Genomic DNA, 57,671 nt, shown 5'->3' with positions numbered 1-57,671 from the left:
CCGGTCGTGCCTGGTGATCAACTTGTACTTGAAGTTGAATTTTTAAAAGAAATGCGCGGTATTACCAAATTCACCGGTAAAGCTTATGTTGACGGCAAGCTTGCTTGTGAAGCTGACTTAATGTGTGCTCGTAAATAATTTCCTCCCAGTAGCAAAGGAGACGCTATGCGATTAATCGATTCTACTGCAAAAATCAGCCCGTTAGCAGTTATTGAAGAAGGGGCTCAAATTGGTGCTCACGTTGAAATTGGCCCATTTTGTGTTATCGGTAAAAATGTAAAAATTGGTGCGAAGACCATTATTCATTCACACGTTGTGATTAATGGTCACACTGAAATCGGTGAACAAAACCAAATTTTCCAATTTGCAAGTATTGGTGAAATCAACCAAGATTTAAAATATCAAGGTGAACCGACTAAAGTGATTATCGGTAACCGTAACCGTATTCGCGAAAGTGTGACCATTCACCGAGGCACAGTACAAGGCGGTGGAATCACTCGTATCGGTGATGAAAACCTATTTATGATTAATACTCATATCGCCCATGACTGTACAATTGGTAATCGTTGTATTATCGCAAACAATGGTACTCTTGCCGGTCACGTAACGTTAGATGATTTCGTTATCGTAGGTGGTATGTCTGCTATTCACCAATTTGTTGTTGTCGGCTCACACGTTATGTTAGGCGGTGGTTCAATGGTAAGCCAAGACGTTCCACCATACGTAATGGCGCAAGGTAACCACGCTCAACCGTTCGGTGTAAATCTAGAAGGCTTAAAACGTCGTGGTTTTGACAAACCGGCAATGCACGCAATCCGTAACGTTTATAAATTAATTTACCGTAGCGGTAAAACGATTGAAGAAGCCATTCCGGAAATCGAGCAATTTGCTGAAAATGAACCTGCTGTGAAATTATTCCTCGATTTCTTCAAACGTTCAACACGTGGAATTATTCGCTAATTATTAGCTAATCAATAAATTTTGATAACAAAAACGACCTTTATTAAGGTCGTTTTTTTATAGGATTGATTATCTTTCCGCCAATAAACAAGCGGCCTAATTTACAAAATTTTTTGCAAATCAGACCGCTTAACTCATACTCTTTTACGCTTCTTCTTCCCATTCAAGCGCACGCTTCACCGCTTTTTTCCATCCTGCATAACGGCGAGTACGTTTAGCCTCATCAGTATCCGGAATAAAGGTACGTTCAATCGAAGCCTTGCCTCGTAATTCTTGTAAATCTTTCCAGAATCCGACCGCAAGCCCTGCAAGATATGCCGCACCAAGTGCTGTCACCTCACGAACAACCGGACGCTCAACATTCGCATTCAGAATATCTGCTTGGAATTGCATCAAGAAGTTATTAGCAACTGCACCGCCATCTACTCTTAATGTCGCCAAATGTTTACCGCTATCGGACTGCATCGCATCGAGTACATCTCGAGTTTGATACGCAATCGACTCTAATGTAGCACGCACGATATGGTTACGGTTTGCACCACGTGAAAGCCCTAAAATCGCACCTCGAGCATACGGGTCCCAATATGGCGCACCTAATCCGGTAAATGCCGGTACAACATAAACCCCATTCGTACTTTCCACTTTAGTAGCGAAATATTCCGAGTCTTTACTGTCATGAATAATTTTCAGTTCATCACGTAACCATTGAATTGATGCACCACCCATAAAGATAGAACCTTCCAGTGCATAGCACGGTTCACCTTTCGCATTACACGCAATAGTAGTGACTAAACCGTTTTTAGACTCAACCGCTTCATCGCCGGTATTCATCAACATAAAACAGCCTGTACCATAAGTATTTTTCGCCTGTCCCGCTTCAACACATAAATGACCATAAAGCGCCGCCTGTTGGTCACCCGCCATACCGGCTACAGGAATACGCACACCACCTTTACCACCGATATTGGTTTCACCGTAAATTTCCGATGAATTTTTCACTTCAGGTAACATAGAACGAGGAATATCAAGTAATTCCAACATTTTATCGTCCCACTGTTTGGTGTGAATATTAAATAACATGGTACGAGAAGCATTGGTATAATCGGTAACATGCGTACGACCTTGGGTTAATTTCCAAACTAACCAAGTATCTACCGTACCGAATAATAATTCACCTCGTTCAGCTTTCTCTCTTGCACCTTCAACATTATCTAAAATCCATTTTACTTTTGTACCTGAAAAATATGGGTCAACCACTAAACCGGTTGTTTTACGAATATAAGCCTCATGTCCGTCCGCTTTTAATTTTGCGCAAGTATCCGCAGTACGGCGACATTGCCAAACAATCGCATTATAGACCGGCTTGCCGGTTTCTTTTTCCCATACAATTGTGGTTTCACGTTGGTTTGTGATACCGATTGCCGCAATTTTATCGGACGTAATCCCTGCTTTTGCTACCACTTCATTTAGTGTTGAACTTTGCGTTGCCCAAATCTCCATCGGGTTATGCTCTACCCAACCCGGCTGAGGATAAATCTGAGTAAATTCACGTTGTGCCACTTCAACAATGTTCGCATTTTTATCTAATAACACGGCACGAGAACTGGTTGTGCCTTGATCCAATGCAATAATGTATTCTTTAGTCATAGTAATCACCTTAATAGCTTTTTAATGAAGATGTGAATTTATTTTTCGCAGTTACACGGTAAGTTTTTACCAATAAAACGGCGATAACCCCACGCGCCGACTAATGCGCCAACAAATGGTGCAATCAGAGGAACAAGGAAATAAGGAATATCACGTGCACCGGTAAATGCGACATCGCCCCAACCGGCGAAGAATGCAAATACTTTCGGACCAAAATCACGAGCCGGATTCATCGCAAAACCGGTAAGCGGACCAAACGCACCGCCAATAGCAGCAATTAATAAACCGATTAATAACGGTGCCATCGGGCCTTTCGGTACGCCGTTACCATCATCAGTTAACGCGAGAATTAAAGCCATTAATGCCATTGTAATCACTGCTTCAACACAAAACGCTTGTACTACGCTGATATGTTCATGAGGATAGGTCGAAAAAACACCGGCAAAACCTACGCTTTCACCGCGCACGATATTCTTTGCTGCTTCCGCAGCAGAAAAGAGATCTTTATATAAGAAATAGACTAAGGCAGCCGCAGTAAATGCGCCTAAAAATTGAGAAACGATATAAGGAAGCACTTTTTTACCGTCAAAACACGCAAACTTCCAAAGTGCAACAGTCACTGCCGGATTAAGATGAGCTCCGGACACACCGGCTGTCGTATAAACGGCAAGTGCAACACCAACACCCCACATAATCGCAATTTCCCATAAACCAAATGTTGCACCGGCTAATTGCGCTGCAGCAACACACCCCACACCGAAAAAGATAATCAGCCCCGTTCCAATAAATTCAGCAATACAGGCGCCTTTTAACGATCTTTCCATATAGTCCCCCTTATGGACACATTAAACGGAATAACGAGATAAGCATATAAAATGTTTGAAAACGCAAACGTTTTCGTAGCGCACTATATAAAAACGAACTTTTTTCGCAAATGGGAAAGTGTAAATTTGTGACATTAAGCACATTTTTGTTATAAGAATGTGATGCACTTCAAATTTTTACCCAAAAAGAAAGCCTCAGCATTTCTGCTGAGGCTTTGTGTTTGCTCATTAATACTATTGTTGTTTTTTAGCCCATGCTAAGAAACGTTTTTGCGTTTCTTTATCCGCTTTTTTGAACAAAATTTGTAACTGTTCTTCTTTCACATTGGCGGTTTCAATCACCATTTGCCCTTTCGATTCTAAAGCCGCATTGGCAAAATCCGATACTGAAGCAACAGCTTTACTTGCGTTATATTTAGCAAGATTATCCTCAACACGAGAATTTGGTGCAAAACCTTCACCCTTTAACAAATCACGTTTATAACTAATTTCTTTACCTGATACGGTTTCGATTTTGAAATCTAACTCTTTTCTGAATTTATCTACAGCGAAACTTGAGGTAAATTTGGGAGTAACGATTTTCGCATCTTCATCCGTACCGTTAAATGTAAGAATGACCGGATCAATTGAGAAATAACTACCGTCAACAATATCGCTTACACTCACAACCACCTGATGCACTTTACTATCAATTGATAATCCTGCTGTGCCTTTCGCTACTTTCTGACCATCAAACGCTAATAACTCTACGCTATCCGATGTAGTCAAAGTACCGGCGATAGAAAATGAACTGACCGCCAGTGTTGCAACCGCAACTGCAATCTTCGCTAATTTCATTAAGAAGCTCCTTAAAATTGAATCAATATGAGAATTTCTCGTCTTATGCTATGCTAATTTAAACAAAATAGAAATAATTTTATTATCAAACACCTCAATTTATGATAATTTTTAGCCTTGATCTCACCTTTAATCAAAGGTAGAGAACTTTCGTTTTTTAAGAGAATATACAATGAGTGATGAACAGCAAAGCGTGAATTCGCAAGATAAGAAATCGTTTTTACATTCTATTTTTAGTGGTTTGTTTCAATCCGAGCCTAAAAATCGTGAAGATTTAGTCGAAGTAATTCGTGATTCGGTTGAAAATGAACTGATTGATAGCGATACCAAAGAAATGATTGAAGGGGTAATGGAAATATCCGAACTTCGTGTACGTGATATTATGATTCCCCGCCCGCAAATTGTTTATATTGATGCCAATTTACCGCTTGAAGCCTGCGTGGATTTGATTATTGAATCCGCTCACTCACGTTTTCCCGTAATACTAGATGATGGAAAAGATACTGTACAAGGTATTTTACTGGCAAAAGATTTGCTGAAATACCTACGTTCTGATTCCGAACCGTTTAATATGCAAGCTATCTTGCGCTCGGCGGTTATTGTGCCGGAAAGTAAACGCGTTGATCGAATGTTAAAAGAATTCCGTTCGGAACGCTTCCATATGGCGATTGTTGTGGACGAGTTTGGGGCTGTATCGGGCTTAGTTACGATTGAAGATATTCTCGAACAAATTGTCGGCGATATTGAAGACGAATTTGATGAAGAAGAAATCGAGCCGATTCGTCAGCTTTCTCGTCATACTTATGCAGTATCGGCACTGACTGATATTGAAAAATTCAATGAAACCTTTGCGACCGAATTTACCGATGAAGAAGTGGATACGGTGGGCGGTTTAGTAATGCAAGCATTTGGGCATCTTCCTCAGCGAGGCGAACAAATTCAATTAGAAGGCATTGATTTTAAAGTTACTTCTGCCGATAGCCGCCGTCTGATTCAATTACGCGTTACCGTACCGGATGAACAGCTGGAAAAAATGGAACAGCTGATCACCAACGAAGAATAATAAACAAAGCATAATATATAGGTGAGGTTTTATCCTCACCTTTTATTTGCGTTATTTCGAAGAATCTTTCTCTATTACTTAATTAACTATCTCAAATGAAATTTGTAAAAAATCCATCAATTTTAACCGCTTGTTTGCTTGCTGCTGTCCTCGGCAGCATAGGCACACTCGCCTATTCCCCTTTTGATATTTGGGGGCTCATCTACCTTTCCGCTGCTGGCTTAATTTGGTCGGCAACACTTCCGCAGCGTAAAACCGCACTTTGGGCAACTTTTGCTTGGTCGCTCGGCTGCTTTTGTGTCGGGGTAAATTGGGTACACGTCAGTATGACTCAATTCGGTGGCGTACCGCTTGTGGTGAGCTATATCGCAGTGTTTTTATTGGCTTGCTATCTTGCCATTTATAATTTGCTGTTCAGCTACATTGCCCAACGTTTCCAAATCCGCAACCCTTTTGCACTTGCGGCGATTTTTACCTTTACCGAATATCTGCGAGGCGTAGTCTTTACCGGTTTCCCTTGGCTGCAATTCGGTTATACGCAAATTGACAGCCCGTTTGCCGGTATTGCGCCACTGTTAGGTGTTGAAGGACTCACATTCTTTGTGATGGTTGTAAGCGGTTACTTTGTGTTATTAGTAAAAAAATCTGCAAAAACGACCACTTCTCTTGCTACCTTAGCGGTACTATGCGGATTAGCATTTGCCTCCAAATTTATTCCGTTTGTGCAAATTGATGAGCAAAAACAACCGCTTAACGTAAGTCTTGTACAAGGTAACATTGAGCAAAAGATGAAATGGGATCCGGCACATTTCGATTATACGTTACAAACCTATCAGCGTTTAATCAGCCCATTATTAGGTAAGAGTGATGTGATTGTATTGCCTGAATCAGCCATTCCGGCATTAGAAACGCAAATTTATCCGCTACTTAGCCAACTTCAGCAAGTTGCCGCAGAAAAAGGCAGTGAAGTGATCATCGGTACACTTTACCAAAATGAAAACGAGCAATTATTTAATAGTGCGGTGGTGTTAGGTAATCAATCGCAACCTTATGATTTGCATAATAGCGCACGTTACAATAAACACCATTTAGTGCCGTTCGGCGAATATGTGCCTTTCGGCTCGGTATTGGATTGGATGCGTGATGTGTTTATTCTGCCGATTAATTTATCGCAAGGCGAATTTGTGCAACAGCCTCTTTTCGCTAAAAAGCGTAAATTTAATATGGCGATTTGCTATGAGGTAATTTTCGGTCACCAAATGCAACAAAACCAACAAGCACAGCAATCGGATTATTTATTGACAATTACCAATGATGCCTGGTTTGGTGCCTCTATCGGCCCTTGGCAGCATTTCCAAATGGCAAGAATGCGCGCACTCGAATTAGGCAAGCCGCTACTCCGTGCGGCAAACACCGGGATTACAGCGGTTATCGGTGCTAAAGGCGAGATTATCGAACAGATTCCTCAATTTGAAGCGAATGTACTGACCACACAAATTCAGCCGCTCAAAGGCGAAACCCTATTCGCTAAAACAGGTAGCTGGCTAATTTATGCACTCAACCTATTTTGCCTGATCTTGGTTTTTGCAAGATTTAGAAAGAAATAGACCGCTTGTTTGTCGAAGAAAGCACCAAAAATCAGTCATTTTTGGTGCTTTTGTTTTTTTCGAAATCGAAAATTGAGATCTATTTCACAGTATTTTTTTGAGCAAATCCGTACAATATAGCCCAAATCTCCTGATTCACTTGAGGCTATAATATGCAATCTTCATTACAAGATATTTTAGATACGGTTAAATCAAATTCTCTTACCTATCACCAAAAATTAATGATCCTCGGAAACATTGCCGAACGTCTGTTTAATCCTACCGAATTGTTGGGTTACACCGAAGAAGAATGGCAATATATCGAGAACCAAATGATCTGCGATCTTAATGAAGGTTATGCCATTTATCGTCCTCGTTACATTTTGCCGGATTATAATGTTTATATCCAAAAAGGCTGTAAATTTTTAGATTTGCCGCCGCCAACCAATCTTGATGAGGCATTAGACGGTTTACTGATTATCTATTCTCATGTGCCGTCTATTACCACCTACCCGGTTTATATCGGTCGCTTAGATGTATTACTCGATCCGTTCATTACCGATGAAGAACAAGACTATATCAAGATCAAACGTTTCTTAAATCATATTGATAAAACCGTACCGGATTCTTTCTGTCATGCGAATGTTGGTCCTTATGATACCAAAGCCGGTCGCTTGATCCTTAAAGCGGTGATTGAGCTTGAGAATCCGACCCCAAATATGAGTATTCGTTATGACAAAAGCAAAACCTCTCGTGAATTTGCCGAGTTAGCAGCAAAAGCTTGCTTATTAGTTTCTAAACCGTCTTTTGCTAACGATGCTTATTATATTTCCGATTTAGGCGAAGACTACGGTATCGCAAGTTGTTACAACGCGTTACCTGAGTGCGGCGGTGCTTATACCCTAACTCGCTTACGTTTAGGGACTATCGGTCGTGCCTGTAACAGTGTAGATGAAATGGTTAATGAGTTGTTGCCGAAAGTAGCAAGACTCGCCCTTTCAACGATGGATAAACGTCATAAATTCCTTGTGGAAGAAAGTAATTTCTTTGAAACCGACTTCCTTGTGAAAGAAGGCTTTATTAAACGCACGAATTTCACCAGTATGATTGCAATTGTCGGTTTAGCCGATGCGACAAATCACCTCTTACAAAAAGAAGGTTTAAACGAAACCTTCGGCCAAAGTAAACGAGGCGATGAGATTGCAACCTTAATTATGGATAAGTTGAAAGAAATCAACGATGCACATCAAGGCTTATATGTAGAACGCACCAATAACCAATACTTATTACACGCACAAGTTGGGGCAAGTAATCACGCCGAAGATAAAATGAATACACCGGCACACCGTATTCGTGTCGGTGAAGAGCCAACCTTATTGACACATTTAAAACAATCGGCGCCATTCCACAAATATTTCCCGTCAGGAACTGGCGACTTATTTGCGTTTGACCAAACCTATACCGACCATTTAGATGCGGTAGTCGATATTATTGACGGTTCGTTTGCCAACGGTTATCGCTATATCACGACTTATCTCAAAAATACCGATTTAATTCGTGTTACCGGTTATTTAGTGAAGAAAAGTGAAGTAGAACGTTATCGCAAAGGTGAGGCGGTTCTACGTGATACCACTTGGTACGGTGCAGGCACAGATGATTGTGCTAAAGTCTTTGACCGTCAATTGCGAGATGAAGAAAACGTTAACGCAAATGAATAAGATGCCGGCGTTATCCGATATTCTGGTGCCGTTACACCGCATTATTCCGTTCTCGAATGTAGAAGGACAGGGTAATCGCACCAGTATTTTCCTACAAGGTTGCAAACTAAATTGCCTGTATTGCCATAATCCGGAAACCATTCCACGTCATACACCGGAAGCAAAACAAGTCAGCTTGCAATACTTGTACGAGCAAGTGATGGATGCGGTTCCGTTTATTCGAGGGGTAACGGTTTCCGGCGGCGAGCCAACCATCCATCACAAAAAGTTAGTACCGTTATTCGAAACGCTTAAACAGCAAGGGCTGACTTGTTATTTAGATAGTAGCGGCTTTTTTGATTATGAAACGATTGAGCCGTTAATTCAGGTTACCGATAAATTTTTATTTGATCTAAAAGGTGACGGCGAAGGCTTACAGACACTCTGCTTTGATCGCAAAAATCAGCAAGGGAAAGTGCCGGAACAAATCATTCCGACAATTAATCATATCAAACCGGAAAACCTGCAACGTAATTTGCAAAATTTAGCCAAATTATTACCGCTTGGTAAAGTGGAAGAAGTCAGATTGGTTTATGTAAATGACTTTTTTGATGCCAAAGCATTAATTAAAACAGTTGCAACGCTACTCACTGATTATCCTGATGTGCTGCTAAAAATTATTCGAGTACATACCAAAGGCGCACGGGATGAAGAAGGACTTAAACCGTTTGTTCCGACGATTGAACAAACAGATGAATTAGCCGCTTTTGCAAAAGCATGCGGCATAACCAAAATTGTCACGATTTATTAATTTAACTTTTTATTTTTAATTTTTTATGAGGTGTTTAGTATGAGTACATTAATGAGTGTCATCGGTATTTTCGTGTTACTGGCAATAGGCTTACTCTTTTCCAATAACCGGCGTGCCATCAACTTCCGTACCGTATTTGGCGCATTAGCCATTCAAATCTGTTTTGCCGCACTTATCTTATATGTGCCGGCAGGTCGCAATGCGTTATTAGCAGCGGCAAACTGTATCAGTAACGTCATCAATTACGGTAATGACGGTATTGCTTTCGTCTTCGGTAACTTAGCTGATCCGAGTAATTTAGGCTTTATTTTTGCGGTAAAAGTATTACCGGTAATCATTTTCTTCTCTGCGTTAATTTCTGTGTTGTATTACATCGGTGTAATGCAATGGGTAATCAAAATTTTAGGTGGCGGCTTACAAAAAGCGCTTGGTACATCTAAAGCGGAATCCATGTCTGCTGCGGCAAATATTTTTGTTGGTCAAACAGAAGCGCCGTTAGTGGTTAAACCGTTTATCAATAAAATGACTGACTCTGAATTATTTGCGATTATGTGTGGTGGTACAGCGTCTATCGCAGGTTCAGTGATGGCGGGTTATGCAGGTATGGGGGTTCCGCTGACTTACCTCATCGCCGCGTCATTTATGGCGGCACCTGCCGGTTTATTATTTGCGAAATTAATGTATCCACAAACAGAACAATTTAAAGATACGATTGATGAGGGTGTTGATCTTGAACAACCACACAACGTAGTAGAAGCACTCGCAAACGGTGCAAGCTCAGGTATGATGTTAGCACTTAACGTTGGTGCAATGTTAATTGCCTTTATTGCGGTTATTGCATTGTTAAACGGCTTAATCGGCGGTGTAGGCAATACGTTCGGTATTGAAGGTTTAACCTTACAGGTATTACTTGGTTACTTATTCAAACCGGTTGCTTACTTAATCGGTGTACCATGGGAAGAAGCCGGTATTGCAGGTCAAATGATCGGTATGAAATTAGCGGTGAACGAATTTGTCGGCTATTTAGAATTTGCCAAATACCTACAACCGGATGCGGCTGTGGTGTTAACCGATAAAACTAAAGCGATTATTACCTTTGCCTTATGCGGTTTCTCAAACTTCAGTGCGATCGCAATTCTTATCGGTGGTATCGGTAGTATGGCGCCAAACCGCCGCTCTGACATCGCTCGTCTTGGTTTAAAATCAGTAATCGCCGGTACATTAGCAAACTTAATGAGCGCAACCATCGCCGGCTTCTTTATTGAATTAAGCGGTGTAGCATTAAGCTAAACAAGCGGTCGAATTTCTTTCCTTTTTTACAAAAATAAGGGCTACCAACCGGTAGCCCTTTTATTTGCTTAATTAGCCGAATATTTCATCCATGCCTTCAATTAATTGCTTGCAAGGTTTTTCAAAAAATACACCGCTATTCGGTGTGCCGTTCATTCCTCGTAAGAATAAATATGCCACGCCGCCAAAATCACGCTCATACTCATACTGTTCACCCAAACGTACTCGTAAATAGCGATGCAGCGCCAACGTATAAAGCAGATATTGCAAATCATAGCGATATTGCCCGATCGTTTTTTCCAAATTTTGTCGGCTGTAATCTTGCGCTAAATAGCCTAAGAAATTGGACTTATAATCGATCAGATAAAATTTACCGTGCATTTGTACGATACAATCAACAAAACCACGGATATAGCCTTCCAATTGTGGCAAATTCAATTCAGGTAATTTTGCCGAAACCGCACTGTATTGCTTTAACAATTGATTTAGCTGGCGTAATCCGTCCGAATTTTTTAAACGTAAATAAAACTGCCATTCGTTCAAACGTTTTGTCATCGGAACGTCTTTTAGCGCAAATTCCGCCTCACTAAACGGCGTCGCAAGCACCCTTTCAAACCATTGTTGCAATGGTTCGTGCCAATTTTCATCTAAACCCAACTGCTCGCAAATGGTAAGAATTTGCTCAAAATCGACCGCTTGTTGGAAATCATTGTGTTCAAAGAAGCTATGTAAAATATTCCCAACCTTTGTGCTGTGAGGAAATTGATAAGACGAATAGGCAATTGTTCCTTCATTTTCCAAGGCAAAAATATTGTCTGTTTCGGGAGCAAGCACCTGTTGCTGGTCATAATCTTGTCCGGCATTCTCAAATACTTTCGGCATACTATATTCCGTATGATGTTGCATTGCCCATTCATGTTGTTGGTGCAATGCACTGAAGCTGGTTACTAGCCCCGTCTGCTGAATCTGTCCGGTAAAATGACAAGCGGATAAACTCTCCATAGCAAGTGGAGTCGGTCGCCATTCATCATTTGCAATTTTTTCGTCTAATTCAACCGCTTGGCAGTCAATCCCTTTTTGTTGCAAATATTCCGATGTACTTATTTCCGCTTTATAGCTTTTATCTAAATCGATTTCACCATTGCTCAGCAAATAATGCACTGCATTCCAACCGTCTTCAAAACGTTGTGGCAGAATCAAGTTAAGCTGTGATTCCGCTCGAGTAACCGCTACATAAAGCAAACGCAGATCTTCAGCCAATTCTTCCTGATCCATCAGTGCTTGTACTTCCTCTGACGGTTTACCGAAATACCAATGTGCTTGCCCTTGTTCATCACGGTAGATAGCCAAATTGCTTGCTTTAGAACCCTGATTTTTTTTACCGATAAACGGCAACCAAACGATCGGATATTGCAAACCTTTTGAACCGTGAATAGTCACGATTTTAATCAGTTCTTCTTCACTTTCTAAGCGTAAAATATGCTCTTCGGTGCTATCCGTTTTTGCCAGTTGACGTTCATACCAACGCACTAACGCCGATTCATTTTCTAAGCTCGGCATAGCATTTTGTAGTAATTCCGTTAAATGCAATAAATCCGTTAGGCGGCGATCACTGTCGCGCGGATTAGCTCGTAAGCGCTCAATAATTCCCTCTTGCATAAATAACTTATGCAACATCGGTAAAATACCTTGTTGTTGCCAAATTTGCTGATATGCAATAAAGCGTCCGACCTGTTCATCCCACAGTAATTCGCTATTTTTGAGTTGATGAATCTCCGTTGCCGAAAGCCCCCAAAGAGTGGTGCCTAACGCACTGAGTAAATTGGTTTGATGATACGGATTTAAACAGGCATACAACACCCACAATAATTCTTTGGCGGTTTCCGATTGATAGACGCTTTCTTTTTCCGACAAAAATACCGAACGAATGCCCAGTTCGGCTAATGCACTTTTTATCAATGTAGCTTGCGAGTGGCTACGCACCAAAATTGCAATATCTTTTGCCTGAAACGCATTAATCTCTTCCGTAGTATTGGTAAATTTTAAGCCAAATTCACCCGCTTCCATTTGCTTAAGCTGCTGCTGAATTTGGTAAGCACACTGCTTTGCCGCTAATTTTTCATCAAATTTTGCTTGTAGATAACAATTTACATAGTCGGCGCCAATTAATTCAGCTTCGCTCTCTTTCGCCTCAACCGAATGAAACTGAATACCTTGATACAAGAAAGGACTATTTTCAGCAGCTGCCGGAAATTCAAATAAACGATTGGTTGCGCTCACAATTGGCGGCAACGAACGCCAGTTTTTGGCTAATGTACGTTTTTGTTGCGCCTGTTGAGAAGCGGTCAAATAAGTGAAAATATCCGCACCTCGGAATCTATAGATCGACTGTTTCGGGTCGCCGATCATAATAAATCCGTGATTCGTATGTGCTTCCTGCATAAAAACCTTGTGGAAGATTTCATATTGCTCTTTATCGGTATCTTGGAACTCATCGATCATCGCGAACGGGAATTGCGCTTGAATTTGTGCAGCTAATGCTGTTCCTCTCTCACCTTTTAAGGCTTGATTAAGAAAGCTGAGCATATCGTTAAAACTTTTTTCACTATGCGTCGCTTTATAATCCGCTAGCTTTTTTCTCAGTGCGAGTAAGAATTGATAGAGCAATAACGGCTTCTGTTTATTCGCAAACTGCTGTTGATAAGCGGTCAAAATTTGCTGATTTTTTGCAAAATGCGGATGAACTAACGGTTCTGCGCCCTCTTCCGCTTTTTCGTTTAGAAAATCCTGACAGAAGCGCTCAAACTGTTCTTCCGGCAAATAGGAAAGCGAGCTTGCCGCCCATTCGTCCACGGAAGCACGCCATTTTTCTAAGTAACGAGTTTGGTAAGAACGGCGATTAAGTGCTTTTTTCTCGCCGGTTTTATATTTTTTCGCTAATTCGGTTTCAATTAAGCGACTGATTTCTTCTCCGTGTGCCAACCAATGCTGTTTAGCATCCACTAAAAAATGCTGCAAGGCAGCCAAATGAGTAGCGAGATCGCCATTCAACCAGTGTTGTTCATCCGACAATAATGGTAATTCGGCAGACACAAAGACACGAATTGCCGCAAAAGCATTGTCCGGTGTGCCGAGATATTCCGCTACTGCCGCCGTTTCGGTCAGCCCCATCGGATAGAACATTTCACGCCAAACTTCTTCACTTAAACGGCGTAACAAATCACTCTCATCCGGCTGCAAATCGCTGTCAAAACGCATACCCGAATCAAACGCAAATTGAAACAACATCTTTTGGCAGAAACTGTGAATGGTAAAAATGCTGGCTAAATCGATCTCGCGTTCGGCAATACGTAAACGTAGAATCGCCTCTTCCACACTTTCAAGCTGCTGACCTAATTGGAAGAAGAAATCCTTGGCATCATAGGATTTTTCCGCATCGTATTCTTGTAAAAAAGTACGACAAGCTTTGATGTTTTTACGAATACGATCACGTAATTCTTCGGTTGCCGCTTTAGTAAAGGTTACCACCAAGATCTGCTCAACCGTTAAAGGCGTACAACCAATTCCTAGTAGCAAACGCAAATATAAATTCGCCATGGTAAAGGTTTTGCCGGTACCGGCGGACGCTTCAATTAATGCGGTACAATTTAACGGCAGTTCAATCGGAGAAAGGGTTTTCATTATTTTACTCAACATTCAATCATTATTTAATGCGTTCTAATTTTGCTAGTAATTGATCCGCAGGAACCTGTTGGATTTTGTACATTTGGTAAATTAACAAACCGGCGGCAATACTTAAACTGACACAGAAAATAAACCAAAATCCTGATGCAGCCATCGGTTCAACAATCCAATCCGTTCGCGCTAAAATATAGCCGAACGGCATACCGATCACCCAATAACAGAACATTGTGACATATAAAATCGGTTTGGTATGTTTATAACCACGCAGAATACCGTTTGCCACCGCTTGTAACGAATCCGGAATTTGATATACCGCTGCAAACAACAATAAATGCGCCGCAATTGCAATCGAAACCGGATCACTGGTAAATGCCAGTGGAATAATTTCATCTAAAATCACAATCACGACCGCTGCCGCTAACGCAAACAGCGCACCGGTAATCAGCGCGTGATAGCTAATAATTTTTGCCTCTTCAACTTGTTTCTGCCCTAAGGTTTTTCCTACCACAATCGTGGTCGCAATACTGAAAGACATTGGAATCATAAATAATAACGAACTGGTTTGTAGTGCTGCCTGATGACTTGCCACCACTTGTGAACCGAGTGGCGAAAGCAGTAAAGCGGACGCCGAAAACAACATCACTTCGGTAAAAGTCGCAAAGCCGATCGGCAAACCCAATTTGCAAATTTTTAGCAAAGTTTGACCGCTTGGCATTTCAAACCAACGGTTAAATAAGCCGATATCTTTCTGAGATTTATTAGTGTAGCTGTAATGGAATAACAACAAGAACATGATCCAGTTCACGATCGCTGTCGCTACGCCACAACCGACCGCCCCCATTTCCGGTAATCCAAACTTACCGAAAATAAAAATATAATTGAGCGGAATATTCAGCAATAGCCCTAAGAAAGTGATACGCATTGCCGGCTTCGGATTCGATAAACCATCATTCATACAACGCAAATTGACCGCCAATAGTGCCGGCACCACACCGATTGCCATAATCGCTAAATATTGTTGCGATTTAATCGAAAAAGCTTGCGGCGTATTCATATAGTCTAAAATCCAATGACTATTTAGGAACACGAAAATCAAAGGAACCGCACACGCCCAAACCAACCAAAAGCCTTGGCGAATTTGGTGGGCAATCAAATGACGCTGATTCGAACCGTTTAAATAAGAAACAGTTGGTGTGATCGCATTAAGTAAACCTAATACAAATAAAAAGAGAGGGAAATAGATGGAATTACTCACCGCAATCGCAGACACATCATCATCACTCACCAGCCCCGCCATCACGATATCAGCTAGCCCCATTCCCGCCACCGAGAGCTGAGAAATAAAAATCGGCAGCGTGAGTTTAAATAGTTTTCGTGTGTTTTCCGGATATTTTTGCCATTGCAGATTCATAATTACCTCTTTCAAAATACGGAGGTTATTATACGGCAACAAGCGGTCGTTTTTCGCAAAAATTTTGTAAAATACGACCGCTTGTAAAAATGAAAGAGCCCTCGAAAATCGCTTCTCGAGGGCCTTATCTATTAAGCTAACGAATTATTTCGCCGCTTTTAATTCTTGGTAATATTTTTCGTAAAGTTCGATTGCATCACCTACATCGTCTTGCCATTGTGCCGCTTTTAACACTTCAGCTGTCGGATAGATTGCCGGATCTTCGGTAATCTCTTTCGGTAATGTTTTTAACGCTTCTACGTTTGAAGTCGGGTAACCGATTTCTAAAGTTAATTTTTCCGCAACCGGTGCACTTAATAAGTAGTTGATTAACTTATGTGCATTTTCTTTGTTTTTCGCATTCGCAGGAATTGCTAACGTATCAACCCAAAGCACAGGACCTTCTTTCGGGAATACCATGTTTACCGGCGCTTGTTCTTTTTTCGCAATACGTACAGAACCGTTCCATAATTGACCTACAGATACCTCACCTGCGATAAATGAGTTCGCCGGGTTATCAGAAGTGAAAGAAAGTACGTTCGGACGTAATTTTTTCAATTCTTCGTAAGCCGCTTTGATCTCTTCAGGATTAGTTGTATTAGGGTTTTTACCTAATTTTAATAACGCAATGTTAAATACTTCACGTGCGTCATCTAATAATTGTACTTTATTCGCAAACTCAGGTTTCCATAAGTCACCCCAAGAAGTGAACGCATCACCTTGGTAATCAGCCGTGTTAAATGCAATACCCGGCGCACCTAATAATTGTGGTAAAGAGTATTTGTTACCTTGGTCATAAGGTTTGTTTAACCAATCTTGGTTTAACTCTTTGATTACAGGAAGTTGTGCGTGATCTAATTCCGCTAACATACCTTCTTTCGCCATTTTTGAAACGAAGTAGTTAGAAGGTGCGATAACATCGTAACCGCCATCTTTACCTTGTAATTTTAATTTTGCATACATGGTTTCGTTAGATTCAAGGCTTGAAACCTCTACTTTGATACCAGTTTGCTTTGTGAATTCATCTAACAAGCCTTCAGGCACATATTCAGTCCAAGTATAAAGGTGAACTGTTCCCGCTGCTGCCGGTTGAGCCGCTGCTTCAGCTGCTTTTGGCTTTTCTTCATTACACGCTGTTAATGCAACTGTTGCTAAACCTGCTGCAAATAAACCCGCTAATTTTTTCATTTAATTTTTCTCCGTTAAAGAAAAGATGAGTAAAAAATATAGCCTTGCCTAAGGGCTCAAAAGACGAGGGCGATTTTAAGCCACCCCCTAGATTTTGCAAGGATTTTCTAATCAAAATGACAATTTTTTGCAAATTATTTTTAATAATTTATCCGCATTACCGCTTTTACCTTGAAATCAGCAAATTTAACGCTATATTAGTAAAGATTTTTCATTTATATATTTGAAACGAAGAGGATTTAAAATGACAGCTCAAAACGAAAATGCACAAGTTCAAACCGAAGAAGTAGAAACTGCAATCGACACACAAGAAGCACAATTAGAACAAAATGTTGAAGACAACCAAGAGCTTCCGGTTGAAGCTGAATTAGCAGCGGCTTATGCACGTATTAATGAGTTAGAAACTTATATTGCGGAAGCGGACAACCGTGAAAAAGATATTCAATTACGTGCGCAAGCGGAAATCCAAAATATTCGCCGCCGTGCTGAACAAGATGTGGAAAAAGCACATAAATTCGCACTCGAAAAATTCTCAAAAGAATTATTAACCGTAGTAGATAACCTTGAGCGTGGCTTAAATGCGCTTGATACGGCAGTCACCGATGAAAAAACACAGGCATTGGTTGACGGTGTGGAAATGACCCATAAAGAATTTATCTCTACTCTGGCTAAATTCGGTGTGGAAGCGGTCGGTGTTGTCGGCGAAGTCTTCAATCCGGAACTTCACCAAGCAATTTCTATGCAACCGGCGGAAGGTATCGAAGCAAACCATATCAGCGTGGTTTTACAAAAAGGTTATACCCTACAAGGTCGCGTACTTCGCCCTGCAATGGTAATGGTTGCTGGTTAATTCCTAAAAGAACCGCTTGTTATGCTGTGGCGAACAAGCGGTTAAATTTTTCTGACTTTTGGCAAATGTTATGTCCCTACAATTCAATCCTATCTCACTTTTCCTAGTCGCACTGATTTTTCTTGGTGTGGTCGGAAACAACAATTCAATTACCATTGCTGCGGCGGTGCTGTTACTGGTGCAACAAACTTTCCTCAGTAAATATCTGCCCTTTTTAGATAAGCACGGTTTAAGCATTGGGATTATCATTCTGACTATCGGCGTATTAAGTCCAATTGTTTCCGGCAAAATTTCCCTTCCCTCCTTCTCTGAATTTTTAAATTGGAAGATGTTGCTTGCCGTGGTTGCAGGAATTGCGGTGGCTTGGTTAGGTGGCAGAGGGGTAAGTTTAATGGGCGGTCAGCCGCTGTTAGTCACCGGATTACTAGTCGGTACTATTATCGGCGTGGCATTACTTGGCGGCGTGCCGGTTGGCCCGTTAATTGCTGCGGGTATCCTTTCTCTATTAATCGGTAAAGGCTAATTGGTAAAATTTATTCAAAATTAGACCGCTTGTTCCTCTTCTCTTATTAAGTGAGCGCTGCAAGCGGTTTCTTCTACCTACTGTTTCCCCTCAATTTAGGCTATAATTTGCCTCAAAATATCTCGCATAATGCCGAATATCGTTAAGGCAATACATAGTTAAGACAAGACAATGAAACCTTCGCAAAAAAATTTCAAAAATAGACCGCTTGATGAGAGTCAGAAAGCATTAATCGCAAATTTAAAAGAACTCACTAATACCGATTACCGCCGTTTACGTTCTCGTATTCACGGTATTTCTGCCATCAAAAAACAAGAAACTAAAAACAATGTGATTGCGGAAATTAAACGTGAAATTCTCTCGGCACAAGCAGCTTTCCAAGCCAGAAAAGTACAACATTCCAGCCTTGAAATCACTTATCCCGATTTACCGGTTTCCGCTCGTCGTGAAGAAATCTTAAAACTGATTGCAGAAAATCAGGTGGTGGTGATTGCCGGTGAAACCGGTTCAGGTAAAACCACTCAGCTACCGAAAATGTGCTTGGAACTCGGACGTGGCGTAAAAGGCTTGATTGGACATACTCAGCCCCGCCGTTTAGCCGCTCGTTCGGTGGCGAATCGTATTGCCGAAGAATTAAAAAGCGAAATGAGTGCAACTGTCGGTTATAAAGTACGCTTTAATGATCAAGTGGGCGAAAATACCCTTGTGAAATTGATGACGGACGGTATTTTGCTTGCCGAAATCCAAAACGACCGCTATCTCAATCAATACGATACGTTAATTATTGACGAAGCGCACGAACGCTCGCTCAATAACGATTTTATTCTTGGCTACCTGAAACAAATTCTGCATAAACGCCCGGATCTGAAAGTGATCATTACCTCGGCGACCATTGATGTCGAGCGTTTTTCTCGCCATTTCAACAATGCACCGATTATTGAGGTTTCCGGACGAACCTTCCCGGTAGAAGTGCGTTATCGTCCAATTGTGGAAGAAGATGACCAAGACCAACTACAAGGTATTCTCAACGCTGTTGATGAACTTCAAGCCGAAGGTCGCGGCGATATTTTGATTTTTATGAGCGGTGAGCGTGAAATTCGTGACACTGCCGAAGCCCTACAAAAACAAGAGCTAAGATTCACTGAAATTCTACCGCTTTACGCTCGCCTCTCGGCTGCCGAACAGCAACGCATTTTCCAGCCAAGCGGTCTGAATCGTGTGATTTTAGCCACCAACGTGGCGGAAACCTCACTCACCATTCCGAATATCAAATATGTGATTGATACCGGTACGGCACGTATTTCTCGCTATAGCTACCGCACCAAAGTGCAACGTTTGCCGATTGAGCCGATTTCACAAGCCTCTGCCAACCAGCGCAAAGGCCGTTGCGGACGAACCAGTGAAGGGATTTGTATCCGCCTCTATTCGGAGGAGGATTTTAACGCGCGTCCGGAATTTACCGATCCGGAAATTCTGCGTACTAACCTTGCTTCGGTTATTTTACAAATGACCTCGCTTGGGCTATCGGATATTGAGGCATTTCCATTCGTTGATCGTCCGGATACCAGACAGGTTCAGGACGGTATTCGTTTACTAGAAGAATTAGGGGCGATTAATGGTAATAAATTAACCGCGATCGGTCGCCAACTTGCTCAACTCCCAATCGATCCTCGCTTAGGCCGTATGGTCATTGCCGCGGCACAAAATGGTTCGTTACACGAAGTGATGATGATTGTCTCCGCACTTTCGATTCAAGATCCGCGTGAGCGCCCGCAAGAACGCCAACAGGCTGCGGATGAAAAACATCGCCGTTTTGCCGATAAAGATTCCGATTTCTTGGCGTTTGTGAATTTGTGGCATTACATTCAAACCCAACAAAAAGAACTGACCAAAAACCAGTTCCGCAAGCAATGTCAAAAAGATTTTCTCAACTATTTACGTGTGCGTGAATGGCAGGATATTTATCATCAATTGCGCCTTGCCGTGCGTGAAATGGGCTTGCCGATTAATAGTGAAGAAGCAAACTATCAGCAAATTCACACTGCCTTACTAACCGGTTTGCTGTCGCATATCGGGATGAAAGACAGCGAAAAAATGCACTACCTCGGGGCAAGAAATGCGCATTTTTATGTATTCCCGACCTCGGCGCTTTTCAAAAAGCAGCCGAAGTGGCTTGCTGCGTCCGAACTGGTAGAAACCACCAAGTTGTGGGCAAGAACTGTGGCAAAAATCGAACCGGAATGGATTGAGCCACTCGCCGGACATTTAATAAAACGTAGTTATAGTGAACCGCATTGGTCAAAATCTAAAGGTGCGGTGATGGCGTATGAAAAAGTCTCGCTCTACGGTATTCCGGTGGTAGCGAATCGTCTTGTCAATTACGGTTCAATTGATCCGACTGTTAGCCGCGAAATATTTATCCGCTCGGCAATGGTTGAGGGCGATTGGCATAATAATTACAAATTTTTCAAAGAAAATAACCGCTTGATCAAAGAAGTGGAAGACCTCGAACACAAATCTCGCCGCCGAGATATTTTAGTGGACGAACAAACCCTGTTCGACTTCTACGATCAACGAATCGGAACAGAAGTGGTATCCAGCCGCCATTTTGATACATGGTGGAAAAAAGCGGGTCAAAAAGATCCTGAATTGCTCAACTTTGAAAAATCATTCTTAATGAATGAAAACGCCAACACGGTCAGCGATTTGGATTTCCCGAATTTTTGGTATCAAGGGCAGCTTAAACTGAAATTAAGTTACCAATTTGAAATCGGTAAAGATCACGATGGTGTCACCGTGCATATTCCGTTACCTTTACTTAATCAAGTAGAGCCGGAAGGCTTCGACTGGCAAATTCCAGGGCTTCGCCATGAGCTAGTGGTGGCGTTAATTAAATCATTACCGAAAGCAACTCGCCGTAATTTTGTACCGGCACCGAACTATGCAGATGCGTTCTTAGGCAGAGCCGAGCCGTATCAAAAACCATTGCTAGAAAGTCTGGCTTACGAGCTTCGCCGTATGACCGGTGTAACTATTGATCCGGAGCTGTGGGATCTGTCGCAACTTGCGCCGCATTTGCGTATGACATTCCGTGTGGTGGATGAAAAAGGTAAAAAACTACAAGAAAGCGAAAACTTGGACGAACTGAAGTTTGCGCTCAAAGATCAGGTACAAGAAAGCCTTTCGACGATTGCTGATGACGGTATCGAGCAAAGCGGCGTACATTTGTGGAATTTCGCTAACTTACCGCAATTCTACGAACAGAAAAAAGCTAATTTCAGCGTAAAAGCCTATCCGGCAATTGTCGATGAGCAAACTGCCGTAGGCGTGAAATTATTTGAAACCGAATTTGAGCAAGCCCGTGCAATGCGAGCCGGTTTACGCCGTTTGCTATTGCTCAACGTGCCTTCGCCAATCAAATACCTACACGAAAAATTACCGAACAAAGCAAAACTTGGGCTGTACTTTGCCCCATTCGGTAAAGTGTTGGAATTGATTGATGACTGTATCGCTTGTGCGGTGGATAAATTGGTGGATGAATTCGGCGGCTTTGTTTGGACCGAAGAAAAATTCAATGAATTGCATGAATTTGTGCGAGGCAGCTTAAACGACACTACCGCAGAAATTGCGTTACAAGTGGAGAAAATCTTAACACTTGCCTTCGAGCTAAATAAGCGAATGAAAGGCAAAATGGACTTTACAATGGCTTTTGCCCTGTCGGATATTAAAGCACAATTAAGCGGTTTGGTTTATCCGGATTTTGTAACCAAAACCGGCTATCAACGCCTTGCCGATTTACACCGTTATTTAACCGCTATCGACAAGCGTTTGGACAAACTCGGCACGGACACCAATACCGACCGAGCGAAGATGTTACGGGTGGAACAGGTGGAAAACGCTTATAAGCAATTACTCACCAAACTCCCGAAATCTAAAGCAATCCCTGACGAAGTGTTAGAAATTCGTTATATGATTGAAGAGTTACGTGTCAGTTTGTTCGCCCAACAACTCGGCACCAAATACCCGATATCGGATAAACGTATTTTGAATGCGATTGGAGAGATAAAATAATGTGTATGGTGGGTAGTCTTATCCACCGAATCCCCCCTCTCCCTGATTTTTCTTCTAAACGAAGAAAAATCTTTCCCTCTCCCGCAAGGGGTGAGGGTAACAAGCGGTTAAATTTGCAAAATTTTTTGCAATTCTGACCGCTTGTAATTTATTAAAACCATTTATAACAATGATAAATCTACACAGGAGATCTTATATGCAAACACTTTTCCCGAAAGGCGAACCTCGTTCACCTGAATTTTTTACTGGCAACACATTTTTAACTGAGGTATTGGAAGCGGATCATAATAATGAATTTTCTATCGGCAGCGTGACCTTTGAAAAAGGGGCAAGAACCAATTGGCATACGCATCCGAAAGGACAAGTATTGATTGTGACGAGTGGTAAAGGCTGGTATCAAGAACGAGGAAAACCGGCACAAGTGATTCAAACCGGTGATGTGATTAATATCCCTGAGAATATTGAACATTGGCACGGCGCAAATGCCGATAGTGATTTAGTTCATTTAGCTATTACAAACTATAAAGACGGTAAAAAAGTCACTTGGCTATCACCAGTCACTGACGAAGAATACGCACAAGTGCATTCGGCTTGATAAACCGCTTTTTCGTTTTAACGTCATACGAGCCGTATGGCGTTAATTAATCCGAGCCACGCTGTGGCTGGCTCTATAGCCCTAACAGGGCTAGGCTTAATCAGCCTTGCACGGCTCGTGCAAGGTAAAATATGACGCTGTATAACTATTACATAATTGCAAAAAAATCCTAACTGCTTGTGATTTGTTATACATTCATCGGCAATTGCCAGTTAATTTCTTGAATGCCTTTTTCTCTTAAGTAAGCATTCGCTTTGGAGAAATGGCGGCAACCTAAAAATCCTCGATGGGCGGATAACGGTGACGGATGCGGTGCGGTCAGTACGCAATGGCGAGAGCGGTCAATAAACTGCCCTTTTTTCTGCGCATGACTGCCCCACAATAAAAAGACTAAATTTTCACGGTGTTGGTTGAGTTGAGAGATCACTTTATCAGTAAAAATTTCCCAACCGAAATTGGCGTGTGAGTGAGCTTGCCCTTGGCGCACCGTGAGTACGGTGTTCAGCAACAATACGCCTTGCTTTGCCCAGTCAACTAAATATCCATGATTTGGAATTTGAAACCCCTCAATATCCTGCGCCAGTTCTTTATACATATTAACTAAAGAAGGTGGCGGTGCGACCGGTGGTTTTACCGAAAATGCTAAGCCGTGTGCTTGGTTTGGTCCATGATAAGGATCTTGCCCCAAAATCACCACTTTCACATCCTTAAATTCGGTTAAGGCAAATGCACTAAATACTTCTTTTTGCGGTGGGAAAACCGTTACACCATTCATTCTTTCTTGATGTACTTGTTGTAAAATTTGTTGAAAATAAGCTTGTTGCTTTTCTTCGCCTAGCGCTTCCGTCCAATTATTCATAGCTTGTCCTGTTAAAAAGTGTTAAACAATTTTAAGTTCCCTCTACATTTTAGATGATTTTTTAATCAATTGATAATTTTTTGATTACATTTTTCAACTTTTAGTAGAATTCTTCAAAAAAAATGATAAAATTCACCACATAAACAAAATTTGAATTTATCAAAAAATTTTATAATTATCTAGCCAATACTTAGGAGTATCAAAATGATCAAGGGCGTACAAATTACAGAATCTTCAAACAGCAACTTAGTAAACTCTTTCTGGTTATTAGATGAAGAGAAAAACGAAGCTCGCTGTATCGCTGCAAAAGGTGATGCTTACAAAGAAGACCAAATCGTTGCAATCAGTGAATTAGGTCAAATTTCATACCGTGAAGTACCGGTAAACGTTGCTCCGACAATCAAAGTTGAAGGTGGTCAACACTTAAACGTTAACGTTTTACGCCGTGAAACATTAGAAGATGCGGTTAAAAACCCAGAGAAATATCCACAATTAACTATCCGTGTTTCTGGTTATGCAGTTCGTTTCAACTCATTAACCCCAGAACAACAACGTGATGTAATTACTCGTACTTTCACAGAAAGCTTATAATAACAGCTTTACTGCCAATTTTCTTAAAAAAGCACCTTCGGGTGCTTTTTTATTGCCCGCAATTTACAAATTCTGCGCCAAATTCCACCGCTTGTTCAATACTCTCTCCATATGATAAAGCAAACAAAATACTGGATATTTTTACAAAAAAAATTGCAAAACAAGATTGACACTGTTTTTTTAATCAGTAAAATAACCTGTATAAACACACAGTTTAGATAGAGGATAACAAAGATGGCTTCAATTCGACCGCTTACACGTGAATTATCATATCAACCGCTACCAATGTACCGTGATATGAATAGCGAACGTTCAATCAAATTAGATCTTAATTCACTTTGCATTAAACGCCCGACAGAAACCTTTTTTATACAGGTTAAAAATCCTAACCTAATCGCTTGGGGGATTGAATTGGATGATCTGCTGATCGTTGAGCAATCGGCTCAATATTTAGTAAACGATCTGCTTGTAATTGAGAAAAATGGCGAATATAAGTTTTACCAGTTCTTTAAAGAAATTGAGAATAATGAAGGTACAAACGAAATTATTCTTTTTTCACTAGATGTTAGCGAACCGAATTTACGTATGCAAAGCTGGCAAGAAGTGACAGTTGCCGGCGTAATTACAAATGTTGTACACCAAATGCGTCACCGCTTTGCACAAGTTAGCGAGAGAAAATATGCCGCATAAATAAAAAGGTCGCTAATTTATCATTTAGCGACCTTAGTATTACATTACTCGGCGAGATTGCGTATAGTTTCTGGCCCAATAACGTTCTGACAGTGAACTTGTTGTTACACCTTGGCTTGTACTGGCGTGAACAAATTTACCACCACCAATATAAACCCCTACGTGATTATTGCGGCGAAAGAATACTAAATCGCCGGGGCGTAATTCTGATTTTGAAATTGAACGACCTGAATAACGTTGCTCTGCGGTTGAACGTGGCAAATCAATATTAAATGCACCGAGCATTGTTTTTTGCACAAAAGCGGAACAGTCGATACCATTATGCCCTTCTCCGCCTAAACGATAATGAGTACCGGCCCACTTACGATAGATCTTATTTACTTTTTGAGTAGCTGAATTTGCGGATGTGTTATCTACTGTAGGAGATTTTGCTTTTGCGGAAGCTTTATAAGCAAGCTGTGCTTTAATTTGATCAGCGGTTGCTGCTTTAGCAACAATTTTGATTTGATTCGGTGTGGCGGGAGTACTACTTAAACTAGCAGAAGCCATTGATGAATAGCTTGCAATCGTTGCAAACAATACTGTGGTGAATAACGGCTTAAGCCTTGTAAAAGTAGAATTTTGTTTAATCATAATTTGTCTCGCCAGAACAACTACAGCGGTTGATTCCTATATCTAAAAATAAAGTCTAAAATAAAATTTCACACAAAAAAGGCTTACCGACCGATAAGCCTTAAGTTATAAGCTTATTTAGTATAGTCTATTAATTTGACAATGTCCGCAAAAATTTTATCTCATCTGCCCAAATTTCAGGCTGAATTGTTTCTAAAATAAGCGGAATATTATCAAAACGGTCATCTTGCATGATAAATTTGCAAAAATCCGTGCCGATTGTGCCTTCTCTTAATGTGTGGTGACGGTCCACGCGGCTGCCTAACGGTGTTTTTGAACCATTTAAGTGCATTCCTCGTAAATATTGGAAACCGACCGTCTGCCCAAACTCGGTAAATGTTTGCTCACAAGCTTGTAATGAACTGATATCGTAACCGGCCGAAAACAAATGACAGGTATCTAAACAAACACCTACTCGGCTTTTATCTTCCACTTGGTCAATAATTTCGGCTAAATGTTCAAAACGATAGCCAAGGTTAGAACCCTGACCAGCTGTATTTTCAATTACCGCAACAACATTCGGTACTTTTTCCACCGCAATATTAATCGACTCGGCAATGCGTGCTAAACACTCACTTTCCGAAATTTTATTTAAATGTGCACCAGGGTGGAAATTCAGTAGTTTTAGTCCTAACTGATTTGCCCGTTCCATTTCATCAATAAAAGCTTCTCGTGATTTTGCTAAATTTTCCGCTTCCGGATTGCCTAAATTAATTAAATAACTATCATGAGGTAAAATATGATCCGGTGAGAACTGATGCGCCTTACAAAAACGCTTAAATTTCTCAATCGTATCCGCTTTTAATGCAGGGGCTTTCCATTGGCGTTGGTTTTTGGTAAATAGAGCAAAAGCATTTGCGCCAATTTCAACCGCTCTTAACACAGCATTCTCGACACCACCCGAAGCACTCACGTGCGCACCAATATATTTCATCTTCTTATCCTATTCGTGTAAAATGGCTAACTTCTTAACCTTTATAAATCATTACTTATGAGCGAAACAACCATTAACGATTTTTCACTATTGTGCCGTTTATTCGGCAACTTATTCTACCGTTCCCCAACTGATCCGATTCTTGCTGGTACCTTTGCTTGGCTTGCACAAGGCGGTTTACGCCAGCAATGGGCACTTTCAACCGATGCTCAAAGTGAATTAGCTTTAACAACGTTAGAAAAAAATGCTAACCCTACGCAATTACAAGCAAGCTATCAAGCACTTTTTGGTGAGACAGGAGCTATTGCTACAACAATTTCTGCCTATAAAATTACGGTTGAAGACTTTATCAACTTCCGCCAAACTCGCGCAATGCCGGAATTAGAAAAACCTGATCACGTTGCACTTTTATTACTTACCGCCTCTTGGATTGAAGACAATTTAGATTCAAGTACAGCACAGCAGGCCTTTTTTGAGCAGTTTTTATTGCCATGTGCTGCTAAATTCTTAGGACAAATTGAAGCGCATGATAGCGGTTTCTATAAAGCGCTTGCTCAACTTTGTCGTGATGCACTCAGTGCAATGGCTGACGAATTAGAAGAATTATCCGAACAAGAAAGCGAATAATTTGTGTGAATAAAAGCTCTTTGAGTGATAAACTCGAAGAGCTTAATTTTTAGCATAATCATTTGGAGGCTAATATGAAAAAGTGTATTCGAATAACGCCTGTCCTTCTCTCATTATTGCTTTCTGCTTGTGCTTTAACGCCACAACAACAAGCTGCCAGACAGGCGCAACAACTCAAGGCACATCAAGCCTTATCGGTAGCATTAGCTAAACAGTGTGATGTAGAAACTGCCGAATTAATGGCGCAGTTATATGATCCGCCGGTGGCTCAAACCGAAAAAGAAAAAGCCGCCTTTACCAAGCGCTACCAGAAAAAAGCCAATGATCCACTGTTCCAATCTTGCTATAAACTCGCGTGGGATAACTATAAACACCAAGCGGAATTAGAGGAAATGCAACGTTACTATGATTTTGAGCGTACTCGTTTCCGCCCTTGGCATTATTGTTACGCTTGTTGGTAAAAAAACGGACACTGCAAAGTGTCCGTTTTTGTAAAATTTAAGCCAAATTAAACCGCTTGCTCAGTACTGTTACGGCATAACAAGTAATAAATAGCAGAAGCAGCTAAGGTACAAATAGCCATTGCATATAACATCGGGCGCTCACTCGTAACCGCAATATGCGATAACATTGCACCAACCACAGAAGCGATACCAAAACGTGCGGTTCCGGCTAAACCGTTTGCCGTACCCGCCATTTGCGGGTAACGATCTAAAATCGCTGCCGTTGCATTACTACCGATGGTCGAAAGCATTCCCACATAAAACGGAATCCCTAATGCCATCACCCAAAAGCCTAATTGGAAGACGGCGACACACGCAAGCCAAATACCAGCTAATAACTGAACGAGTAAGCCGATTTTCAACATTTTCTCTGAACCGACTTTAACGACAATGCGCCCATTTAGTGCAGTCATTGCGACCATCACAATCATATTTAAACCGAAGAAATAGCCGAAATATTCCTGCGATACACCGTGAATACCGATATAAACTAACGAACCTGAGGTTAAAAAGCAGAATAAACCGGCAAAAGTTAAGCCCCCCACTAACACATAGCCTAAGACGTTTTTATCCGATAACAATTTCCAGAAGTTTTTAAAAACAATGCCAAATTGAAGCGATTGACGTTTTTCTACCGCTAATGTTTCAGGGATTTTCCAGCTGATCAAGAACACACAACTGACGCCCATAAATACTAAGGTGTAGAAAATCGAATGCCAGTGAAAATATTTTGCAATATATCCACCCAAAATCGGCGCTAATAGCGGAGCAAGCATTGAAATGATCATAATGACCGACATCATTTGGGCGAAGCGGTTACGATCAAATAAATCTCGAACTAAAGCCCCCAAAACCACAGCTGGCGCTGCCGCACAAAGCCCTTGAATTAAACGCAATAAATAGAAATTTTCAATGGTCATTACCGCCGTTAGAAAATACGCAGCAATAGCTGATCCGGCAAGCCCAAATAAAATAATCGGTTTACGTCCAAAACTATCCGCCATCGGCCCCCAGAATAGCTGCCCGACAGCGAAGCCGAAAGTAAATACCGCCAATGTAGTTTGCACTTTTTCCTGCGAAACCTGTAAATCTCGTGCAATATCAAGGAATGAAGGCAAATACATATCGATCGCAAGCGGTGGCAGCATTGCCATCATTCCTAAAATAATAAAAAAGCACGGATGCGGTCTTTGGGTTGCCATCAGAAGCCCCCTATTTCTTGCTCGGTAAGCGGACGATATTCACCTTCTTCAAGGCTTTCATCTAACACCACATCACCGATACGCCAGCGATGTAATGCCTCTACTTTATTACCTAAAGCGGCAAACATACGTTTTACTTGATGATAACGCCCTTCGCTGATAGTTAAATTCACATTGTAATCATCAATAATTTCCATTTGTGCCGGTAAACAAGGCTCGCGTTCACCGCGTAATAAAATCCCTTCCGCAAGTTTTTCCGCATAAAAATCTTCTACCGGATCGGCAAGCGTTACCAAATAGGTCTTTTCACAATGGTGTTTCGGCGAAGTAATGCGATGCGACCATTTACCGTCATCCGTCAATAAAACTAAACCGGTTGTATCCACATCTAAACGTCCTGCGGTATGCAATTTAGTCATCAGTGGATAATCAAAAAATTGAAAGACGGTCGGATATTCACCGTCATCATGCGAACACACATACCCCTGCGGTTTATACAGCATAAAGTATTGACCTTCATCGACCCATTCTAAACGTTCGCCTTCGTAACAAATTTCATCTGTTTCACTAATTTTTGCTGATCCACTCTTTTCGATCTTTCCGTTAACCGTCACTAAACCGCTTTTTAAAGCTTTTCCTGCTTGGGAACGAGTTAAACCCGTATTTTCGGCAATAAATTTATCTAAACGCATAATTTTCTCTTGAATATATAAAGGAGAGATTTAACTTTCATTGAAATTGAATTAATGGAAAGCGGTCAAAAATGCTTAATTTTTTGCAAATTCTTGTCTGTTTTTGACCGCTTATAGAGTGAGCATTATAGCATAATTTCTTGCACAAACGGGCTATCTAACTCGGCAATGGGTAAGTTAGAGTCTTTCCAAGGACGTAGTAACTGATATTGCATCAGATCTAACGTATCTAAACCGGGGGTTGTCTGTGGGGTATATTGCTGTGCAAACCGAGCAAGCTGAGTTAAACCTAAACTCGATTCAATACTGGAACTGATAACAGCGATAAGCCCTTGTTGATGAGCTTGCTCAATTAAACGAATACATTTTTGTAACGAACCGACTAAGGTCGGTTTAATTACAATAGCGGTCACATTCGGTTCGTTTTTTACTACGAAATTCGGCTCTCGTACGGTTTCATCCCAAGCAATCGCGATGCCTGAGGCTTGAGCAAATAGACGGGAAAGTTCCGGTGTTTTGCACGGTTCTTCAATAAACTGGATACGGCTTTTGTTTTCATTTGCAATTTTTTCGGCAAATTTAACCGCTTTCTCAAGCGTCCAGCCTCGATTCGCATCTAAACGTAATTGTAAATCGGGTAAAGCTTCAAGCAACATATTGGCAATTAGGCCGTCACGATTAGCCTCATACAGCCCGACTTTCATTTTGCCGATTTTGTCACCTTCCAGTGCATTCAACTCTGTATATAACTCGTCCGGATCACCATAGCAAAGTACTGCTGCACGATAATTTCCTTGCTCAGCTAGTTCTCCGTTTAATTCCGCTAATGCGCAACTTAAACCAAACGCTACAGAAGGCACATAACTGTCCAGGTCATCTTGTTGCCCGGCTAGCCATTTCGCAAGCCATTGTTCCGTTTGTTGCTGAGCAAGCGAAAGATCTTCTTGGCTAAATTCAGGTAGCGGGGCGATTTCACCCCACCCGACTTGGTTATCTTCAGTTAATTTAACCACTAAACCTTCACGCTGTTTTAATCGGCGATGACGTAAAATAACGCCGGTTTCTACCGGAATCTGGTAACGATATAACTGTGCTTTACGCATAATAAGTCCTCAAAAATTGCAAAATTTTAGACTTATTTTACCGCTATTCTTGCCTGAAACGAGAAGATCTTTATTGATTGTTCGAAAAATTTATATCACCACAATGTTAAAAAATCAAAAAATGACCAAAAATTAATTTTTCAATCTTGTTTCTTTACTTTCTCCATAACACTTTCTGATATAAAGCGTAGCCTACTTCTTGTACGTTTTGATTTATCAGTATTTTGGTCTCACTTTTCCATTTTATTGCGCGTGTCCGCAAAAAACGCTTAGGCAGAAAATATTTTAATAACGGTATTTTGGTAACTACATTTCCGATTGGTTCATTTTTTAACATGGTTGACATTTGGAAACGTAGGAACATATTTTCAGAAGGTAACAAAATTCCTTCTTCTTGAATTTCAAAATCATTATATTGTTTTCCGTTCCAAATAAGCTGTTTAAACGATTGTTTTCCTTTCCACTCCTTCCAAATAACCGTATGATTTTCAGACAAAAATCGTCCCCAATATAATTCTGATACGGCTAGTTTCCAAGGTGGGAAATTCATTTCAAGCGTATCCGCATAACCTAATCCTTGATATTCCTTATCCTGAAAAGTGATATGAAAATTCCCTTTCGGCGTATGGCAATACCAATTTATATACTGAGTAGGGTTATAAACTAATGTGGATTTGAGTTCGGATGAATGCGGAATCCAATAAGCTGAAAAATTTAAACGAGAATGATTAATCGAACGATCTATTTGCTTTAATTTAAACAAGCTACTTTTTTCAAATTGCTGACCGTTCTTACTATTAAATAAAATGGAAGAATAAGGAATTTTAATTCCCCATAACATTAACTCGGCAAAATAAATAATAAACGCGTTTCCTTGTTTATCAATGCCGTCATAATAATGTTTTTTTAAATAAAACATTCGTTCTCCTTCTATAATTTTTATTCTATATTTATTCTACCAGTCTTTTACAAAATAACTACATTCTTTACAAAAGAATTTTGTTAATTTTATGCAAAATAAGCGAATAAGTAGGCTCATTTAGGATACGCTCTAGAAAAAAAGCCCTTTTTCCGCTACAATTTACGAAATTTTGTAACAAATTCAGAGAGATCACTCATGTCAAACCAAAAACGAAAAATGCTGGTTACCTGTGCCTTACCCTATGCGAACGGTGCAATCCATTTAGGCCATATGCTTGAACATATCCAAGCGGATATCTGGGTGCGCTTCCAGCGTATGCGTGGCAACGAGATTCACTTTGTGTGTGCGGATGATGCTCATGGCACACCGATTATGCTTAATGCCGCAAAACAAGGCATTACTCCGGAACAATTAATTGAAAAAGCAAAAACTGATCACGTAGCAGATTTCAAAGGCTTCAATATCAGTTTCGATAACTATCATTCGACTCATAGCGAAGAAAACCGTGAACTTACTACAGAAATGTATAAAAAATTACGTGCTAACGGTTTTATCAAAAGTCGTGTGATCTCTCAGTTATTCGACCCTGAAAAACAAATGTTTCTTCCGGATCGTTTTGTAAAAGGTACTTGCCCGAAATGTAAGGCGGAAGATCAATACGGTGATAACTGTGAAGTGTGTGCTTCAACGTATAGCCCGATGGATTTAATTAACCCGCGTTCTGCCGTGTCCGGTGCAACACCGATCGTGAAAGAATCCGAGCATTTTTTCTTTGATTTACCAAGCTTTGAGGGTATGTTGAAAGAGTGGACACGTTCAGGTTCATTACAATCGGAAATCGCGAATAAAATGCAAGAATGGTTCGAAAGCGGTTTACAGCAATGGGACATCAGCCGTGACGCACCTTACTTCGGTTTCCCGATTCCGGATGCGGAAAATAAATTCTTCTACGTATGGCTTGATGCGCCTATCGGCTATATGGCGTCATTCAAAAATTTATGTGATCGTACCGGTTTAAACTTTGATGAATTCTGGAAAAAAGACGCTGAAACTGAACTTTATCACTTTATCGGTAAAGATATCGTTTACTTCCACAGTCTTTTCTGGCCGGCGATGCTAGACGGTTGTGAATTACGTAAACCGACCAATGTATTTGCACATGGTTACGTCACGGTCGACGGTGTGAAAATGTCAAAATCACGCGGTACTTTTATTCAAGCAAGTACCTATTTAAAACATATCGATCCGGAATGTTTACGTTATTACTATGCGGCAAAACTGAACGAGCGTATTGAAGACTTAGATTTAAGCCTTGAAGATTTCGTACAACGTGTAAACAGCGATATCGTTAATAAATTAGTGAACCTTGCTTCACGTAATGCAAGTTTTATTGCAAAACGTTTTGAAGGCAAACTGGCTGATAAATTAGAAGACGAAGCACTTTTCGCAGAATTTATTGCACAATCGGAACAAATCGCAACACATTATGAAAATCGTGAATTTAACAAAGCGATTCGTTTAATTATGGATCTTTGTGATAAAGCGAATAAATATGTCGATGATAAAGCGCCTTGGGTGATCGCAAAACAAGAAGGGCGTGAAGCGGAATTACAAGCGGTTTGTTCAATGGGTATTGAATTATTCCGTGTATTAATGAGTTACTTAAAACCGGTGTTGCCACAGTTAGCGGAACGTGCTGAAGCCTTCTTACAAGCAGAATTAACGTGGGACAACATTCGCCAACCATTATTAGGTAAAAATGTCGCACCGTTTAAATCATTGTTCTCTCGTCTTGAGAAAAAACAAATTGATGCGGTGATTGAAGAAACTAAGGCGCTGTTTGCAGAGCAAAATAAAGCAGAAGATAAAAAAGGAAAACAAAAAGTGGAAAATACCGAAAATACGGCTGTTGAGCCTATCGCAGCGGAAATCACAATTGATGATTTCGCAAAATTAGATTTACGTGTGGCAAAAGTGATTAGCTGTGAAGCCGTACCGGAATCAAACAAATTATTAAAATTCCAATTAGATTTAGGTGATCACCAACGTCAAGTGTTATCAGGTATTAAAGCGGCTTATAACAATCCGGAAGAATTAGTCGGCCGTTTTGTGATTATGGTAGCAAACCTTGCTCCACGTAAAATGAAATTCGGTGTATCGGAAGGTATGATCTTATCAGCAGGCACCGGCGGTGCAGACTTATTCTTACTTTCAGCTGATGAAGGTATCCGCCCGGGTATGCAAGTAAAATAAAAGCAACAACAAGCGGTGAGATTCACCGCTTTTTTTGCGAATTAAGGAGAAACAATGATCCAACAAACGCTTTGTTTAATTAAACCCGATGCAACAAAACGTAATTTAATCGGTAAAATTCTTAGCCATTTAGAAGAAGCGGGCTTAACCATTAAAGCACTCAAAAAAGTACAACTAACCCAAAAACAAGCGGAAGGCTTCTATGCCGAACACCAAGGTAAGGAATTTTTTGCGCCGTTAGTCGAATTTATGATTTCGGCACCGATTGTTGCGGTGGTACTTGAAGGTGAAAACGCTATCGCTCACTACCGTGAATTAATGGGTGCAACTAACCCGGAACAACGTAAAGCCGGCACGATTCGAGCGCTCTACGCTATCAGCGGTCGTGAGAATTCGGTTCACGGTTCGGATTCCGAGCAATCGGCAAAACGTGAAATCGCATACTTCTTCACACCGAATGAAATTATTTAAGCGAGACTAAAAAGAAAGCCGTTTGTTCAAAACAAACGGCTTTTTTAGCACTTACAAGCGGTCAAATTTCAGCAAAGTTTTGCAAGAAACAGACCGCTTGTCCATATTATTAACGAATAATCAATAGCTTACTTGAGCTTTCAATAATACTTGCTAAATCAGTATTTTCTTTTAATTGCACCTCATCCATTGGCTCTATATGCCAGATATCTCGTGCGTAATCTAATACCGAGCGATCTGATGAGAAATAGCCCATATTGGCAATATTGATAATTGCCGAACGCGTCCAAGCTTTCTTATTGCGATAAGCGGCTGCAACTCGTTCTTGCGCTTCAACATAGCTACGGAAATCCGCACAGGCTTGGTAATAGTCACCTGAATTTAGAATCAGATCTTGATAGCGATACGGATCATCCGGTGAGAATTTACCGTTTAAGATTTGCGAAACCGCCTCATTTAATTCACCGTCCGTTTCATAATAATGATACGGCGAATAACCATTACGACGCAGCTCTTCCACCTGTTCTACGGTATTACCGAAAATAAAGATATTTTCTTTACCGACGTGTTCCAAAATTTCAACATTCGCACCGTCTAACGTCCCGATAGTTAGCGCACCGTTTAAGGCAAACTTCATATTAGACGTACCTGATGCCTCAGTACCCGCCAATGAAATTTGTTCGGACACATCCGCTGCCGGAATGATCATCTGCGCCAGTGATACGCCATAATTTGGAATAAATACCACCTTGATCAAATCACGTACTCGTTCATCATTATTGATGACATTTGCAACATCGTTAATCAAACGAATGACTTTCTTCGCCGCATAATAAGCACTTGCCGCTTTACCGGCAAAGATAAACACTCGTGGTGTCCAATCCGCATTCGGATTTTTTAAGATACGGTTATATAACGTAATAATATGTAATACGTTTAACTGTTGGCGTTTATATTTGTGAATACGTTTAACCTGTACGTCAAAAATCGCTTCCGGATTCAGTTTGATGCCTAAATTTTTCTCAACATAATCGGCTAACTTGCGTTTATTCTCATATTTCACCGCCGAAATTTCAGCCTGAACATCCGCATCATCCACAAAGACATTGAATTTCTCTAATTCACTGAGATCGGTTAACCAATCTTTACCGATACGTTTATCTAAAATATTGGCTAAACCCGGGTTGGCAATTTTGATCCAACGGCGAGGGGTTACCCCATTAGTAACATTGGTGAAGCGATCCGGATAAATACGAGCAAAGTCGGCAAAAATGGATTCCACCATTAAATCCGAGTGGATTTTTGCCACACCGTTTACTTTGCTTGAAGCCACAACCGCTACCCACGCCATACGCACTCGGCGATCACCGTGTTCGTCAATCAGTGACACACGTTGTACTAAATCTTCTTCACCCGGGAATTTTTCACGCACTTCATTTAAGAACCATTCATTGATCTCAAAAATAATGCCTAAGTGACGCGGTAAAATGCGTCCTAACATTTCCACCGGCCAAGTTTCCAATGCTTCGCTCATTAAGGTGTGGTTGGTATAGTAGAAAATTTTGCGAGTCATATTCCACGCTTGATCCCAGCTATAGCCTTTCTCATCAATTAAGATGCGCATTAATTCCGGCACTGCGAGCGTTGGATGGGTATCGTTTAAATGAATCGCTACTTTATCCGCTAAATTGGCACAAGATCCGCACTCCGCTTCATGACGACGGATAATGTCTTGTACCGAAGCGGAACAGAGGAAATATTCTTGGCGTAAACGTAATTCACGTCCGTTATAAGTAGAATCGTCCGGATACAACACCCGAGAAACGTTCTCAGATAAATTCTGATGGCTCATTGCTGCAAAATAATCGCCACGGTTGAAATCCGCTAACCCGAAGCCTTTCCCTGAAGCGTGCGCCGACCATAAGCGCAAACTATTGGTTGCGGTAGTTTCATAGCCGGGAATTAATTGATCGTGAGCTTGAGCAAGAATCTCTTCATCCGGCTGCCATACGGTTTTTTTGCCTTCTTGCCAAATACGTCCGCCAAAGCGAATCGGGAAACGTTTACTTGAACGCAAATACGGCCATACAAATTCATTTTCTAACCATTGATCCGGTTGCTCTACTTGTTCGCCGTTACGGATTTCTTGGCGGAACATACCGTACTCATATTGAATACCGTAACCAATCGCCGGAATTTTCATTGCGGCAAGACTATCCATATAGCAAGCGGCTAAACGCCCTAAACCGCCGTTACCTAAACCCGGATCACCTTCTTCGTTAATAATCTCTTCAATATTTTGTCCGAGTTCTTTTAATGCGGCATCGACTAACTCATACACACCTTCCGCAATCATTGCGTTTGAGAACGTACGTCCCATTAAAAATTCCATTGAAAGGTAATACACACGGCGGCTGGCGTTCGCCACTTGGCTGCGACGAGTTTGTAGCCACGACTCGGTAGAAAGATCTCGCACCACACGTAACGCTGCATTTAGCCAGTTACGTTTACTTGCTTCACGAGGCTCTACCCCAAGCGCATAAACCAATTTATATAAAATGGCATCTTTTACATGTTGAATATTTTCGGGACTTAAAATTTTATTGCCCATGAATAGCTCCTAACTAACAAATAAAGTAACAAATGGAAATCGAGTAAAAAAGCACAACAATTTTATAGTTAATGCCATAAAAATCGCTGGAGAATCACAAAGATTTTGCTTTATTGCTATTGTTTACAAAATAAGCGGTAGGATTTCGCAATTTTTTTGCAAATTCCGACCGCTTGTGAAAAGTGAGGTTATACAATCTCTTGATAAATCGCCTGATAAGCTGCTGCGGCTCTTGCCCAGCCGAAATCTTGCGCTAGCGCATTTTGACGCACACTAGACCATAACTTTTGTTTTTTCCAAAGATTTACCGCACGTTGGAATGCTTCAAAGAAATCATCACTGCTTGGGTATTTGAACACAAATCCGGTTGCATTACGTTGTTCGATACTGTCTTTGTGGCTATCCACCACCGTATCGGCTAAACCACCGGTTTGGCGAACTAGCGGTAAAGTACCGTATTTCAAACCGTATAACTGCGTTAGACCGCAAGGTTCGAAGCGGCTTGGCACAAGAATAACATCACCACCGGCAATAATTTGATGAGACAATGCTTCGTTATAACCGATATATAAACCGATTTGCTCCGGATAACGGCTACGAGCCTCGTTTAACAGATATTCTAAATGCGGAGAGCCGCTACCCAAGACGATTAATTGCACGTGTTGTTGCATTACATCATCAATTCTGTCCAGTAAGAAATCCGCCCCTTTTTGCTCCGTTAAGCGAGTTACCATGACCATAAGCATTGCATCTTTGTCTTCCGGTAAGTTAAACATACGTTGTAACTCAGCTTTGTTTTTCGCCTTACCGTGCATATAGCTCGGTTTGTATGTCGCTACAATATTTTCATCGGTTTCCGGATTCCATACTTTTTCGTCCACACCGTTTAACACGCCGTGTAAACGCCCTTGCGCTTTACGTGTTTGTAGCAAGCCATGCATTCCGCCACCGGCAATTTGTTCGGTAATTTCCACCGCATAAGTCGGGCTTACCGTAGTGATACGATCCGCATAATACAATCCGGCTTTCAGATATGAGATTTCACCGTAAAATTCCATGCCTTCCGCTTGGAAGAAATCCCATGAGAAACCCAATTCCGGTAAATGATGCGGTTGGAAGCGCCCCGGATAGGCAATATTGTGAATAGTGAAAACACTTTTCACCGGGCTGTGCCAACTTTTCAGGTAAGCACAAGCCAAGCCGCCTTGCCAATCATGTGCGTGCAAAATATCCGCTTTTCCCCACCAATGATCTAGCCCTTCCGATAACTGTGCGCCTAAATAGCCTAAAATAGCAAAACGCTTATAGTTATCCGGATAATCAGCATAACCGGAATCGTGATACGGATTACCTGAACGTTGGAATAAATGTGGCGCATCAATCAGATAAATGCCCAAACCATTGAAATAAGTAAAACGAATCGTCACTAAACCGGCAAAAGTACCTAAAGTGACTACTTCATTTGTTTCCCCAATTTTTTCCGCTACTTGAGGATAGAGCGGTAGCAAAACTCGGACATCATTGCCAGCTTGCTGCTGTGCATAAGGCAAAGCCCCCATCACATCCGCAAGTCCGCCGGTTTTAATTAACGGATACATCTCCGAGCAAATATGTAGAATTTTCATTTTGTTGCCGTTTAATTTGTATTTGTAAAATAGAGAGAAAATTAGACCGCTTGTAAAAGCGCCAAAGGTGGGCTAAACGCCCACCTGTATAAGATTAAATTGTATGATGGAATTTTATACTGGACTCATAACCGCTTAATGAATCAAGCATTTTCTGGGTCACCAAGACGATCCCACCTTTACTGACTCGGAAACGTTTTGCATCTTCTTCCAAATTCACACCGATCTCCAATCCATCAGGAATGGTACAGTGACGATCAATTACCGCACGTTTGATCACGCAGTTCTTACCAATCGTTACCTGCGGTAAAATCACCGTGTGTTCAATCACGGTTTCGGCGTCTACTTTTACTTTGGCAAATAAGACCGAATTACTGATTTCCGCATCGGTGACCACACAACCACCGGCAATTAATGAATTATCCAAAGTATGCTGACGTGCTTTTTTATAGAAGAAACGTGCCGGTGCGGTTTGTTGCGGTCGTCCGTGAATCGGCCAAGATTCATCATATAAATCAAGTTGCGGCTCTTCCGAAACTAAATCCATATGCGCCGCCCAATAGCTGTCAATCGTACCGACATCTCGCCAATAAATCGAACCGCTTGCATTACGACCTTTACATGAACGTTCAAACGGATGCGCATATAACACGCCTTCTTCTACCGCTTTTGGAATGATATCTTTACCAAAGTCGTGTGAAGTTCCTGGAATAGAGGCTTCACGTTCTAATACGTCATATAAATAATCCGCATCAAACACGTAAATCCCCATTGAAGCTAACGATGAATTCGGCTTATCAGGCATTGCCGGCGGATTTGACGGTTTTTCTACGAATTCTTTCACTTTTAATTTATCGTTAACCGCCATTACGCCAAATTCGACCGCTTGTTCACGCGGAACCTCAATACAGCCAACAGTACATTTCGCACCACTTTCTACGTGGTCACGCAGCATCTGAGTATAGTCCATTTTATAAATATGGTCGCCGGCTAGGATCACGACGTATTTCGGACGGTAATGCGATTTCATCATCGCCATATTTTGATATACCGCATCGGCGGTTCCACGATACCAAGTGTTTTCGTCCAACTGCTGACGAGCCGGTAGCATATCAATATATTGATTACGTTCATAAGGTAGGAATGACCAACCACGCTGTAAGTGACGTAGTAATGAGTGAGCGGCATACTGAGTAATTACCCCCACTTTAAGTAAATTAGAATTAATACAGTTTGAAAGCGCAAAGTCGATAATGCGGCGGCTACCACCAAAATACACGGCAGGTTTTGCGCGTCTGTCAGTTAACTCATAAAGACGTGAACCACGACCACCTGCTAAAATAAGTACTAACGTATCGTTAGTAATATCGTTTCTGGTTAAGTCGTTTTTTTCTTGTGTAAGCATACTTTGTTTCTCCGTTGTTGTGTGTCATTTATCACGCTAATGTGAGCCTAATTTCCTTTGAAGCACGCATACTCCCATCTGTTCCAGTTGAAGAGTAACCGCCTGCGCATCCGCTATCAAAGTTGCCGTTTCTTTTCCAAGGTAAAAATGCCATTTGCCTTGAGGTAAGAAAAATTGTTGCTTATCTTTTTTGGCATTAATTAAGATAAGCCATTGTTCTTGAAGAAGAATTTGTAATGCTTTGAGTGAGTCATTATGCCAATCATCCACCTGCATAATCTCACCGTATGCGGAAAACCATTGCACGTCATTTTCCGTCCACCAATGACTTTGGTGGGAAAGCAACGAAATTTGTTTACGTAAATCAATCCACTTGGCGACATAGCCGATACGTTTATCATTCGCTTGCTGCCAATTAATCCAAGTCGTTTCATTATCTTGGCAATAGCTGTTATTGTTGCCTTTTTGCGAATGTCCCAACTCATCGCCGGCACGTAACATAGGTACGCCATTTGAGAGAAACAGTATCGCAAGCAAACTACAAGCGGTCTGATCTCGCAAAATATTTACCAATTCGTTATCCGTATCCCCTTCCACACCATGATTATTACTATAATTATGTTCATCACCGTCTCGGTTTTGTTCGCCATTTGGCTGATTATGTTTTTTGTTATAACTCACGAGATCTTGTAAGGTAAAACCGTCATGAGAGGCGAAGTAGTTAATACTTTTAGAAGGCGCATATTGCCAATATAAGTCGTCACTTCCAGCTAAACGACGGGCAAATTCGGCTAAGTTGCCGCTTTCACCTAAGAAAAAGCTGCGCATTGTGGTACGGTATTTATCGTTCCATTCGGCAAATCCTGCCGGAAAATGCCCGACTTGATAGCCTTCCGGGCCAATATCCCAAGGCTCCGCAACTAACTTAATCTGTTGCAATGCCGGTGTCTGTTTGATTTTTTCAAACAGCGGCGCAATATTTGAGAAAGAAGGGGTTCGTCCTAATGTTGTCGCTAAATCAAAACGAAAACCATCAATATGGCATTCTTCCACCCAGTACACTAAGCTATCGATTGCCCATTGGCATACCATCGGATGAGCTAAATTTAATGCGTTGCCACACCCTGTCCAATTGCGGTATTCACCTTGTTCGTCCAGCCAATAATAGCTTTGGTTATCAATTCCTCTTTGGCAGATCGTCATACCGTCTTTGCCGGCTTCCACCGTATGGTTATAAACCACGTCTAAAATTACTTCAAAGCCATTTTGGTGTAAGGTTTTAACTAAATATTTAAACTCGGAAATCGGATCTTCTTGGTCCCAAGCTAAGCAAGGATCAATTGCCGAATGCGCTAAAACGCTGTATCCCCAATAATTGGTTAGCCCTAATCGCTGTAAATGCACTTCATCCGCATGGTAGCTCACTGGTTGTAGTTCAATCGTCGTCACGCCTAACCGTTTTAAATGTGCGATCGATGTCGGATGAGCCATACCTGCATAAGTCCCACGTAACGGCTCCGGAATATTATGATTTAAACGACTAAAGCCTTTTACATGCGCTTCGTAAATAATCGTTTCCGCCCACGAATAATGCGGTCGTTTTTCACCTGTCCAATCAAAATCATCGGTGACGACAACAGATTTAGGCGCAAGATGAGCATTATCTTGTGAGTCATTCCAAATAAAATAGCTTAACGCCTTCTCATCATGCGCATCGGGTAGCCCGACTACTCGTTTAGCATACGGATCAAGCAACAATTTATTCGGGTTAAATAATGCGCCTTTTTGCTCATCGACATCGCCTGAAACTCTAAAGCCATATAAGGTGCCACTCCCAACGCCGCAAACGAACAGATGCCAAATATCGCCGCTACGCTGCATCGGATAACGCTGCTCACCCTTATCATCAAAAATACACAGCTCAATAGCGGTCGCATTTGCTGAAAAAATTGCAAAATTCGTGCCTTTTTTACCCGCTTGTGCACCAAGAGGGAACGGCTTTCCCACTGATATTTTCATCTGCTACTTCTTACTTTTTCTTTTTTTCTTAGCGTTTTTCGTTTTTTTAAATGCGCTTTCTACCTTTTTAATCAGCGCTTGTTCCTGTTCCGGTTTTGCTGTGCGCACAATAAAAATCGTGGCTAACGGCGGTAATGAAACGCTGAGAGAATAAGGCTTGCCGTGTGACGGTTCTTCCTCGCATAGAATCTCACCGTAATTACCGACATTACTACCGGCATAATAAGCCGCATCCGAGTTGAGTATCTCTTTATAAACCCCGTCTTGTGCGACACCAATACGGTAGTTATGGCGCACGATCGGCGTGAAATTACTGACTACAATCACGCTTGAACCGTCTTTCGCTTTACGCTCAAAAGCAAATACCGATTGTTGCCAATCATCCACTACCAGCCACTCAAAACCGCTAGGCTCATGATCAAGTTGATAAAGCGCCGGATATTGTTGATAAACACGATTCAGATCTCGAACCCAATTCAACATACCTTTATGCCAATTGCCACCTTCTTCACCAAGCAAGAACCAGTCCAAACTTTCGTTAAAGTTCCATTCTCGTCCTTGAGCGAATTCATTACCCATAAACAATAATTTTTTGCCCGGATAGCCCCACATATAGCCGTAATAAGCACGTAAATTCGCAAATTTTTGCCAACAATCACCCGGCATTTTTCCAATTAAGGAACCTTTGCCATGCACCACCTCATCATGCGAAAGCGGCAAAATAAATTTTTCGCTATATTGATAGATCATGCCGAATGTCATCCAGTCATGATGATATTTACGATGAATCGGATCTAACGCCATATAACGGAGCGTGTCATTCATCCACCCCATATTCCATTTATAATCAAAACCTACGCCTTGCTGGCTTACCGCATGCGTAATGCCGTTAAATGAGGTTGATTCCTCTGCTATCGTCACCGCAGCATGACCTTCTTGCTCAAGCATTTGATTGGTGCGGCGTAAAAAATCCAACGCTTCCAAATTCTCACGTCCGCCATATTGGTTTGGAATCCATTCACCGTCTTTACGTGAGTAATCTCGGTAAATCATTGAAGAAACCGCGTCCACACGTAAACCGTCAATGCCGAAACGTTCCGTCCAATACAACGCATTGCCGGAGAGATAATTGAAAACTTCATTACGACCGTAATTAAAAATTAACGTATTCCAATCTTGGTGATAGCCTTCTCTCGGATCTTGGTGCTCATATAAATGTGAACCGTCAAATTGCACTAAACCGTGTGAATCGGTTGGGAAATGTCCGACCACCCAATCTAAAATCACTGCAATGCCCGCTGCGTGAGCTTTGCGGATAAACGAACGGAGATCATGTGGCGAGCCGAAGCGGCTAGTTGGCGAATAAAGTCCAATAGGCTGATAACCCCAAGAGCCATCAAACGGATATTCGGTAATAGGAAGTAATTCAATATGAGTGAATCCCATATCTTTTACATAAGGAATGAGTTCATTGGCAATTTCATCATAATTCAGCCAATAGTTATTTTCTAAATTGCGGCGCCAAGAACCTAGATGAACTTCATAAATTGAAATCGGTTGATCAATATTATTTGCTCGGCGAAGTTTTTCCTCAACCTCAACAATATCCGGTAATCCGGCAACGACCGAAGCCGTTTCAGGGCGAAGCTGTGAAGCAAAAGCATAAGGGTCCGATTTCAAACGCAGATGACCATGGCTATCTAATAATTCAAATTTATATAATGATCCTGCATCAATATTCGGAATAAATATATCCCAAATACCGCTTTCTACATGAAAGCGCATACTATGTACTCGACCGTCCCAATAATTAAAATCACCGACAACAGAGACACGTTTTGCATTTGGCGCCCAAACACTAAAACGCACACCGGCAATATTTTCTTGAATTTCAAAATGAGCGCCTAATTTTTCATAAGGTCGAAGATGAGTGCCTTCAGATAATAACCAATTATCTAATGCGAATAGAGAGGATTTAAAACGGTATGGGTCTTCAATATCAATTTCACCCAAAGGATAAGTAACGCGTAAACGGTAATAGAAATGAGGGTCGGAACAATCAAGTAAAGCGACAAAAACACCGCAATCATCAATCTTTATCGTTTCCGATAAACATCGTCCTTGATCATCAATAATTGTAACGGCATCTGCTTCAGGTAAATAAATCCTTACTACACAATGTCCATTTTCAAAATGACTCCCCAAATAGGAAAACGGGTCTTTGCAATACCCACCGGAAAGCTGCTCAATAAAAGACGAATCTTGTTCTGAATAATTATAAGCTGTCATTATTTGCTTCCTCATTTTTTTACACTCTAAATTATTTTTCTTTTCTGACGAAAACGTTTGCATTTTAACATTAAAATAAAAACCTCGCCGAAAAACTATGCGCTTTTGTGATTTACATCATATTTTTCTCGCAATATATGCGAACTAGCTCACACTTTTTGACATTTTTTTTAATCCGCTAGAACGATTTAGCAGATTATGGGGTACAATATGTAGCAATATTTTTATTTTTAAAATTAAATCCAATAAGGAGCTCAGATGCTAAATTTATCGGCACAAAATATCCGTTTAAATGGTACTGCCAGCAACAAAGAAGAAGCGATCAAGCTTGTTGCTGCAGGTCTTGTAGCAAATGGTAATGTTGCGGAAGGCTACGAAGCGGGAATGTTAGCCCGTGAAACGCAAACCTCGACTTTCCTTGGTAATGGTATTGCCATTCCTCACGGCACATTAGACACTCGCCACCTTGTACAAAATACCGGTGTACAAATTTATCAATTCCCACAAGGTGTGGAATGGGGCGAAGGCAATAAAGCCTATGTCGTGATTGGTATTGCGGCAAAATCTGACGAACATTTAGCTCTCCTTCGTCAATTAACCGGCGTATTAAGTGATGAAGAAGCGGCTGCGACCTTAGCTAAAACGCAAGATGTCGAAGAATTTGCTGCAGTGTTAAGCGGTAAAAAATCACTTCCTGTTATTTCAGAAGAAACGATTTCATTAAATATCGATTCTGCAAGTCTTATTACACTTTCTGCCATTAATGCGGCAAAACTTCAAGAAAAAGGCTATGTAACACAAGCATTTATTAGCGATGTGGTTGCAAGCACTCCTCTTAACTTAGGTAACAATCTTTTTGTAACTGACTCTGCAAACGGTAACCAAGCGAACGGTTTTGCAGTGGCACGTAACCAACAAGGACAGACTTTAGTCACTATCGCCGCAGCGGATAATACACTTTCTGCGCTTATCGCACGTTTATTAAATACCGATATTCGCAAACAATTAACCACAGCGTCTGCTGCACAAATCGTTGCACTCTTTGGCGTAAATGAAAATGCAGTTTCAGCAGTAAGCTCAACGGCAACAGAACAAACCAGCCAACAAGTTATCGGCACATTTACCGTACGTAACGACAACGGCTTACACGCTCGTCCAAGTGCAGTATTAGTGCAAACCTTAAAACCGTTTGCAGCAAAAGTAACGGTAGAAAACTTAGATCGCGGTACTGCACCGGCGAATGCAAAAAGCACAATGAAAGTAGTGGCATTAGGCGCAAGCCAAGCACACCGCTTACGTTTTGTGGCGGAAGGCGAAGACGCTCAACAAGCGATCGAAGCATTGGCAAAAGCATTCGTAGAAGGCTTAGGCGAAAGCGTTTCATTCGTACCGGCGGTTGAAGATACGATTGAAGGCACAGCACAACCGCAAGCGGTTGAATCTGCAAAAAATTCTGCAAATACGACCGTTTCCGAGCAACCGGCTGCGGGTCAGGTTATCGGTACTTTCACCGTACGTAACGACAATGGTTTACACGCTCGCCCAAGTGCGGTATTAGTGCAAACTTTAAAACCGTTTGCGGCAAAAGTGACCGTGGAAAACTTAGATCGTGGCACTGCGCCGGCGAATGCGAAAAGCACAATGAAAGTGGTGGCGTTAGGTGCAAGCCAAGCACATCGTTTACGTTTTGTGGCGGAGGGTGAAGACGCTCAACAAGCGATCGAAGCATTAGCAAAAGCATTCGTAGAAGGTTTAGGCGAAAGCGTGTCATTTGTCCCTGCGGTTGAAGATACGATTGAAGGCGCAGCACAACCGCAAGCGGTTGAATCTGCAAAAAATTCTGCAAATTCTACCGCTTCTGAACCTGCGGTAGAAGGCCAAGTAGAAGGTACATTCGTAATTCAAAACGAACATGGTTTACACGCTCGCCCAAGTGCGGTGTTAGTCAACGAAGTGAAAAAATATAATGCGACTATCGTTGTGCAAAACTTAGATCGAGACAGCCAATTAGTCAGTGCGAAAAGTTTAATGAAAATTGTGGCACTGGGCGTCGTAAAAGGTCACCGCTTACGTTTCGTGGCAACCGGTGATGACGCCCAAAAAGCGATTGACGGTATCGGTGCGGCGATTGCTGCGGGTTTAGGCGAGTAATTGAGGAACAAACAATGACACAACAATTACGTATTGCAACCGTAACCTTAAATCCGGCGTTTGACTTAGTCGGCCGCCTACAACGCATTGAAGTGGGCGAAGTAAATACCGTTGAAACCTTAGGCTTATACCCTGCCGGTAAAGGTATCAACGTAGCGAAAGTATTAGCGGATCTCGGCGTTAAATTAGCAGTTACCGGTTTTTTAGGCGCTGAAAATCAAGGCGATTTCGTTCAATCGTTTAAACAAAATGGTGTGGACGATCAATTCTATCGTATTGACGGTAAAACCCGTATTAACGTGAAAATTACCGAAACCGAAGCAGACGTGACCGACTTGAACTTCTTAGGTTTTGAAATTAGTGCCGAAGATTGGGCAAACTTTACCGCTCAATCACAGCAATGGGCAAAAGAGTTTGATTTGGTGGCGGTATGCGGTTCACTCCCTCGTGGTGTAACGGCGCAACAATTCTCACAATGGTTGGAATCACTCCACCAACAAGGCTTAAAAGTTGTATTAGACAGCAGCAATGCGGCATTAACCGAAGGTTTAAAAGCCCATCCGTGGTTAGTAAAACCGAATCGTCGTGAGTTAGAAGTTTGGGCGAATCGTCCGCTAAACAGCTTAGAAGAAGTGATTGCAGCGGCACAAGAATTACGTGCCGGTGGTATTGAGAACGTGATTATTTCAATGGGCGCAGACGGCTCTGTATGGCTTAACAGCGAAGGCGTGGTTCAAGCTCAACCGCCTCGTTGCCAAAATGTTGTGAGTACGGTCGGTGCCGGCGATTCGATGGTGGCAGGCTTAATTTATGGGCTTGCTCAAGGTTGGGATAAAGCGAAAACCCTCGCCTTCGCAAGCGGTACATCGGCATTAGCGGTATCACAAAGCAATGTCGGTATCAGCGACCGAAATGCCCTAGATGAGATTGTGGCACAGGTGAAATTAACCCAATTAGGTTAATAATTTGTAACAAAATCCCCTCTTCAGAAAAGAGGGGAGAAATAAAATTCTCTCAAACTTATAAGGATCTCAAAATGAATATTTCCTTTGTATTCCCTCAATCACTGGGTAAAGCCCGAGCTTTCCTCGTGAATGAAGTATTATCAGCGGCAGCCAAGCAACAAGGTCATCAAGTTGTAAACGCTGAACAAGCTGATTTTGTCGTGTTATTTAACGATGAAATTCCGACTATTGCTGCCGGCAAACAAGGTGCGGTAGTGAATTTAGACCAAGCCTTCGCTCAACCGGAAGTGACGCTTAAACAAGCGGTCGAAAATGCAAAAACTTTTGCAAATGCAACCGCTTCAAACGTATCAACTTCAGGTGTGAAAAACATCGTAGCAGTAACCGCTTGTCCAACTGGCGTGGCACATACCTTTATGTCTGCGGAAGCGATTGAAAACTATGCCAAAACACAAGGTTGGAATGTTAAAGTTGAAACTCGTGGTCAAGTTGGGGCAGGTAACCCGATTTCTGCGGAAGAAATTGCAGCGGCAGACTTAGTCTTTGTGGCGGCGGATATTGACGTGGATTTAGACAAATTCAAAGGTAAACCGATGTACCGTACCTCAACCGGTTTAGCCTTGAAGAAAACGGCACAAGAATTTGAAAAAGCGTTTGCACAAGCAACCGTTTATCAAGGTGGTGCAACGACTGCACAACAAGCTGAAGGTTCGGCAAGCGGTGAGAAAAAAGGTTTATATAAACACTTAATGACCGGCGTTTCGCATATGTTACCGTTAGTGGTTGCCGGTGGCTTATTAATTGCGATTTCATTTATGTTCGGTATTGAAGCGTTCAAAGATGAAACCATCGCAGGCGGCTTACCGAAAGCGTTAATGGATATCGGTGGTGGTGCGGCATTCCACTTAATGATCGCCGTATTTGCCGGTTATGTCGCATTTTCTATCGCAGACCGTCCGGGGTTAGCCGTCGGTTTAATCGGTGGTATGTTAGCCACGACAGCCGGTGCGGGGATTTTAGGCGGTATCGTTGCCGGTTTCCTTGCGGGTTATACCGTGAAATTCTTAAACGGCGTGATTCAATTACCGGCAAGTTTAACTTCGCTTAAACCGATTTTGATTCTACCGTTATTAGGTTCTGCTATCGTAGGCTTAGCGATGATTTACCTCATCAACCCACCGGTAAAAGGCATCATGGATGCTTTAGTTGAATGGTTAAATTCAATGGGTCAAGCAAATGCGATTATCTTAGGTGCAATCCTTGGTGCAATGATGTGTATCGATATGGGTGGCCCGGTAAATAAAGCGGCATATACGTTCGGTGTCGGTTTAATCGCCTCGCAACAATATACGCCAATGGCAGCAGTTATGGCGGCGGGTATGGTTCCACCTATCGGTATGGCGATTGCAACTTTAATCGCACGTAATAAATTTACGACTAACCAACGTGATGCAGGTAAAGCTTCATTCGTATTAGGGTTATGCTTTATTTCTGAAGGTGCGTTACCGTTTGTTGCGGCAGATCCGGTGCGTGTGATTATTAGCTCAGTGTTAGGCGGTGCAACCGCCGGTGCAATCTCAATGGCATTTGCGATTACACTCCAAGCGCCACACGGCGGTTTATTTGTGATTCCATTCGTTTCACAACCGTTAATGTACTTAGCGGCAATCGCTATCGGCTCAGTGGTAACCGGTGTAATTTACGCAGCAATCAAACAAAAAGCATCAGAATAATTCTTTTACAATAAACAAAAACGGAGCTAAAAAGCTCCGTTTTTTTATCTAACACATATCGTTTTTTCTGAAAACTTTTGTAAGTTTGCTAGGAAATTCGACCGCTTGCTTATAAAATCCGCCCGTTTTTTTAACCTTAAATAGGACTTTTTAATATGAAGAAAATTTTTTGGATCTTAGTGATTGCCGTACTCGCAGTCGGCGGTTTCTCTTTAACGAAATATAACGACTTAATGCGTGCGGAAGAAGATATCAACTCAGTTTGGGGTAATGTGGAATCGGCTTACCAACGTCGTGCGGATTTAATCCCTAACTTAGTCAATACGGTAAAAGGTCAAGCAAACTTTGAAAAAGAAACCTTAACCTCTGTGATTGAAGCTCGTGCCAAAGCGACAGCCGTGACCATTGATCCAAACAATGCCACTGAAGAACAAATGGCGAAATTCCAAGAAGCGCAACAAGGCGTAAATTCAGCGCTTTCTCGCTTATTAGTTTCAGTTGAAAAATACCCTGAATTAAAAGCGCATGAAGGTTTCTTAAATCTTCAAGCTCAGTTAGAAGGTACGGAAAACCGTATCAATGTTGAGCGTAATAACTTCAACGCTGCGGTGAAAGAATACAACAAACAAGTGCGTGAGTTCCCAACAAAAATCGCTGCGATGATTATGGGCTTCAAAGCTAAACCACAATTCAAAGCTGAAGCAGGCTCAGAAAGAGCACCAACAGTAAACTTTAATTAATTTCTTACACAAAACACGGAATACTTAAAAATATTCCGTGTTTTTTGTGAATTTAGTGATAACTCTATGAAATTATTTTCTTTTCTTTCGAATAAATTGCCTGTCGATACTCTGCGGATCGAACAGGCAATTTCACATTTAGAACAACAAACTTCTGCCGAATTACGTGTGGTAATCGAGCGTAAAGCCAAAGGAAAAACCGATGCAATGGCTCGTGCCAATCAACTTTTCGATGAATTAAAGATGCGAGAAACGGCAGATCGTAACGGCGTACTAATTTACCTCTCGTTCAAACCGCACAATTTAGCGATTGTTGGCGATAAAGCGATTCATGAAAAAGTCGGTCAAGTTTTTTGGCAATCGGTCTATGATGCGATGAAACAACAATGCCAGCAAGCGAATTACACTCAAGCGATCTACGAAGGTATTAAGCAAGTGGAAGTGCAATTAGCTACTTATTTCCCCCGTCGTGATAATGATATGAATGAGTTGTCAAATGAGGTGGTGATTAAATGATAAAAGCGTTATTTAAGCCGTTTTGGTTTATCCTATTAGCCTTTTTTACATTAAAAGCAAATGCGGCGGATAACTACCCTGCTGCACCGAATCCATTTTATTATGTGACCGATTACACCAAAACATTAACCCAACAAGAATGGCGAACCTTAGAAGATGCGCTAATTGCCAACCGTGCAAAAACCAGTTCGCAAATTATTGTGGTGATTGTGCCGTCAACCAATGGCGAAGATGTCGCAAGCTATTCGCATAATTTATTTAATAAATGGGGCATCGGTCGTACCAAAAATAATGAAAATAACGGCATATTATTACTGATAGCCAAAAACGATCGAAAACTATTTATTGCAACCGGCAGAGGCTTAGAAGGTGCATTGCCTGATGCGATTGCTTCAACCATTATTCGTCACAACATTACGCCGTACTTCAAACAAAACTTATATGCGGAAGGGATTGCCAGCGGTTTGTCTGCGATTATGGCGGCAATTAACGGCGAATATGCGGCTTATGATAGCTATGGCGAAGACGCAGGCGAAGAATCTTTAGAGCAAATTGATGGTTTGCTGTTCTTCTTGGTTGCCGGTATCGTGATTTTCTTAATCTTCCGACCGGGCAGAAATACGCAATATATTAGCCCGAGTGCTGCGGATCAATTAGGCAGAATTATCATCAATTCATCTCGTCGTAGAGGTGGTTTTGGGGGTGGCTTTGGAGGCGGTTCTTCCGGTGGATTTGGCGGAGGCTTCGGCGGCGGAAGTCGAGGTAGCGGCGATAGCTTCGGCGGAGGTTCTTCCGGCGGTGGCGGCGCAGGCGGTAGCTGGTAAACGCGCCTTTCAAACTCATTACAAGCGGTTAAATTTTGGGAAAAATTTGCAAAAAACTTCCTAAATTTAACCGCTTGTTGTTTTAAGCATTATGCTTAACTCAAAAAACTGATAATTCACGAGACCTGAAAAAACATTCGAAAAATAAGAATATATTGATGATAAATGATTAATTTCAAAAGGATTAAATGGCACGCCCTAAAGGATTCGAACCTTTGACCCACGCCTTAGAAGGGCGTTGCTCTATCCAGCTGAGCTAAGGGCGCAAGTGAGATAAATATAAGGAAGAAATATTTATGAAAGATAAAGTGGTCGGCGAGATAGGATTTGAACCTACGACCCACTGGTCCCAAACCAGTTGCGCTACCAAGCTGCGCTACTCGCCGACTGAAAAGTGATATTTATTATAGACTTATCTAAAATCTCGTCAATCCCTTTTTTGACAATCGCAGTTCGATTGATTGAACTTTGTTCGCAACTGTAAACAATAAATTAACTCATCTCTCGCTTGCAAATCACCTTTTTTCTGACAGAATAGAAATGTTTTGATTCATTCACATCTACACAGGAGAAACTATGACCGCACAAATCATTTCAGGTACCGCAGTAGCCAAGCAAGTTAAAGCGAATATTGCCGAACAAATTCAAGCCTATACCGCACAAGGTAAACGCAAACCGGGATTGGCAGTGATTTTGGTGGGAATGGATCCTGCTTCTCAAGTATATGTGAATAGTAAACGTAAAAGCTGCGCTGAAATCGGTATTGAATCGAAATCTTACGACCTTCCAGCAGAAACAAGCGAAACCGAATTATTGGCAATTATCGAGCAATTAAATCATGACGATTCGGTCGATGGCATTCTGGTACAATTACCGCTACCGAAGCAAATTGATGCGACTAAAGTTACCGAAGCGATTGTACCGCATAAAGATGTAGACGGTTTTCACCCTTACAATGTTGGGCGTTTATGCCAAAAAATTCCCACTTTACGTTCTTGCACCCCATACGGTGTAATGAAATTACTGGAAAACACCGGCGTGAATCTTGCCGGTTTACATGCTGTTGTGGTCGGTGCTTCAAATATTGTGGGCCGTCCGATGGCAATGGAATTATTACTTGCCGGCTGCACTGTTACAATCACACACAGCCGCACTAAAGATTTAGCTTATCATGTCTCGCAAGCGGATATTGTGGTTGCCGGTGTAGGCAAACCGAATTTTGTAAAAGGTGAATGGATTAAAGACGGTGCGATTGTAATTGATGTCGGGATTAATCGTGTGGACGGTAAATTAGTCGGTGATGTGGAATATGCGACAGCAGAACCAAAAGCAAGTTTTATTACCCCGGTACCCGGCGGAGTTGGCCCAATGACAGTTGCCATGTTGATGCAAAATACACTACAAGCTTACGAAGCACACTTACAAGCGGTCTAATTTTCTATAAATTTAACACTCAAAGCCTCTTTAAACCAAGAGGCTTTTTTATTGCAATTTATTTGCGCAAACGTTTGCGCAAACAGATTTTAATGTTATACTAATGTTAAATCATTGTTAATATAACTTGGAGTCTCCATGTCATTCTTAGATCGTGAAAAAACGATTGCGCCTTTGCAATTTAATCGCTGGCTTATTCCCCCAGCCGCACTTGCCGTACATTTATCAATTGGGCAGATTTACGCTTATTCGGTGTTCAATGCACCGCTAACCAAGGTAATCGGCATCACTCAATCAGCTGCTGATGACTGGAAACTCACAACGATTGGTTGGGTATTTAGTATCGCCCTTGCCGTGTTAGGCGCTTCAGCTGCGTTATTTGGCACTTGGATGGAACGTGTCGGCCCTCGTAAAGCGATGTTTGTCGCAACCATCTGCTTTAGCTTAGGTTTTCTGGTTGCTGCCTTTGGCGTACATACTCACAATCTGTGGCTGTTATATTTGGGGAACGGTGTACTAGGTGGTATTGGCTTGGGACTCGGTTATATTGGCCCGGTTTCTACTTTAATGAAATGGTTTCCGGATAAACCGGGCATGGCAACCGGTTTAGCGATTATGGGCTTTGGCGGTGGCGCTATGCTCGCTTCGCCAATTTCAGTTGCGCTAATGGATTTCTTCAGTAGCCCAACCTCGGTCGGTATTGTTGAAACCTTTATCGTATTAGGTGTGTTCTATTTCATTTTTATGATGTTTGGTGTCTTTACTATTCGTCTACCACATCCCGAGTGGAAACCAAAAGGTTTTGTTGATAATAAACCTAAAAATAAATTAGTCAGCTCGCACAATGTCGGCGTAAATAAAGCGATGAAAACGCCACAATTTTGGTTACTGTTTTGGATTTTATGTCTAAATGTGACGGCGGGTATCGGAGTACTTGGTCAAGCGTCAGTAATGATTCAGGAATTATTCTCCGAAATTTCAGTCGGTAAACAGGCGGCAATCAGTACCTTAGCGGCAGCCGGATTTGTAGGCTTACTCAGCTTATTTAATATGGGTGGGCGCTTCTTTTGGTCGAGTATTTCGGACAAAATCGGACGTAAAAGCTTATACTCTATTTTCTTCTTACTGGGATCGGTGCTTTATTTTGCCGTTCCGTCATTAGGCGAAAGCGGTAACAAAGCGTTATTTGTGATTGGTTTCTGCGTGATTATTTCTATGTACGGTGGTGGCTTTGCGGCAATTCCAGCTTATCTGCGTGATTTATTCGGTACTTACCAAGTCGGCGCAATCCACGGACGAGTTCTGCTTGCATGGTCAACTGCCGCAGTGGCTGGCCCAGTGTTAGTGAACTATATTCGCCAAATGCAAATTGACAGCGGCGTACCGGCAGCACAAGCGTACAGTATCACCATGTATATTATGGCAGCGTTATTAATTGTCGGTTTCTTTTGTAATTTAAGTGTGAAAGCCGTGCATGAAAAACATCACGAATTACCGATTAAAGAGGCAGCACATAGTGCTAAACCAAGTGATGAAACAGTGATCTCAGATACTTATCTCGTAGCTGAAGAAGTTGCTCACGGTGGCTGTATGGTGTGGCTACGTTGGATTATTGTGACTGTGCCGCTCGCTTATGGTGTCGTTATGGTATTTGCTAAAGTCGTCGAACTTTTCTAAACGGCATGTTGCAAATTTTTCAGTAAATTTGACCGCTTGTCTAATAAAAAACCCCGTATTCAAATACGGGGTCTTCATATTACGAATAACAAGCGGTTAAATTAAACCGGCTTTTTGCAATGCGGCTAATACTTTAGGTTGAGCCGATTCCGATAAAGTAGTTAATGGTAAGCGTAAATTCGGTTCACTAATTAAACCTAATTTATAGGCAGCCCATTTTACCGGAATTGGGTTCGCTTCAATAAATAAATCATGATGTAATGCCATTAAACGTTGGTTAATAACTTCCGCTTCATCAAATTTACCGGCTAATGCAAGCTCGCACATTTTTGCCATATCTGCGGCTGCAACGTTATTGGTTACCGAAATCACACCTTGCCCACCAAGTTTCATTGATTCTAAACCTGTCGCATCATCACCGCTTAAGAAAATAAAATCTTCGCCGGCTAATTGTTTAATTAAAGGGAGACGAGTTAAATCACCTGTCGCTTCTTTTACGCCGACAATATTTGGAATCTCAGCCAAACGACCGATGGTTTCCGGTTTTAAATCGCTACCGGTACGACTCGGTACGTTATATAAAATCTGTGGTAAATCAGTGCTTTCTGCAATTGCTTTATAGTGTAAATACATTCCTTCTTGAGTCGGTTTATTATAATAAGGAACCACACTTAAACAGCCCGCCACACCGCTGTTAGTTAATAATTTAGTTAAAATAATCGCTTCGCTGGTTGCATTCGAACCTGTACCTGCAATGACTGGGATTCGACCATCCGCAAATTCCACGGTTTTCTTGATAACCTTCACATTCTCATCAATGCTTAATGTAGTTGATTCACCTGTTGTACCTACAGATACAATAGCATGGGTACCTGCTTGAACATGGTATTCAACCAGTTTTTTTAATTCTTCGTAATTTACTTCGCCATGAGTCATCGGTGTGACAAGTGCAACTATGCTGCCGTGAAATAGTGGGGTTGCCATAATCATCTCCTGTATTTTTTGTTATGTACAATGTTTTTGCTAGATTGCAAAATTCGCTTTAAATATGCAAGTATTTTTTGTGAATAACCACTAAAAAATTCACTTAAATCGCCAAACTAAAAATAAACCCGACACTATATTGAAAATGTCGGGTTTACTTTAATCATATAAGCTTTTATCCGATGCTTGAGGACGTGATTTAAAACGTCTGTGCAACCACATATATTGGCTTACTGACTTAAGAATCTCCGCTTCTACAACTTTATTCATTTTCGTTGCAGTATCCAGTTCATTTTCACATTCACTAAAATCGACTGCAGGACTAATCTTAACCGTATATCCGGAAAAATCATCATTTCGGATTGGGCTAAACGGCACGACAACCGTATTCGGCGCAGACCGTAATAACATACGAGTACCCGCCGTGGTACAGGCTTCCGATACGGCAAAAAACGGCACAAATACACTATTTTTACGTCCATAATCATGATCCGGCGCATACCAAATTGTATCGCCCGCCTTTAATGCACGAAGCATACCGCGTAAGTCTTTACGATCAAGCATTGCTTTATTTGAACGCACTCTGCCACGAAACTGAATCCAATCTAATAACGGATTATCATTCGGTCGATAAACGCCCACGCCTTGGTGATGAAGCCCTACAATGCGAGCCCCCATTTCTAACGTAAGAAAATGCACGCCAACAAATAAAATGCCCGCACCTTCCGGCTGATTTTTAAGATGTTCCAGCCCTTCGATCTTAGACCATTTGAGAATACGTTTATCCGACCAAAACCACGCCATACCGGTTTCAATAATAGCCATACCGACCGATTCAATATTTTTGTCTAAAATAGCTTGAATTTGCTCTGTCGAATACTGAGGAAAACAAAGTTCCAAATTACGGCGAGCAATACGCATTCTACGTTTACCAAAGCCAAGTGCGGCAAATAGTTTACCAAGCCCTTTGCCTATCACAACTAAGACGGGGTAAGGTAAACATAAAATTAATTTAAATAAGCCTAATCCAAGCCAAAGCCCCCAATATTTCGGGTGCAAAAACCGCCAATCAAATGGAGGGAATTTTTGAGTATCCGTCATTTTTCGTCATCCTTATGTTTCGGATAGATTATAATCAAAAACACAGAAAAAGTGTTAACTAGATCAAATTTTTAAATTTTGCTTCATTTTTTGACTTGATATTTTGGAGTAAAAGTCATATTTTGAAATCAACTTAATAACCCCTTCACAAAGAGGAAAATGCTATGACAATCAATATTTCAAGTAAACAAATGGACATCACTCCTGCAATCCGTACCCATATTGAAGAACGCTTAGCGAAACTCGAAAAATGGCAAACTCAATTAATTAACCCGCACTTTATGATTCATAAATTACCGAATAGTTATGAGGTTGAGGCATCGATTGGCACTCCAGTTGGAGAACTTTTTGCGAAGGCTGATAACGAAGATTTATACAAAGCGATTAACGAAGTCGAAACAAAACTTGAAACGCAATTAAATAAATTAGTACATAAAAATGAAGCTCGTCGCACAGACAATACGTTAAAAAGCGTCCAATAAAGACTCAATAAAATAATTATTGATTTAAAAGCCAAATCAAAATTTGATTTGGCTTTTTTATTAATTATCTGCAAGAAATAATGGCCCTAATGCAGTTTTAGGGATACCGAAATGCTCAGGGTAATGCACATCTACTAAATATAAACCTTCCGCTTTTGCAGTCGGTGCTGCCAACGTACGATCTCGTTGAGCTAATAACCATTGAATCCATTCCACCGGCTGTCTGCCCTGTCCGACTTCAATCAGGCTTCCAACAATATTCCGAACCATATGATGCACAAAAGCATTCGCTTGAATATCCACCACAATATAATTGCCTAATCGGCTAACATTCAGATGATGAATATTACGCCAAGGCGTATGCGACTGACATTTTGCGGCGCGGAATGAGCTAAAATCGTTCTCTCCCAATAAGAACTGACCGGCTTCGTGCATTTTTTGATGATCTAACTCATGGTGATAATGCGAGACACCTTTCGGTAAAATTGCCGAGCGCAGTTTGTTATTAAAAATAATATAG

Annotated in this window: 47 protein-coding genes and 2 tRNA genes (2 of these 49 running past the window's edge); 26 read left to right on the top strand and 23 right to left on the bottom strand. The window is 41.5% G+C overall.

Going from position 1 to position 57,671, the window contains the following annotated elements:
- Both fabZ and lpxA read left to right on the top strand, forming a co-directional pair.
- Positions 1-138 carry the end of a 3-hydroxyacyl-ACP dehydratase FabZ gene (gene fabZ, locus EL121_RS10025; protein WP_039196451.1) on the top strand. 327 nt of this gene lie to the left of the window's left edge, so the window shows 138 of its 465 coding nt (coding positions 328-465); its start codon lies beyond the left edge, outside the window; the stop codon is at positions 136-138.
- A 27-nt stretch (positions 139-165) separates the two neighbouring features.
- Positions 166-960 (top strand): acyl-ACP--UDP-N-acetylglucosamine O-acyltransferase, encoded by a 795-nt coding sequence (gene lpxA, locus EL121_RS10020; RefSeq protein WP_039196450.1) that lies wholly within the window; start codon positions 166-168, stop codon positions 958-960.
- A gap of 144 nt (positions 961-1,104) precedes the next feature.
- Here the strand turns inward: lpxA and glpK are convergent, their stop codons facing one another.
- The 3 genes from glpK to EL121_RS10005 form a co-directional block, all read right to left on the bottom strand.
- A complete protein-coding gene (gene glpK / locus EL121_RS10015) occupies positions 1,105-2,607 on the bottom strand; it encodes a glycerol kinase GlpK (RefSeq protein WP_039196449.1) in 1,503 nt (500 codons plus the stop codon).
- A gap of 38 nt (positions 2,608-2,645) precedes the next feature.
- Entirely contained in the window at positions 2,646-3,431 is a 786-nt protein-coding gene (locus EL121_RS10010; protein ID WP_039196448.1) for an MIP/aquaporin family protein, read from the bottom strand.
- A gap of 234 nt (positions 3,432-3,665) precedes the next feature.
- The gene (locus tag EL121_RS10005; RefSeq protein ID WP_039196447.1) at positions 3,666-4,268 is read right to left on the bottom strand and encodes a curli polymerization inhibitor CsgI-related protein; all 603 of its coding nucleotides are present in this window, start codon (positions 4,266-4,268) and stop codon (positions 3,666-3,668) included.
- 172 nt (positions 4,269-4,440) lie between these two features.
- Between EL121_RS10005 and corC the strand changes: the two genes are divergently transcribed.
- The 5 genes from corC to EL121_RS09980 all read left to right on the top strand — a co-directional run bounded on the left by corC (position 4,441) and on the right by EL121_RS09980 (position 10,715).
- Positions 4,441-5,331, top strand: a complete 891-nt coding sequence (corC, locus tag EL121_RS10000; RefSeq protein WP_039196446.1) for a CNNM family magnesium/cobalt transport protein CorC — start codon at positions 4,441-4,443, stop codon at positions 5,329-5,331.
- Between the two features lie 95 nt (positions 5,332-5,426).
- Positions 5,427-6,938 (top strand): apolipoprotein N-acyltransferase, encoded by a 1,512-nt coding sequence (gene lnt, locus EL121_RS09995; RefSeq protein WP_039196445.1) that lies wholly within the window; start codon positions 5,427-5,429, stop codon positions 6,936-6,938.
- Between the two features lie 152 nt (positions 6,939-7,090).
- The gene (locus EL121_RS09990; RefSeq protein ID WP_039196444.1) at positions 7,091-8,635 is read left to right on the top strand and encodes a YjjI family glycine radical enzyme; all 1,545 of its coding nucleotides are present in this window, start codon (positions 7,091-7,093) and stop codon (positions 8,633-8,635) included.
- 1 nt (position 8,636) lies between these two features.
- On the top strand, positions 8,637-9,425 hold the full coding sequence (locus tag EL121_RS09985) for a 4Fe-4S cluster-binding domain-containing protein (protein WP_039198956.1): 789 nt from the start codon (positions 8,637-8,639) through the stop codon (positions 9,423-9,425).
- Positions 9,426-9,464: 39 nt separating this feature from the next.
- Entirely contained in the window at positions 9,465-10,715 is a 1,251-nt protein-coding gene (locus EL121_RS09980) for a NupC/NupG family nucleoside CNT transporter (protein WP_039196443.1), read from the top strand.
- 72 nt (positions 10,716-10,787) lie between these two features.
- Here the strand turns inward: EL121_RS09980 and recB are convergent, their stop codons facing one another.
- From recB to EL121_RS09965, 3 genes are all read right to left on the bottom strand, one after another.
- Positions 10,788-14,396, bottom strand: coding sequence for an exodeoxyribonuclease V subunit beta (recB, locus tag EL121_RS09975; protein WP_039196442.1), 3,609 nt, complete (start codon positions 14,394-14,396; stop codon positions 10,788-10,790).
- Between the two features lie 22 nt (positions 14,397-14,418).
- Positions 14,419-15,810 carry an MATE family efflux transporter gene (locus EL121_RS09970; protein ID WP_039196441.1) on the bottom strand — a complete coding sequence of 464 codons (1,392 nt, stop codon included), beginning with the start codon at positions 15,808-15,810 and terminating at the stop codon, positions 14,419-14,421.
- A 144-nt stretch (positions 15,811-15,954) separates the two neighbouring features.
- Complete coding sequence (locus EL121_RS09965) at positions 15,955-17,037, bottom strand: extracellular solute-binding protein (protein ID WP_018651719.1); 1,083 nt, start codon at positions 17,035-17,037, stop codon at positions 15,955-15,957.
- A gap of 244 nt (positions 17,038-17,281) precedes the next feature.
- On the opposite strand from EL121_RS09965, the gene grpE reads away from it, so the two are divergent.
- From grpE to EL121_RS09945, 4 genes are all read left to right on the top strand, one after another.
- Positions 17,282-17,887, top strand: a complete 606-nt coding sequence (grpE, locus tag EL121_RS09960) for a nucleotide exchange factor GrpE (RefSeq protein WP_039196440.1) — start codon at positions 17,282-17,284, stop codon at positions 17,885-17,887.
- A 70-nt stretch (positions 17,888-17,957) separates the two neighbouring features.
- Positions 17,958-18,410 (top strand): DUF441 domain-containing protein, encoded by a 453-nt coding sequence (locus EL121_RS09955; RefSeq protein WP_039196439.1) that lies wholly within the window; start codon positions 17,958-17,960, stop codon positions 18,408-18,410.
- 171 nt (positions 18,411-18,581) lie between these two features.
- Positions 18,582-22,481: an ATP-dependent RNA helicase HrpA gene (hrpA, locus tag EL121_RS09950; protein WP_039196438.1), complete on the top strand. Its 3,900-nt coding sequence runs from the start codon at positions 18,582-18,584 to the stop codon at positions 22,479-22,481.
- 196 nt (positions 22,482-22,677) lie between these two features.
- Positions 22,678-23,076 (top strand): (R)-mandelonitrile lyase, encoded by a 399-nt coding sequence (locus tag EL121_RS09945; RefSeq protein ID WP_039196437.1) that lies wholly within the window; start codon positions 22,678-22,680, stop codon positions 23,074-23,076.
- Between the two features lie 187 nt (positions 23,077-23,263).
- Here the strand turns inward: EL121_RS09945 and ung are convergent, their stop codons facing one another.
- The gene (gene ung, locus EL121_RS09940) at positions 23,264-23,935 is read right to left on the bottom strand and encodes a uracil-DNA glycosylase (RefSeq protein ID WP_039196436.1); all 672 of its coding nucleotides are present in this window, start codon (positions 23,933-23,935) and stop codon (positions 23,264-23,266) included.
- A gap of 204 nt (positions 23,936-24,139) precedes the next feature.
- On the opposite strand from ung, the gene grcA reads away from it, so the two are divergent.
- Both grcA and EL121_RS09930 read left to right on the top strand, forming a co-directional pair.
- On the top strand, positions 24,140-24,526 hold the full coding sequence (gene grcA, locus EL121_RS09935) for an autonomous glycyl radical cofactor GrcA (RefSeq protein WP_005622661.1): 387 nt from the start codon (positions 24,140-24,142) through the stop codon (positions 24,524-24,526).
- A 234-nt stretch (positions 24,527-24,760) separates the two neighbouring features.
- Positions 24,761-25,216 carry a LexA family protein gene (locus EL121_RS09930; protein ID WP_039196435.1) on the top strand — a complete coding sequence of 152 codons (456 nt, stop codon included), beginning with the start codon at positions 24,761-24,763 and terminating at the stop codon, positions 25,214-25,216.
- 39 nt (positions 25,217-25,255) lie between these two features.
- On the opposite strand, the gene EL121_RS09925 is transcribed toward EL121_RS09930, so the two are convergent.
- Both EL121_RS09925 and nfo read right to left on the bottom strand, forming a co-directional pair.
- Positions 25,256-25,849 (bottom strand): C40 family peptidase, encoded by a 594-nt coding sequence (locus EL121_RS09925; RefSeq protein ID WP_408608509.1) that lies wholly within the window; start codon positions 25,847-25,849, stop codon positions 25,256-25,258.
- Positions 25,850-25,979: 130 nt separating this feature from the next.
- Positions 25,980-26,822 carry a deoxyribonuclease IV gene (gene nfo / locus EL121_RS09920; RefSeq protein ID WP_039196434.1) on the bottom strand — a complete coding sequence of 281 codons (843 nt, stop codon included), beginning with the start codon at positions 26,820-26,822 and terminating at the stop codon, positions 25,980-25,982.
- 57 nt (positions 26,823-26,879) lie between these two features.
- Here nfo and EL121_RS09915 point away from each other — a divergent pair, with 57 nt between their 5' ends.
- Positions 26,880-27,449: a TorD/DmsD family molecular chaperone gene (locus EL121_RS09915; RefSeq protein ID WP_039196433.1), complete on the top strand. Its 570-nt coding sequence runs from the start codon at positions 26,880-26,882 to the stop codon at positions 27,447-27,449.
- 74 nt (positions 27,450-27,523) lie between these two features.
- Entirely contained in the window at positions 27,524-27,910 is a 387-nt protein-coding gene (locus tag EL121_RS09910; protein ID WP_039196432.1) for a hypothetical protein, read from the top strand.
- A gap of 47 nt (positions 27,911-27,957) precedes the next feature.
- On the opposite strand, the gene EL121_RS09905 is transcribed toward EL121_RS09910, so the two are convergent.
- The 4 genes from EL121_RS09905 to EL121_RS09890 form a co-directional block, all read right to left on the bottom strand.
- Entirely contained in the window at positions 27,958-29,154 is a 1,197-nt protein-coding gene (locus tag EL121_RS09905; RefSeq protein ID WP_039196431.1) for a Bcr/CflA family multidrug efflux MFS transporter, read from the bottom strand.
- Positions 29,154-29,846: a 16S rRNA pseudouridine(516) synthase RsuA gene (rsuA, locus tag EL121_RS09900; RefSeq protein WP_039196430.1), complete on the bottom strand. Its 693-nt coding sequence runs from the start codon at positions 29,844-29,846 to the stop codon at positions 29,154-29,156. Before rsuA ends, EL121_RS09905 begins: the two co-directional genes overlap by 1 nt.
- A gap of 125 nt (positions 29,847-29,971) precedes the next feature.
- The gene (menC, locus tag EL121_RS09895; protein ID WP_039196429.1) at positions 29,972-30,949 is read right to left on the bottom strand and encodes an o-succinylbenzoate synthase; all 978 of its coding nucleotides are present in this window, start codon (positions 30,947-30,949) and stop codon (positions 29,972-29,974) included.
- 154 nt (positions 30,950-31,103) lie between these two features.
- On the bottom strand, positions 31,104-31,868 hold the full coding sequence (locus tag EL121_RS09890) for a hypothetical protein (RefSeq protein ID WP_039196428.1): 765 nt from the start codon (positions 31,866-31,868) through the stop codon (positions 31,104-31,106).
- Positions 31,869-32,066: 198 nt separating this feature from the next.
- Between EL121_RS09890 and metG the strand changes: the two genes are divergently transcribed.
- Together metG and ndk are read left to right on the top strand one after the other, a co-directional pair.
- Positions 32,067-34,124: a methionine--tRNA ligase gene (metG, locus tag EL121_RS09885; protein WP_039196427.1), complete on the top strand. Its 2,058-nt coding sequence runs from the start codon at positions 32,067-32,069 to the stop codon at positions 34,122-34,124.
- 54 nt (positions 34,125-34,178) lie between these two features.
- Entirely contained in the window at positions 34,179-34,595 is a 417-nt protein-coding gene (gene ndk, locus EL121_RS09880) for a nucleoside-diphosphate kinase (protein ID WP_039196426.1), read from the top strand.
- A gap of 109 nt (positions 34,596-34,704) precedes the next feature.
- Here the strand turns inward: ndk and EL121_RS09875 are convergent, their stop codons facing one another.
- From EL121_RS09875 to glgB, 5 genes are all read right to left on the bottom strand, one after another.
- Positions 34,705-37,206 (bottom strand): glycogen/starch/alpha-glucan phosphorylase, encoded by a 2,502-nt coding sequence (locus tag EL121_RS09875; protein WP_039196425.1) that lies wholly within the window; start codon positions 37,204-37,206, stop codon positions 34,705-34,707.
- Positions 37,207-37,394: 188 nt separating this feature from the next.
- Positions 37,395-38,831: a glycogen synthase GlgA gene (gene glgA / locus EL121_RS09870; RefSeq protein WP_039196424.1), complete on the bottom strand. Its 1,437-nt coding sequence runs from the start codon at positions 38,829-38,831 to the stop codon at positions 37,395-37,397.
- Positions 38,832-38,925: 94 nt separating this feature from the next.
- Positions 38,926-40,236, bottom strand: coding sequence for a glucose-1-phosphate adenylyltransferase (glgC, locus tag EL121_RS09865; RefSeq protein ID WP_039196423.1), 1,311 nt, complete (start codon positions 40,234-40,236; stop codon positions 38,926-38,928).
- Positions 40,237-40,272: 36 nt separating this feature from the next.
- A complete protein-coding gene (gene glgX / locus EL121_RS09860) occupies positions 40,273-42,255 on the bottom strand; it encodes a glycogen debranching protein GlgX (RefSeq protein ID WP_039196422.1) in 1,983 nt (660 codons plus the stop codon).
- Between the two features lie 3 nt (positions 42,256-42,258).
- Positions 42,259-44,544 carry a 1,4-alpha-glucan branching protein GlgB gene (glgB, locus tag EL121_RS09855; protein WP_039196421.1) on the bottom strand — a complete coding sequence of 762 codons (2,286 nt, stop codon included), beginning with the start codon at positions 44,542-44,544 and terminating at the stop codon, positions 42,259-42,261.
- A gap of 258 nt (positions 44,545-44,802) precedes the next feature.
- On the opposite strand from glgB, the gene fruB reads away from it, so the two are divergent.
- The 6 genes from fruB to EL121_RS09825 all read left to right on the top strand — a co-directional run bounded on the left by fruB (position 44,803) and on the right by EL121_RS09825 (position 51,473).
- A complete protein-coding gene (gene fruB / locus EL121_RS09850; RefSeq protein ID WP_039196420.1) occupies positions 44,803-46,695 on the top strand; it encodes a fused PTS fructose transporter subunit IIA/HPr protein in 1,893 nt (630 codons plus the stop codon).
- A 14-nt stretch (positions 46,696-46,709) separates the two neighbouring features.
- Positions 46,710-47,657, top strand: a complete 948-nt coding sequence (fruK, locus tag EL121_RS09845) for a 1-phosphofructokinase (RefSeq protein ID WP_039196419.1) — start codon at positions 46,710-46,712, stop codon at positions 47,655-47,657.
- 74 nt (positions 47,658-47,731) lie between these two features.
- Positions 47,732-49,393: a fructose-specific PTS transporter subunit EIIC gene (locus tag EL121_RS09840; RefSeq protein WP_039196418.1), complete on the top strand. Its 1,662-nt coding sequence runs from the start codon at positions 47,732-47,734 to the stop codon at positions 49,391-49,393.
- A gap of 155 nt (positions 49,394-49,548) precedes the next feature.
- Positions 49,549-50,133, top strand: a complete 585-nt coding sequence (locus EL121_RS09835; RefSeq protein ID WP_039196417.1) for a LemA family protein — start codon at positions 49,549-49,551, stop codon at positions 50,131-50,133.
- A gap of 66 nt (positions 50,134-50,199) precedes the next feature.
- Positions 50,200-50,649 carry a TPM domain-containing protein gene (locus tag EL121_RS09830; protein WP_039196416.1) on the top strand — a complete coding sequence of 150 codons (450 nt, stop codon included), beginning with the start codon at positions 50,200-50,202 and terminating at the stop codon, positions 50,647-50,649.
- Positions 50,646-51,473 (top strand): TPM domain-containing protein, encoded by an 828-nt coding sequence (locus tag EL121_RS09825; protein ID WP_039196415.1) that lies wholly within the window; start codon positions 50,646-50,648, stop codon positions 51,471-51,473. The genes EL121_RS09830 and EL121_RS09825 overlap by 4 nt, the downstream gene beginning before the upstream one ends.
- Before the next feature lie 189 nt (positions 51,474-51,662).
- Here EL121_RS09825 and EL121_RS09820 read toward each other — a convergent pair.
- Together EL121_RS09820 and EL121_RS09815 are read right to left on the bottom strand one after the other, a co-directional pair.
- Positions 51,663-51,739: transfer RNA gene (locus EL121_RS09820), tRNA-Arg, on the bottom strand.
- Positions 51,740-51,782: 43 nt separating this feature from the next.
- Positions 51,783-51,859 (bottom strand) — tRNA-Pro (locus EL121_RS09815).
- 190 nt (positions 51,860-52,049) lie between these two features.
- Here EL121_RS09815 and folD point away from each other — a divergent pair.
- A complete protein-coding gene (gene folD / locus EL121_RS09810; RefSeq protein WP_039196414.1) occupies positions 52,050-52,907 on the top strand; it encodes a bifunctional methylenetetrahydrofolate dehydrogenase/methenyltetrahydrofolate cyclohydrolase FolD in 858 nt (285 codons plus the stop codon).
- Positions 52,908-53,045: 138 nt separating this feature from the next.
- Entirely contained in the window at positions 53,046-54,584 is a 1,539-nt protein-coding gene (locus EL121_RS09805; protein WP_039196413.1) for an L-lactate MFS transporter, read from the top strand.
- Between the two features lie 96 nt (positions 54,585-54,680).
- Here the strand turns inward: EL121_RS09805 and dapA are convergent, their stop codons facing one another.
- Positions 54,681-55,574: a 4-hydroxy-tetrahydrodipicolinate synthase gene (gene dapA / locus EL121_RS09800; protein ID WP_039196412.1), complete on the bottom strand. Its 894-nt coding sequence runs from the start codon at positions 55,572-55,574 to the stop codon at positions 54,681-54,683.
- A gap of 153 nt (positions 55,575-55,727) precedes the next feature.
- The gene (locus tag EL121_RS09795; protein WP_039196411.1) at positions 55,728-56,669 is read right to left on the bottom strand and encodes a Kdo(2)-lipid IV(A) acyltransferase; all 942 of its coding nucleotides are present in this window, start codon (positions 56,667-56,669) and stop codon (positions 55,728-55,730) included.
- 164 nt (positions 56,670-56,833) lie between these two features.
- On the opposite strand from EL121_RS09795, the gene hpf reads away from it, so the two are divergent.
- The gene (gene hpf / locus EL121_RS09790; RefSeq protein WP_039196410.1) at positions 56,834-57,151 is read left to right on the top strand and encodes a ribosome hibernation-promoting factor, HPF/YfiA family; all 318 of its coding nucleotides are present in this window, start codon (positions 56,834-56,836) and stop codon (positions 57,149-57,151) included.
- A 60-nt stretch (positions 57,152-57,211) separates the two neighbouring features.
- Here the strand turns inward: hpf and truA are convergent, their stop codons facing one another.
- Positions 57,212-57,671, bottom strand: partial view of a tRNA pseudouridine(38-40) synthase TruA gene (gene truA, locus EL121_RS09785; protein ID WP_039196409.1) — the 3' portion only. 329 nt of this gene lie beyond the right edge of the window; the window shows 460 of its 789 coding nt (coding positions 330-789); the start codon falls outside the window, past its right edge; its stop codon occupies positions 57,212-57,214.

The organism is Actinobacillus equuli (genome assembly GCF_900636745.1).
GTDB lineage: Bacteria > Pseudomonadota > Gammaproteobacteria > Enterobacterales > Pasteurellaceae > Actinobacillus > Actinobacillus equuli.
This window is presented reverse-complemented; position numbering and strand designations above follow the sequence as displayed.

What these genes read in the sequence shown, in the direction of transcription:
- glpK (WP_039196449.1), bottom strand. Translation starts at nt 2,607, where the DNA reads ATGACTAAAGAATACATTATTGCATTGGATCAAGGCACAACCAGTTCT.
- lpxA (WP_039196450.1), top strand. Translation starts at nt 166, where the DNA reads ATGCGATTAATCGATTCTACTGCAAAAATCAGCCCGTTAGCAGTTATT.
- rsuA (WP_039196430.1), bottom strand. Translation starts at nt 29,846, where the DNA reads ATGCGTTTAGATAAATTTATTGCCGAAAATACGGGTTTAACTCGTTCC.
- EL121_RS09990 (WP_039196444.1), top strand. Translation starts at nt 7,091, where the DNA reads ATGCAATCTTCATTACAAGATATTTTAGATACGGTTAAATCAAATTCT.
- fruK (WP_039196419.1), top strand. Translation starts at nt 46,710, where the DNA reads ATGACACAACAATTACGTATTGCAACCGTAACCTTAAATCCGGCGTTT.
- EL121_RS09905 (WP_039196431.1), bottom strand. Translation starts at nt 29,154, where the DNA reads ATGGCAACCCAAAGACCGCATCCGTGCTTTTTTATTATTTTAGGAATG.
- EL121_RS10010 (WP_039196448.1), bottom strand. Translation starts at nt 3,431, where the DNA reads ATGGAAAGATCGTTAAAAGGCGCCTGTATTGCTGAATTTATTGGAACG.
- glgA (WP_039196424.1), bottom strand. Translation starts at nt 38,831, where the DNA reads ATGAAAATTCTACATATTTGCTCGGAGATGTATCCGTTAATTAAAACC.
- grcA (WP_005622661.1), top strand. Translation starts at nt 24,140, where the DNA reads ATGATCAAGGGCGTACAAATTACAGAATCTTCAAACAGCAACTTAGTA.
- menC (WP_039196429.1), bottom strand. Translation starts at nt 30,949, where the DNA reads ATGCGTAAAGCACAGTTATATCGTTACCAGATTCCGGTAGAAACCGGC.
- EL121_RS09985 (WP_039198956.1), top strand. Translation starts at nt 8,637, where the DNA reads ATGCCGGCGTTATCCGATATTCTGGTGCCGTTACACCGCATTATTCCG.
- EL121_RS09835 (WP_039196417.1), top strand. Translation starts at nt 49,549, where the DNA reads ATGAAGAAAATTTTTTGGATCTTAGTGATTGCCGTACTCGCAGTCGGC.
- EL121_RS09875 (WP_039196425.1), bottom strand. Translation starts at nt 37,206, where the DNA reads ATGGGCAATAAAATTTTAAGTCCCGAAAATATTCAACATGTAAAAGAT.
- EL121_RS09965 (WP_018651719.1), bottom strand. Translation starts at nt 17,037, where the DNA reads ATGAAAAAATTAGCGGGTTTATTTGCAGCAGGTTTAGCAACAGTTGCA.
- EL121_RS09980 (WP_039196443.1), top strand. Translation starts at nt 9,465, where the DNA reads ATGAGTACATTAATGAGTGTCATCGGTATTTTCGTGTTACTGGCAATA.
- recB (WP_039196442.1), bottom strand. Translation starts at nt 14,396, where the DNA reads ATGAAAACCCTTTCTCCGATTGAACTGCCGTTAAATTGTACCGCATTA.
- EL121_RS09840 (WP_039196418.1), top strand. Translation starts at nt 47,732, where the DNA reads ATGAATATTTCCTTTGTATTCCCTCAATCACTGGGTAAAGCCCGAGCT.
- EL121_RS09915 (WP_039196433.1), top strand. Translation starts at nt 26,880, where the DNA reads ATGAGCGAAACAACCATTAACGATTTTTCACTATTGTGCCGTTTATTC.
- lnt (WP_039196445.1), top strand. Translation starts at nt 5,427, where the DNA reads ATGAAATTTGTAAAAAATCCATCAATTTTAACCGCTTGTTTGCTTGCT.
- glgB (WP_039196421.1), bottom strand. Translation starts at nt 44,544, where the DNA reads ATGACAGCTTATAATTATTCAGAACAAGATTCGTCTTTTATTGAGCAG.
- ndk (WP_039196426.1), top strand. Translation starts at nt 34,179, where the DNA reads ATGATCCAACAAACGCTTTGTTTAATTAAACCCGATGCAACAAAACGT.
- hrpA (WP_039196438.1), top strand. Translation starts at nt 18,582, where the DNA reads ATGAAACCTTCGCAAAAAAATTTCAAAAATAGACCGCTTGATGAGAGT.
- metG (WP_039196427.1), top strand. Translation starts at nt 32,067, where the DNA reads ATGTCAAACCAAAAACGAAAAATGCTGGTTACCTGTGCCTTACCCTAT.
- folD (WP_039196414.1), top strand. Translation starts at nt 52,050, where the DNA reads ATGACCGCACAAATCATTTCAGGTACCGCAGTAGCCAAGCAAGTTAAA.
- EL121_RS09955 (WP_039196439.1), top strand. Translation starts at nt 17,958, where the DNA reads ATGTCCCTACAATTCAATCCTATCTCACTTTTCCTAGTCGCACTGATT.
- fruB (WP_039196420.1), top strand. Translation starts at nt 44,803, where the DNA reads ATGCTAAATTTATCGGCACAAAATATCCGTTTAAATGGTACTGCCAGC.
- ung (WP_039196436.1), bottom strand. Translation starts at nt 23,935, where the DNA reads ATGAATAATTGGACGGAAGCGCTAGGCGAAGAAAAGCAACAAGCTTAT.
- EL121_RS09890 (WP_039196428.1), bottom strand. Translation starts at nt 31,868, where the DNA reads ATGTTTTATTTAAAAAAACATTATTATGACGGCATTGATAAACAAGGA.
- grpE (WP_039196440.1), top strand. Translation starts at nt 17,282, where the DNA reads ATGACAGCTCAAAACGAAAATGCACAAGTTCAAACCGAAGAAGTAGAA.
- EL121_RS09910 (WP_039196432.1), top strand. Translation starts at nt 27,524, where the DNA reads ATGAAAAAGTGTATTCGAATAACGCCTGTCCTTCTCTCATTATTGCTT.
- EL121_RS09830 (WP_039196416.1), top strand. Translation starts at nt 50,200, where the DNA reads ATGAAATTATTTTCTTTTCTTTCGAATAAATTGCCTGTCGATACTCTG.
- glgC (WP_039196423.1), bottom strand. Translation starts at nt 40,236, where the DNA reads ATGCTTACACAAGAAAAAAACGACTTAACCAGAAACGATATTACTAAC.
- EL121_RS10005 (WP_039196447.1), bottom strand. Translation starts at nt 4,268, where the DNA reads ATGAAATTAGCGAAGATTGCAGTTGCGGTTGCAACACTGGCGGTCAGT.
- EL121_RS09795 (WP_039196411.1), bottom strand. Translation starts at nt 56,669, where the DNA reads ATGACGGATACTCAAAAATTCCCTCCATTTGATTGGCGGTTTTTGCAC.
- glgX (WP_039196422.1), bottom strand. Translation starts at nt 42,255, where the DNA reads ATGAAAATATCAGTGGGAAAGCCGTTCCCTCTTGGTGCACAAGCGGGT.
- EL121_RS09930 (WP_039196435.1), top strand. Translation starts at nt 24,761, where the DNA reads ATGGCTTCAATTCGACCGCTTACACGTGAATTATCATATCAACCGCTA.
- EL121_RS09925 (WP_408608509.1), bottom strand. Translation starts at nt 25,849, where the DNA reads ATGATTAAACAAAATTCTACTTTTACAAGGCTTAAGCCGTTATTCACC.
- nfo (WP_039196434.1), bottom strand. Translation starts at nt 26,822, where the DNA reads ATGAAATATATTGGTGCGCACGTGAGTGCTTCGGGTGGTGTCGAGAAT.
- EL121_RS09945 (WP_039196437.1), top strand. Translation starts at nt 22,678, where the DNA reads ATGCAAACACTTTTCCCGAAAGGCGAACCTCGTTCACCTGAATTTTTT.
- EL121_RS09805 (WP_039196413.1), top strand. Translation starts at nt 53,046, where the DNA reads ATGTCATTCTTAGATCGTGAAAAAACGATTGCGCCTTTGCAATTTAAT.
- hpf (WP_039196410.1), top strand. Translation starts at nt 56,834, where the DNA reads ATGACAATCAATATTTCAAGTAAACAAATGGACATCACTCCTGCAATC.
- EL121_RS09825 (WP_039196415.1), top strand. Translation starts at nt 50,646, where the DNA reads ATGATAAAAGCGTTATTTAAGCCGTTTTGGTTTATCCTATTAGCCTTT.
- corC (WP_039196446.1), top strand. Translation starts at nt 4,441, where the DNA reads ATGAGTGATGAACAGCAAAGCGTGAATTCGCAAGATAAGAAATCGTTT.
- EL121_RS09970 (WP_039196441.1), bottom strand. Translation starts at nt 15,810, where the DNA reads ATGAATCTGCAATGGCAAAAATATCCGGAAAACACACGAAAACTATTT.
- dapA (WP_039196412.1), bottom strand. Translation starts at nt 55,574, where the DNA reads ATGATTATGGCAACCCCACTATTTCACGGCAGCATAGTTGCACTTGTC.